The 56,254-nt window shown below is 71.4% G+C and carries 50 protein-coding genes and 2 pseudogenes (2 of these 52 only partly in view); 27 read left to right on the plus strand and 25 right to left on the minus strand.

Annotated features, from left to right (window positions below; translation table 11 throughout):
• The 6 genes from AB0K35_RS18715 to AB0K35_RS18740 all read left to right on the plus strand — a co-directional run.
• Positions 1-1,109, plus strand: the 3' portion of a protein-coding gene (locus AB0K35_RS18715; RefSeq protein WP_238670801.1) for a glycosyltransferase family 4 protein. Its footprint begins 52 nt before the window's first position; 1,109 of the gene's 1,161 nt are visible here — the last part of the coding sequence; its start codon lies beyond the left edge, outside the window; it ends in the stop codon at positions 1,107-1,109.
• 81 nt (positions 1,110-1,190) lie between these two features.
• Positions 1,191-1,694, plus strand: coding sequence for a hypothetical protein (locus AB0K35_RS18720; RefSeq protein WP_238670800.1), 504 nt, complete (start codon positions 1,191-1,193; stop codon positions 1,692-1,694).
• Positions 1,695-1,853: 159 nt separating this feature from the next.
• The gene (gene pdxS / locus AB0K35_RS18725) at positions 1,854-2,771 is read left to right on the plus strand and encodes a pyridoxal 5'-phosphate synthase lyase subunit PdxS (RefSeq protein ID WP_091401733.1); all 918 of its coding nucleotides are present in this window, start codon (positions 1,854-1,856) and stop codon (positions 2,769-2,771) included.
• Positions 2,772-2,814: 43 nt separating this feature from the next.
• Positions 2,815-3,420, plus strand: a complete 606-nt coding sequence (gene pdxT / locus AB0K35_RS18730) for a pyridoxal 5'-phosphate synthase glutaminase subunit PdxT (RefSeq protein ID WP_238670799.1) — start codon at positions 2,815-2,817, stop codon at positions 3,418-3,420.
• Between the two features lie 283 nt (positions 3,421-3,703).
• Positions 3,704-4,456, plus strand: a complete 753-nt coding sequence (locus tag AB0K35_RS18735) for a YebC/PmpR family DNA-binding transcriptional regulator (RefSeq protein ID WP_124771632.1) — start codon at positions 3,704-3,706, stop codon at positions 4,454-4,456.
• A gap of 151 nt (positions 4,457-4,607) precedes the next feature.
• Positions 4,608-5,222: a DUF402 domain-containing protein gene (locus tag AB0K35_RS18740; protein WP_238670798.1), complete on the plus strand. Its 615-nt coding sequence runs from the start codon at positions 4,608-4,610 to the stop codon at positions 5,220-5,222.
• 12 nt (positions 5,223-5,234) lie between these two features.
• On the opposite strand, the gene AB0K35_RS18745 is transcribed toward AB0K35_RS18740, so the two are convergent.
• Positions 5,235-6,227 (minus strand): helix-turn-helix domain-containing protein, encoded by a 993-nt coding sequence (locus AB0K35_RS18745; RefSeq protein ID WP_238670797.1) that lies wholly within the window; start codon positions 6,225-6,227, stop codon positions 5,235-5,237.
• A 252-nt stretch (positions 6,228-6,479) separates the two neighbouring features.
• On the opposite strand from AB0K35_RS18745, the gene AB0K35_RS18750 reads away from it, so the two are divergent.
• Positions 6,480-7,508, plus strand: a complete 1,029-nt coding sequence (locus AB0K35_RS18750) for a peptidoglycan-binding protein (RefSeq protein ID WP_363886508.1) — start codon at positions 6,480-6,482, stop codon at positions 7,506-7,508.
• A 71-nt stretch (positions 7,509-7,579) separates the two neighbouring features.
• Here the strand turns inward: AB0K35_RS18750 and AB0K35_RS18755 are convergent, their stop codons facing one another.
• The 8 genes from AB0K35_RS18755 to AB0K35_RS18790 all read right to left on the minus strand — a co-directional run bounded on the left by AB0K35_RS18755 (position 7,580) and on the right by AB0K35_RS18790 (position 15,782).
• A complete protein-coding gene (locus AB0K35_RS18755; RefSeq protein WP_363886511.1) occupies positions 7,580-9,373 on the minus strand; it encodes a carbohydrate binding domain-containing protein in 1,794 nt (597 codons plus the stop codon).
• A gap of 178 nt (positions 9,374-9,551) precedes the next feature.
• Positions 9,552-10,613 carry an ABC transporter permease gene (locus tag AB0K35_RS18760; RefSeq protein WP_238670794.1) on the minus strand — a complete coding sequence of 354 codons (1,062 nt, stop codon included), beginning with the start codon at positions 10,611-10,613 and terminating at the stop codon, positions 9,552-9,554.
• Positions 10,610-11,503 (minus strand): ATP-binding cassette domain-containing protein, encoded by an 894-nt coding sequence (locus tag AB0K35_RS18765; RefSeq protein WP_238670793.1) that lies wholly within the window; start codon positions 11,501-11,503, stop codon positions 10,610-10,612. Before AB0K35_RS18765 ends, AB0K35_RS18760 begins: the two co-directional genes overlap by 4 nt.
• Positions 11,504-11,582: 79 nt before the next feature.
• Positions 11,583-12,299 (minus strand): response regulator transcription factor, encoded by a 717-nt coding sequence (locus AB0K35_RS18770; protein ID WP_238670792.1) that lies wholly within the window; start codon positions 12,297-12,299, stop codon positions 11,583-11,585.
• Complete coding sequence (locus tag AB0K35_RS18775) at positions 12,296-13,633, minus strand: sensor histidine kinase (protein ID WP_238670791.1); 1,338 nt, start codon at positions 13,631-13,633, stop codon at positions 12,296-12,298. The genes AB0K35_RS18770 and AB0K35_RS18775 overlap by 4 nt, the downstream gene beginning before the upstream one ends.
• Before the next feature lie 127 nt (positions 13,634-13,760).
• A complete protein-coding gene (locus AB0K35_RS18780) occupies positions 13,761-14,708 on the minus strand; it encodes a permease prefix domain 1-containing protein (protein WP_238670790.1) in 948 nt (315 codons plus the stop codon).
• Positions 14,705-15,046 carry a PadR family transcriptional regulator gene (locus tag AB0K35_RS18785; RefSeq protein WP_091401756.1) on the minus strand — a complete coding sequence of 114 codons (342 nt, stop codon included), beginning with the start codon at positions 15,044-15,046 and terminating at the stop codon, positions 14,705-14,707. Before AB0K35_RS18785 ends, AB0K35_RS18780 begins: the two co-directional genes overlap by 4 nt.
• A gap of 130 nt (positions 15,047-15,176) precedes the next feature.
• Positions 15,177-15,782, minus strand: coding sequence for a hypothetical protein (locus AB0K35_RS18790; protein WP_363886514.1), 606 nt, complete (start codon positions 15,780-15,782; stop codon positions 15,177-15,179).
• A 133-nt stretch (positions 15,783-15,915) separates the two neighbouring features.
• Here AB0K35_RS18790 and AB0K35_RS18795 point away from each other — a divergent pair, with 133 nt between their 5' ends.
• Both AB0K35_RS18795 and AB0K35_RS18800 read left to right on the plus strand, forming a co-directional pair.
• Positions 15,916-17,280, plus strand: a complete 1,365-nt coding sequence (locus AB0K35_RS18795; RefSeq protein ID WP_363886520.1) for a serine/threonine-protein kinase — start codon at positions 15,916-15,918, stop codon at positions 17,278-17,280.
• A gap of 152 nt (positions 17,281-17,432) precedes the next feature.
• Positions 17,433-18,608 (plus strand): low temperature requirement protein A, encoded by a 1,176-nt coding sequence (locus AB0K35_RS18800; RefSeq protein ID WP_238670787.1) that lies wholly within the window; start codon positions 17,433-17,435, stop codon positions 18,606-18,608.
• On the opposite strand, the gene AB0K35_RS18805 is transcribed toward AB0K35_RS18800, so the two are convergent.
• The 3 genes from AB0K35_RS18805 to AB0K35_RS18815 all read right to left on the minus strand — a co-directional run bounded on the left by AB0K35_RS18805 (position 18,609) and on the right by AB0K35_RS18815 (position 20,405).
• Positions 18,609-19,160, minus strand: a complete 552-nt coding sequence (locus AB0K35_RS18805; RefSeq protein ID WP_363886523.1) for a hypothetical protein — start codon at positions 19,158-19,160, stop codon at positions 18,609-18,611.
• On the minus strand, positions 19,157-19,696 hold the full coding sequence (locus AB0K35_RS18810; RefSeq protein WP_238670785.1) for an RNA polymerase sigma factor: 540 nt from the start codon (positions 19,694-19,696) through the stop codon (positions 19,157-19,159). Before AB0K35_RS18810 ends, AB0K35_RS18805 begins: the two co-directional genes overlap by 4 nt.
• An 88-nt stretch (positions 19,697-19,784) precedes the next feature.
• Positions 19,785-20,405: an L-threonylcarbamoyladenylate synthase gene (locus tag AB0K35_RS18815; RefSeq protein WP_238670784.1), complete on the minus strand. Its 621-nt coding sequence runs from the start codon at positions 20,403-20,405 to the stop codon at positions 19,785-19,787.
• A 148-nt stretch (positions 20,406-20,553) separates the two neighbouring features.
• Here AB0K35_RS18815 and dnaE point away from each other — a divergent pair, with 148 nt between their 5' ends.
• Positions 20,554-24,084, plus strand: a complete 3,531-nt coding sequence (gene dnaE, locus AB0K35_RS18820) for a DNA polymerase III subunit alpha (RefSeq protein ID WP_363886526.1) — start codon at positions 20,554-20,556, stop codon at positions 24,082-24,084.
• Between the two features lie 44 nt (positions 24,085-24,128).
• Here dnaE and abc-f read toward each other — a convergent pair whose 3' ends face one another.
• The 3 genes from abc-f to AB0K35_RS18835 form a co-directional block, all read right to left on the minus strand.
• The gene (gene abc-f, locus AB0K35_RS18825) at positions 24,129-25,766 is read right to left on the minus strand and encodes a ribosomal protection-like ABC-F family protein (protein WP_363886529.1); all 1,638 of its coding nucleotides are present in this window, start codon (positions 25,764-25,766) and stop codon (positions 24,129-24,131) included.
• Positions 25,767-26,099: 333 nt separating this feature from the next.
• A complete protein-coding gene (locus tag AB0K35_RS18830; RefSeq protein WP_238670781.1) occupies positions 26,100-26,795 on the minus strand; it encodes a response regulator in 696 nt (231 codons plus the stop codon).
• Positions 26,792-28,378: a sensor histidine kinase gene (locus AB0K35_RS18835; RefSeq protein WP_363886532.1), complete on the minus strand. Its 1,587-nt coding sequence runs from the start codon at positions 28,376-28,378 to the stop codon at positions 26,792-26,794. The genes AB0K35_RS18830 and AB0K35_RS18835 overlap by 4 nt, the downstream gene beginning before the upstream one ends.
• A 97-nt stretch (positions 28,379-28,475) precedes the next feature.
• Here AB0K35_RS18835 and AB0K35_RS18840 point away from each other — a divergent pair, with 97 nt between their 5' ends.
• Positions 28,476-29,858: a cation:dicarboxylase symporter family transporter gene (locus tag AB0K35_RS18840; protein WP_363886534.1), complete on the plus strand. Its 1,383-nt coding sequence runs from the start codon at positions 28,476-28,478 to the stop codon at positions 29,856-29,858.
• A 322-nt stretch (positions 29,859-30,180) separates the two neighbouring features.
• On the opposite strand, the gene AB0K35_RS18845 is transcribed toward AB0K35_RS18840, so the two are convergent.
• The 3 genes and pseudogenes from AB0K35_RS18845 to AB0K35_RS18855 all read right to left on the minus strand — a co-directional run bounded on the left by AB0K35_RS18845 (position 30,181) and on the right by AB0K35_RS18855 (position 31,467).
• A complete protein-coding gene (locus AB0K35_RS18845) occupies positions 30,181-30,357 on the minus strand; it encodes a hypothetical protein (protein WP_363886582.1) in 177 nt (58 codons plus the stop codon).
• Positions 30,348-30,773: pseudogene (locus AB0K35_RS18850) on the minus strand (DUF4231 domain-containing protein). The gene AB0K35_RS18845 and the pseudogene AB0K35_RS18850 overlap by 10 nt, the downstream one beginning before the upstream one ends.
• A gap of 97 nt (positions 30,774-30,870) precedes the next feature.
• The gene (locus AB0K35_RS18855) at positions 30,871-31,467 is read right to left on the minus strand and encodes a hypothetical protein (RefSeq protein ID WP_363886536.1); all 597 of its coding nucleotides are present in this window, start codon (positions 31,465-31,467) and stop codon (positions 30,871-30,873) included.
• A gap of 194 nt (positions 31,468-31,661) precedes the next feature.
• Here AB0K35_RS18855 and AB0K35_RS18860 point away from each other — a divergent pair.
• The 7 genes and pseudogenes from AB0K35_RS18860 to AB0K35_RS18890 form a co-directional block, all read left to right on the plus strand.
• Positions 31,662-33,278 (plus strand): annotated as a pseudogene (locus AB0K35_RS18860) (serine/threonine-protein kinase); the annotation flags it as partial.
• Between the two features lie 48 nt (positions 33,279-33,326).
• Complete coding sequence (locus AB0K35_RS18865) at positions 33,327-33,818, plus strand: RICIN domain-containing protein (protein WP_238670805.1); 492 nt, start codon at positions 33,327-33,329, stop codon at positions 33,816-33,818.
• Positions 33,819-33,889: 71 nt separating this feature from the next.
• A complete protein-coding gene (locus AB0K35_RS18870) occupies positions 33,890-35,302 on the plus strand; it encodes an FAD-dependent oxidoreductase (RefSeq protein ID WP_363886538.1) in 1,413 nt (470 codons plus the stop codon).
• An 87-nt stretch (positions 35,303-35,389) separates the two neighbouring features.
• Entirely contained in the window at positions 35,390-37,579 is a 2,190-nt protein-coding gene (locus AB0K35_RS18875; RefSeq protein WP_363886540.1) for an FUSC family protein, read from the plus strand.
• Between the two features lie 87 nt (positions 37,580-37,666).
• On the plus strand, positions 37,667-38,275 hold the full coding sequence (locus AB0K35_RS18880; RefSeq protein WP_363886541.1) for a permease-like cell division protein FtsX: 609 nt from the start codon (positions 37,667-37,669) through the stop codon (positions 38,273-38,275).
• Positions 38,275-38,811, plus strand: coding sequence for a SigE family RNA polymerase sigma factor (locus tag AB0K35_RS18885; RefSeq protein WP_363886544.1), 537 nt, complete (start codon positions 38,275-38,277; stop codon positions 38,809-38,811). Before AB0K35_RS18880 ends, AB0K35_RS18885 begins: the two co-directional genes overlap by 1 nt.
• A gap of 61 nt (positions 38,812-38,872) precedes the next feature.
• On the plus strand, positions 38,873-39,910 hold the full coding sequence (locus AB0K35_RS18890) for an aminotransferase class V-fold PLP-dependent enzyme (RefSeq protein ID WP_363886546.1): 1,038 nt from the start codon (positions 38,873-38,875) through the stop codon (positions 39,908-39,910).
• A 47-nt stretch (positions 39,911-39,957) separates the two neighbouring features.
• On the opposite strand, the gene AB0K35_RS18895 is transcribed toward AB0K35_RS18890, so the two are convergent.
• Both AB0K35_RS18895 and AB0K35_RS18900 read right to left on the minus strand, forming a co-directional pair.
• Positions 39,958-40,479 (minus strand): peptidoglycan-binding domain-containing protein, encoded by a 522-nt coding sequence (locus tag AB0K35_RS18895; RefSeq protein ID WP_238670771.1) that lies wholly within the window; start codon positions 40,477-40,479, stop codon positions 39,958-39,960.
• A gap of 86 nt (positions 40,480-40,565) precedes the next feature.
• Complete coding sequence (locus AB0K35_RS18900; RefSeq protein ID WP_238670770.1) at positions 40,566-41,738, minus strand: acyl-CoA dehydrogenase family protein; 1,173 nt, start codon at positions 41,736-41,738, stop codon at positions 40,566-40,568.
• A gap of 196 nt (positions 41,739-41,934) precedes the next feature.
• Here AB0K35_RS18900 and AB0K35_RS18905 point away from each other — a divergent pair, with 196 nt between their 5' ends.
• The 3 genes from AB0K35_RS18905 to AB0K35_RS18915 all read left to right on the plus strand — a co-directional run bounded on the left by AB0K35_RS18905 (position 41,935) and on the right by AB0K35_RS18915 (position 45,287).
• Positions 41,935-42,591 (plus strand): TetR/AcrR family transcriptional regulator C-terminal domain-containing protein, encoded by a 657-nt coding sequence (locus AB0K35_RS18905; RefSeq protein ID WP_238670769.1) that lies wholly within the window; start codon positions 41,935-41,937, stop codon positions 42,589-42,591.
• Positions 42,592-42,672: 81 nt separating this feature from the next.
• Complete coding sequence (locus tag AB0K35_RS18910; protein ID WP_238670768.1) at positions 42,673-44,127, plus strand: aldehyde dehydrogenase family protein; 1,455 nt, start codon at positions 42,673-42,675, stop codon at positions 44,125-44,127.
• Positions 44,124-45,287 carry an alcohol dehydrogenase catalytic domain-containing protein gene (locus tag AB0K35_RS18915; protein ID WP_238670767.1) on the plus strand — a complete coding sequence of 388 codons (1,164 nt, stop codon included), beginning with the start codon at positions 44,124-44,126 and terminating at the stop codon, positions 45,285-45,287. The genes AB0K35_RS18910 and AB0K35_RS18915 overlap by 4 nt, the downstream gene beginning before the upstream one ends.
• A 20-nt stretch (positions 45,288-45,307) precedes the next feature.
• Here AB0K35_RS18915 and AB0K35_RS18920 read toward each other — a convergent pair whose 3' ends face one another.
• Together AB0K35_RS18920 and AB0K35_RS18925 are read right to left on the minus strand one after the other, a co-directional pair.
• Complete coding sequence (locus AB0K35_RS18920; RefSeq protein WP_238670766.1) at positions 45,308-46,057, minus strand: phosphotransferase; 750 nt, start codon at positions 46,055-46,057, stop codon at positions 45,308-45,310.
• Between the two features lie 126 nt (positions 46,058-46,183).
• Positions 46,184-46,471 (minus strand): hypothetical protein, encoded by a 288-nt coding sequence (locus tag AB0K35_RS18925; RefSeq protein ID WP_030488337.1) that lies wholly within the window; start codon positions 46,469-46,471, stop codon positions 46,184-46,186.
• A 152-nt stretch (positions 46,472-46,623) separates the two neighbouring features.
• Here AB0K35_RS18925 and AB0K35_RS18930 point away from each other — a divergent pair, with 152 nt between their 5' ends.
• Together AB0K35_RS18930 and AB0K35_RS18935 are read left to right on the plus strand one after the other, a co-directional pair.
• The gene (locus AB0K35_RS18930; RefSeq protein ID WP_363886550.1) at positions 46,624-46,989 is read left to right on the plus strand and encodes a helix-turn-helix transcriptional regulator; all 366 of its coding nucleotides are present in this window, start codon (positions 46,624-46,626) and stop codon (positions 46,987-46,989) included.
• Entirely contained in the window at positions 46,986-48,362 is a 1,377-nt protein-coding gene (locus tag AB0K35_RS18935; protein WP_238670764.1) for a permease prefix domain 1-containing protein, read from the plus strand. The genes AB0K35_RS18930 and AB0K35_RS18935 overlap by 4 nt, the downstream gene beginning before the upstream one ends.
• 143 nt (positions 48,363-48,505) lie before the next feature.
• Here the strand turns inward: AB0K35_RS18935 and AB0K35_RS18940 are convergent, their stop codons facing one another.
• Positions 48,506-49,363, minus strand: coding sequence for an SPFH domain-containing protein (locus AB0K35_RS18940; protein ID WP_357361371.1), 858 nt, complete (start codon positions 49,361-49,363; stop codon positions 48,506-48,508).
• A gap of 356 nt (positions 49,364-49,719) precedes the next feature.
• Between AB0K35_RS18940 and AB0K35_RS18945 the strand changes: the two genes are divergently transcribed.
• The 3 genes from AB0K35_RS18945 (at position 49,720) to AB0K35_RS18955 (ending at position 52,664) form a co-directional block, all read left to right on the plus strand.
• Positions 49,720-50,391 (plus strand): transcriptional regulator, encoded by a 672-nt coding sequence (locus AB0K35_RS18945; protein ID WP_363886552.1) that lies wholly within the window; start codon positions 49,720-49,722, stop codon positions 50,389-50,391.
• A gap of 84 nt (positions 50,392-50,475) precedes the next feature.
• On the plus strand, positions 50,476-52,044 hold the full coding sequence (locus tag AB0K35_RS18950; RefSeq protein ID WP_357361408.1) for an MFS transporter: 1,569 nt from the start codon (positions 50,476-50,478) through the stop codon (positions 52,042-52,044).
• An 11-nt stretch (positions 52,045-52,055) separates the two neighbouring features.
• Positions 52,056-52,664 (plus strand): TetR/AcrR family transcriptional regulator, encoded by a 609-nt coding sequence (locus tag AB0K35_RS18955; RefSeq protein WP_238669203.1) that lies wholly within the window; start codon positions 52,056-52,058, stop codon positions 52,662-52,664.
• 143 nt (positions 52,665-52,807) lie between these two features.
• On the opposite strand, the gene AB0K35_RS18960 is transcribed toward AB0K35_RS18955, so the two are convergent.
• Positions 52,808-54,727: a helix-turn-helix domain-containing protein gene (locus AB0K35_RS18960; protein ID WP_238669204.1), complete on the minus strand. Its 1,920-nt coding sequence runs from the start codon at positions 54,725-54,727 to the stop codon at positions 52,808-52,810.
• 14 nt (positions 54,728-54,741) lie between these two features.
• Positions 54,742-55,524: a 3-hydroxybutyrate dehydrogenase gene (locus AB0K35_RS18965; protein ID WP_124817383.1), complete on the minus strand. Its 783-nt coding sequence runs from the start codon at positions 55,522-55,524 to the stop codon at positions 54,742-54,744.
• A 613-nt stretch (positions 55,525-56,137) separates the two neighbouring features.
• On the opposite strand from AB0K35_RS18965, the gene ruvC reads away from it, so the two are divergent.
• Positions 56,138-56,254 carry the start of a crossover junction endodeoxyribonuclease RuvC gene (gene ruvC / locus AB0K35_RS18970; protein WP_112584546.1) on the plus strand. The gene runs 411 nt beyond the window's last position, so 117 of the gene's 528 nt are visible here — the first part of the coding sequence; the start codon lies at positions 56,138-56,140; its stop codon lies beyond the right edge, outside the window.

Genomic DNA, 56,254 nt, shown 5'->3' on the forward strand with positions numbered 1-56,254 from the left:
AGAACCACGTCATGGACCTCGCCGAGGCGCTGATCGCGCTGGGCCACGAGGTGAGCGTGCTCGCGCCGGCCGACGAGGATTCGCCGCTGCCGGAGTACGTGGTGTCCGCCGGGCGGGCAGTTCCGCTGCCGTACAACGGTTCGGTGGCCCGGATCGCGTTCGGCCCGGTGTCGACCGCCCGGGTACGGCGGTGGATCACCAACGGTGACTTCGACGTGCTGCACGTGCACGAGCCGCTCACGCTGAGCCTGTCGCTGCTGGCCGTGCTCTCCGCCCGTGGCCCGGTGGTGGCCACGTTCCACACCGCGATGACCCGTTCGCGGGTCCTCGCCGCCGCGCAGGGTGTGCTCCAGATCGTGTTGGAGCGGATCACGGCCCGGATCGCTGTGAGCGCGCTGGCCCGCAAGGTGCAGGTCGAGCACATGGACGGCGGGGCGGTGGAGATCCCCAACGGGGTGGCGGTGGCCAAGTTCGCCGACGCCGAGCCGTTGCCGGGCTGGCCGGGGGAGTGCGCGGCCGGCACCGGCGGCACGCTCGGCTTCCTGGGCCGGTTCACCGAGGCACGCAAGGGCTTCCCGGTGCTGCGCGACGCGTTCGTGGCGTTGGCCGCCACCCGGCCCGGTCTGCGGTTGCTCGTCGCCGGCCCGGGTGACCCCGACGACCTGTACGACCAGTTCCCGGCCGAACTGCACGAGCGGATCACGTTCCTCGGCCTGGTCAGCGAAGCGGACAAGGCGCGCATGCTGCGCAGTGTGCACCTCTACGTCGCACCGAACACCGGTGGTGAGTCGTTCGGCATGATCCTCACCGAGGCCCTCGCCGCGGGTACGACTGTCGTCGCCAGTGATCTGGACGCCTTCCGGCGGGTGCTCGACGGTGGGCGGGCCGGTCGGCTCTTCCCCACCGGCGATCCGGTGGGGCTGCGTGCCGTGCTGGCCGAGCTGCTGGACGACCCGGCCGGGCGGGCCACGCTGAGCGCCTGCGGCGATCAGGTGGTGGCGAATTTCGACTGGCCGGTGGTTGCCCGCCGCGTTCTGGAGGTATACGCAGCGGCGATCGAGGCAACCGACGGGCGGGTCATCGACCAGGAATGGGTGGGGCTGGGCTGAGCCGGTGTGACGGATGGTGCGGTGGTGACCGGCGGGACCGGTTCGGCCGCGCCCAATCGGACGAAACGGAGCAGCACTACGATGCCGCACATGTGGTGGGTGGTGGCCGCGATCGTGGTCGTGGGGCTGGTCGCGGCGTACCTCATCTGGACCGCCGGCCGGGTCGAGCGACTACAGGGCCGCGCGGAGCTGGCGGCCCGAGCCCTCGACGCCCACCTGTTGCGCCGCGCGGCGGCGGCCGCGGTCCTGGCTGAGCGGCGCTTCGGCGTCGAGCTGTACGCGGCGGCCCGGATCGCCCTGGACGCCAGCCCGGACGAGCGGGAGGCCGCGGAGAACGACCTCACCCGGCAGTTGCGCGGCGTCCAGTTGGATTCGGGCGACCCGGACTGTGCGGCGGTCATCGCCGCGAGTCGTCGGCTCGCGTTGTCCCGGCAGGTGCACACCGATCTGGTCCGCGACGCCCGCTCGGCGCGCAGCCGGCCGCTGGTGCGCCTGTTGCGGATGGGGCGGGGCCGGGAGTGGCCGCGCTACTTCGACATCGACGACCCGACCCTCGTCGTGCCGGCGGACGTCCCCGCCGCCTGACCTCCGAGGGTCGCCGCCTGCTCCCGGACGGTCCGGGCGGGCTGGTGACCACTGCCACAGTGCAGGCCACCGGGGGTCTGATTGGCTGTCGGCGCGGTGTTGAACCGCGCGTAGCATTTTCGCTGCCACCCCCAGAGCATGTCCAAGGAGCGATGACCCGTGCCCGAAAACACCGCGTCGAACACCGGTACCGCCCCCGTCGTCGGCACCGCCCGCGTGAAGCGTGGCATGGCCGAGATGCTCAAGGGCGGCGTGATCATGGATGTCGTCAACGCCGAGCAGGCCAAGATCGCTGAGGACGCCGGCGCCGTCGCGGTGATGGCCCTGGAGCGGGTGCCCGCCGACATCCGCGCGCAGGGCGGAGTGTCCCGGATGAGCGACCCCGACATGATCGACGGGATCATCGAGGCGGTCTCCATCCCGGTGATGGCCAAGGCCCGCATCGGCCACTTCGTCGAGGCGCAGATCCTCCAGTCGCTCGGCGTGGACTACGTCGACGAGTCCGAGGTGCTGACCCCTGCCGACTACGCGAACCACATCGACAAGTGGGCGTTCACAGTGCCCTTCGTCTGTGGCGCGACCAACCTGGGCGAGGCGCTGCGCCGGATCACCGAGGGCGCGGCGATGATCCGCTCCAAGGGCGAGGCGGGCACCGGTGACGTCTCCAACGCCACCACCCACATGCGCAAGATCCGTCAGGAGATCCGTCGGTTGGCCTCGCTGCCGACCGACGAGCTGTACGTCGCGGCCAAGGAGTTGCAGGCCCCGTACGAGCTGGTCAAGGAGGTCGCCGAGAGCGGCAAGCTGCCGGTGGTGCTGTTCACCGCGGGCGGGATCGCCACGCCGGCCGACGCGGCGATGATGATGCAGCTCGGCGCGGAGGGCGTCTTCGTCGGTTCCGGCATCTTCAAGGCGGGCAACCCGGCTCAGCGGGCCGCCGCGATCGTCAAGGCGACCACCTTCCACGACGACCCGGACGTGCTGGCCAAGGTGTCCCGGGGCCTCGGCGAGGCGATGGTCGGCATCAACGTCGACGAGATCCCGCAGCCGCACCGCCTGGCCGAGCGCGGTTGGTGAGCGCTCTTTCCGGACGGCGGACGCGGAGGGGAACGGTGCGACAATGACGGCACCCGTGATCGGTGTGCTCGCGCTCCAGGGCGACGTTCGCGAGCACGTGGCGGCGCTGGCCGCGGCGGGCGCGGACGCCCGCCCGGTCCGCCGTCCGGCGGAGCTGGACGTGGTTGACGGCCTGGTCATCCCGGGCGGCGAGTCCACCACGATGAGCAAGCTCGCCGACATCTTCGAGATGCGCGAGCCGATCGACAAGCGGATCGCCGACGGCATGCCGGTCTACGGCTCCTGCGCCGGAATGATCATGTTGGCGACCGAGGTGCTCGACGGTCGACCCGATCAGCGGGGTTTCGCGGGCATCGACATGACCGTGCGGCGCAACGCCTTCGGCCGGCAGGTCGACTCGTTCGAGGCCCCGGTGACCGTCGTCGGGGTGCCGGGCGAGCCGTTCCACGCGGTGTTCATCCGCGCGCCGTGGGTCGAGCGGGTCGGTGCCGGCGTCGAGGTCATCGGGGTGGTGTCCGACGGTCCGGCCGCCGACCGGATCGTGGCGGTGCGACAGGGCAACCTGGTGGCCACCTCGTTCCACCCGGAGCTCACCGGCGACGTGCGGGTCCACGCGTACTTCGTGGACCTGGTCCGCGCCGTGTGTTGAACGGCGGCCGACCGCGCCGGGCTGTCCATGATGCTCGCCGCGGTGGTGGCTTCGTCCGGGGTTTTTTGTCCCGTCTGCCCTGGTCCGTCGGGGCCGGGCGGTAGTGCCGTGCGCGGTGCATGACAGGGACCGGGGGGACGTCGGTAGGATTGCGGAGATTCGGCAGGGCCATCTGCCCGCCACTGCTTCCACCAGAGCTGACCGGCACCTCCGCGTGCGCCGGCGGGAGCAGGGCGTGAGCGGTGCGGTCGATGCAGACGGCGGGTAGCAACGGAGGTAGAAGATGTCCGGCCACTCAAAGTGGGCGACGACCAAGCACAAGAAGGCCGTCATCGACGCCAAGCGCGGCAAGATGTTCGCCAAGCTGATCAAGAACGTCGAGGTGGCCGCGCGGACCGGCGGCGGTGACCCCTCCGGTAACCCGACGCTCTTCGACGCCATCCAGAAGGCGAAGAAGAGTTCGGTGCCGAACGACAACATCGATCGCGCCGTCAAGCGCGGCTCCGGCCTGGAGGCCGGCGGCGCCGACTGGCAGACGATCATGTATGAGGGGTACGGCCCGAGCGGCGTCGCCATGCTCATCGAGTGCCTCACCGACAACCGCAACCGCGCGGCGACCGAGGTACGGACCGCGCTGACCCGCAACGGTGGCTCGCTCGCCGACGCCGGCTCGGTGTCGTACATGTTCTCCCGCAAGGGCGTGGTGATCGTCCCCAAGGAGGGCACCAGCGAGGACGACGTGATGCTGGCCGTCCTGGACGCCGGCGCCGAAGAGGTCAACGACATCGGCGAGGCGTACGAGGTGGTCTCCGAGCCGACCGACCTGATCCCGGTGCGCACGGCGTTGCAGGACGCCGGCATCGAGTACGAGTCGGCCGAGTCCTCCCTGATCCCCAGCGTCAACGTGCCGCTGGACGAAGAGGGCGCCCGCAAGATCTTCAAACTGATCGACGTCCTTGAGGACTGTGACGACGTCCAGAACGTCTACGCCAACTTCGACGTCAGCGACGACGTGATGGCGGCGGTCGACGCCTGACCCCGCACCGCCCCCGCCCCGCCTCACCCCGCCGCGATCTTGCACTTTCTGACCCGACAGACCGGGTCATCGCGGGGCATATCCTCAACAGAAAGTGCAAGATCGCGGCCGGGGGGCGGGGCTGTGGCGGCGAGTGAGGAGGGGGTGCGGGGTGGAGCGGTTTGCGGCTGGGGACACTGTGGTGCGGCGTGAGGTGTTGCGGGGTGAGGTCTGGTTCGGCTGCCCGACGATCTGCGTCGAGGATTCGCCCGACCTGCTCGCCCTCTACCTCCCACCGGGGGCCGAGTTCGGCTTCCCGGACACTGGCGTCTTCCCCTGCGGGCGGCACCCGTGGGAGGTCAACGGGCACCGCTCCTGGTCCGGGCACGGCAAGCTGATGCTGCAACGCCCCGGTGAGGCGCACTCGATCGACGTGTTCTGGACCGGGCCGGGGCGCGACTTCGCCGGCTGGTACTTCAACCTCCAGGACCCGGTGCGGCGTACCCCGATCGGTGTGGACACCCTGGACCACGAGCTGGACCTGTGGTGGGCCGCGGACGCCGACCGGTACGTCTGGAAGGACGTGGAGATGTTCGCCCAGCGCCTCGTCGAGGGGCGCTACCCGGGCATGGCGGACGCCATCCAGGCCGAGGGTGACCGGATCGCCGCCCTGCTCGATGGCGGTGAGCGCTGGTGGGACCCGTCGTGGGCCACCTGGCAGCCCGACCCCGACTGGACGGCGCCCCCGCTGCCCGCCGGCTGGGATCAGGTGCCACCCGCCCGCTGAGCGGCGCCGACGTCAGTTCCCGGGCAGCGCGTTGACCAGGAACACCTGATCCAGGCCGCCGGTGCACGGCTCGACCAGCGCCGCGTCCGCCCCGTCGCTGTCGTCGTCGCGCAGGCCGACGCACAACTCGCTACGGTCGGGCCGGATGCGGTACGAGTCGGGCGTCGCGCCGGTCGGTTCGAAGTGGAACACCTGCTTCGGCCTGTTCGCGCTGCAGTCCTTCTCGTCCCAGGGTTCGAGCAGGTTCCGGCCGGGGTCCTCGTCGCGGATGGTGAGGCAACCCTTCCCGAGCACCGGGTGGACCCACTGGATGAAGAACATTCCGTCGGCCACCGGTTCCAGCGAGGTGTCCGGTGGGGTGGCCTCTGTGCAGGGCCGCTGGACCGCTATCTCCTTGGTGTACTGGCCGGTGCGATCGCGGCCCTCGGTGAGGCAGAGGTGCGGGCTGCGGACGGGGCGGATCTGACTGGGCCCCCCGCTCGGCAATCGGGCACCGTTTCCCGCCGACGCGGTCGGATCGGTGGTGTGCGCGGCCTTTCCCTGCTCGTCGTCGCGTCGCTCGATCCAGAAGCCCACGCCGAGCGTGGCCAGCAGGGCGACGACGAGCAGCGCCAGCGGCGCGGGCCGCGCGAACCAGCGTGGGCGGGCCGGGCCGGAGTGCTCCGGGGCCACTGTCGTGACCGCGTCGAGCGGTGGTGGGTCCGTTGCCGGGGGCGGCGGGGCCAACTGACCTGCCGTGAGGCGGTGCCGGGCGGCCAGCCACGTCTCGACCTGATCTCCCGCGCCGCACGCCCGCACGAACGCGGCCACCACCTCCGGGCGCGGCAGTGTGGATCGGCGCAGGATGTCCGCAGCGGTGCTGCGGGCCAGCACGTCGCCTGTCGACGCGGCACGCTGCTCCAGTTGCCGGTAGGTGAGCCCCGACCGGTCCTTGAGCTGGCGCAGCATCTCGACGAATTCGGCCGGGTCGGACGCGTCGTCCGGGCGTAGCTCCCCCGTGGTCATCGCCCGATTGTCCAAACACTGTGGGCGCGGAGGCAAGTCGGGTCCCGACGACTGTCCGACATGGTCGGACAGGATCCGGACATGCTGCCCTGAGCTGCCCGGACAGCCCAGCGCGGCGCGCCGGGCATTGTCCTGGCCGACCGGGTTACCTAGCGTCTTTCTCGATGGCCGCGCCGCTGACCGGTGTACGGCCGACGTGCTCGCGCCGGTACGGGTTCGGGCTCGACCACACGAACGACACGGGGAGATTCGATGGATGACGCTGTCCGGGATCCGGTGCCGCAGGCGGCCACGGCGGGGGAGTACGTGGCGTTGCTCAGGGAGGTGCGGCGGCGTTCCGGTCTGACCTACCGGGAGCTCGCCCGACGGGCCTCGGCGGCCGGACACTGGCTGCCGCCGAGCACCCTCGCGACGATGCTGGGGCGGACGACGCTGCCCCGGGAACGCACAGTGGTAGCGCTGCTGGCCGCCTGCGGCACCCCGGCGGTCCAGGTCGACAGGTGGCTGGCGACACGGCGGGACCTCGAGGCTCGTCTCGGCGAGCGCTATCGAGGGGAGAGTGACGCGGAACGGACCCCCGCCGGCCCCTCCACCACCGCCGCGGCGGACATCCGCCCGAGCGTCGGCTCGGTTCCGCCGCGACCCGAGGCGCCCTGGCCGGCCCGCCGCTGGCTTCGGCTGGCGCTGCTGGCACTGCTCGGCGTCCTGACGGTCGGGGCGACAGTGACGCTGCGACCTCTCGTCCCCGCCGCGATGGACGGCTCCCCGGCCGCTGGCTGCCCGGAGGTGCTGCGCCAGGGCATGTACGGCCCCTGCGTGCTGAACCTCCAGCAGCACCTGGTGGCCGGCGGACTCACAGTGCCGGTCGACGGCTGGTTCGGCCCGGACACCACCAGTCGGGTGATGGTGTTCCAGGCGTTTGGCGGCCTGCCGGTCAGTGGCACAGCGGACGAGCGGTTGTTCGACGAGTTGGCGGGTGATCGCAAGGTTCCCGCGAGCTGGTCGGAGGACCGGATCGGCAAACATCTGCGGCGGACGTTCCCGGAGGACCCGGCCGGTGCGGTGCAGTTGGCGCGCTGCCTGTCCGGCTTGGACCCGTACCGGGTGGAGGTCGTCGAGGACGGATCGCGGCGCTGGGGGTTGTTCCAGTTCAGCGACACGGAGGTGTCCCGGTTCGGCGTCGACCGTCAGACGGCGCTGGACGCGGCGTGGAACATCAGGACGGCACGGGAGGTCTGGTCTCGTACCGGCGACTTCGGCCACTGGAGCTGCGCCGCGTAGCGGTGACGCGTGACGCTCCCCGCCCGGTCCACGGACCGGACGGGGAGCCCCCCGTTATCCCGACTGACGATTCACTGTCGCAGGCGGTTGGCGAAGACGTACGCGCCAACGGAACGGCCGGTGGCGAGCCCGGCGTCCGCGTCGAACCGATAGTGCACGCCGAGGTAGATCCGGCTCAGGGCGTTCTCCTCGGCGGCATCGTCGAAGCCGGTCATGTGCCGCACCACGCCCACTGCGTGCGGATCGTCAGTGGTGGCGTCGAAGGCGATCGCATCGGTGCCGAAGAACCTCTTCATCACGGCGGACCAGGCCCCCGCGAAGGTGGCGTGCCCGGAGATGTAGGCCGGGAAGGGCGGTGTGTACGGCACCCCCTCGCGGGTCTTCGACAGCGGCTGCCAGCCGGGGCCCTCCGTCGCCTCGATCGCCGTCACCGGGCGCCACAGGTCGATGGGCGTCTGGTACTTGGCGTCCCAGGCGGCGATGGCGGCGTCGGCGAGGGCGAGGGCCACCAGCCCGAAGAGCCGGGCGTTGGCCAGGATGCCGAGCTGACGCTGCTCCGACACGATCCGGGTGTGCGCGAAGAGTTGACCCGGCGGCTTGTACGTGCCGCCCAGGTCGTTGGCCCAGAAGAACGCGATCTGCGTCTGCTCGGGGGTCCGCAGCGTCGACGTCTGACCGCCGTAGTCGCGGATCTCCTGCACCTGGGTGCGGTACTCCTGCTTGCTGAGCAGGTCGGCGTACCCGGTGGCGCCGGCTGGCAGGCCGGGCCGGAACTGCCGGCCAGAGGTGAGCGCGAACGGGGTGACCAGTCCCCAGTTCGGGCCGACCGCAGCCTTGCCGTTTGTCGGCCGCCACGCGCCGGGCACGTTCTCCTGCACCGGATAGGCCGCGTTGTTGTCGAAGCCGTCGTTGGCGCGGGCCTGGAGGTTGGCGGCGGCAGCCGCCGCACCGACGGTGTCACCCCGGGCGACCTCGGCGGCGTTCACCCCGGACGGCCGGAGCGCGACAGCGGTGGCCAGGGCCTGTGCGTAGGACTGGCCCTGGCCGCCGTACAGGGCGGTCAGCACGTCGTACGCGGCGCGGTCGATGGCCGCGTGCAGTGACGGCGCGACGACGTTGTCCATGGTGCCCGGGTAGCTGACCGGCACTCGTACCCGGTAGGGGTTGCCGACCCCGGTGACCGAGACGGCGGCGTCGTGCATCGACGCGTGCAGGATGGCGGCTTCGCGGGACGAGGAGGTGGGTGGCAGGTCCAGCGCCTTGTAGGTGGCCAGCAGGACACCGTTCCAGTACAGGATCGGGTCGGTGGCCGGGTTCACCGCCAGCGGGGTGAGCGACACGTTGTCCAACCGGACCGTCGTGGCGGCCTGGCCACCGAAGTGGAACAGCAGCACCGCCTTCGGGTCGCCGAACGGGGACACGAAGTCGAAGGTGTACCGGCTCATCGAGGACGTCAGCGTGACGCTCTGGTCGACGGCGGAGGTGTAGGGCGTGTCCGCCCGGGAGACCGAGACGCGCAGGGAACGGTTGACGTCGGCCGCGGCGTCGAACTGCAACCGGTACGGCTGCGCTGCCGTCACCCCGAACTCGAAGTGACCGACGAGGTCCTCCCAGACGGGCTTGCCCACCGTGGCGCTGGTGCGGACGCGCAGTTGCCCGGCGTTGACAGTGGTGCTGGTCGAGGCGAGCCGGGTCCACCAGGGCTGGGTGCTGCCGTTGTCGAACGTGCCGTTGAGGATGAGGTCGCCCGGGGCGGCGGTGGCCGGCGCGGGGCGGACGAGGGCGGTGAGGGTGCCGGCGAGGGCGACAGCGAGCACGGCGCTGAGCAGACGGCGGATTTGCCGTGCGTTGATCGGTGGGGACATCGAGAGCCTTTCCGGTCCGGAAAACCGGCGACGACCAGGTCGTTGCCGTGAGGATCGGCTCAACGTAGGAGTGTTCGCGCTGTTCAGGGCCACCGAACAGCGCCCGGAACGGTGCCGTACGGCAGCGGGCGCCGGCATCCGGTCAGGACACCGACGCCCGTGCGGGCCGACCGCTGGCTCAGCCGATGGTCTCCCGCTCCCGCCAGGCGGTACGCAGCGAGGTCCGGCCGTTGGTGCGCAGGAGCGACCCCTCGTACACCCGGGCCCCGGCGAGGAGGAACGCGCCGGCGGCGAGCACCAGGAGGACCAGTGAGACGATCGGCTCCCAGCCGGCCGCGTCGCCGGTGAAGAGCCGCAGCGGCATGGCCGTGGGCGACGAGAACGGCAGGTAGGACAGCACCCGCATCGCTGTGGCGTTGTCGTTCAGAAAGATCACCGCGAAGAACGGCAGCATGACGGCGAGCTGCACCGGCGTCGACACCGCGGCGATGTCCTCCTGCCTGTTGGCCAGCGCGCCGGCCGCGGCCCACATGGCGGCGAGCAGCACGAAACCGATCAGGAAGAACGGCACGAACCAGCCGATCGCCGGGGCGAGCAGGCTGAGCAGACCTCCGCTGTCGCCGATCTGCAGCCCGAGCACCGCCACCAGCGCGATCAGGGCGATCTGCGCGAACGCCAGGATGGCCCCGGCCACCACCTTCCCGGCCAGCAGGGCCCGGACCGGCACGGCGGCGACCAGGATCTCCACGATCCGGGTCTGCTTCTCCTCGATGACGCTCTGCGCGATCTGCACACCGAACGTCTGTGAGGTGATGAAGAAGACGAACGCGAAGACGAACGGCACCAGGAACGCCACCACCGGGTCGACCGCGTCCGGGTCGAGCAGGCGGACGGTCGGCTGGGTGCTCAGGGCCCTCACCACGTCGTCGGGGGCGTCGTCCATGGCCAGGACGGCCGGTCCGGTGACCACCGCGGCGTCCGCGTCGTCGTCGCGGACGGCCTGTTCGGCGGCCCGGTCATCGGAGACGACCCGGACTTCCAGCCCGGCGGCGCGCAGCGGCGCGGCCAGGCTCTCGGTCACCGCCACTGTGGACGGTCCGCCGGCGAACAGCGGCGGCAGGATGGTGCCGGCCGCGGCGATCAACAGGAAGAACAGCGTGCCGAACAGGAAGGTGCGGTCGCGGAGCTTGACCCGGATCTCGCGTTCGGCGACCAGCCGGGTGGCCTGGGTGACGTTCACTGGGTGACCTCTCGGAAGATCTCGGTGAGCGAGGGGCTGACCGGGCGGAAGGCGCGGACCGGGCCGCGCGCGAGGGCGGCCCGCAGCACTGGCTGTTCGTCGGTGCCGGCCGGCAGGTCGAAGACCACCCGCGCGCCGTCCAACTCGACCACTGTCACCCCGGGGTGGTCGCGTACCCAGCCGGCGTCGTGTTCCACCACCAGCTCGAAGCGGGGAACCGTGTACGAGTCGCGCAGTTGCTGCCGGCTGCCGGCGGCCCGGATCACCCCGTCCCCGATGATCACCAGGTCGTCGCAGAGGCGTTCCACGACGTCGAGCTGGTGACTGGAGAACAGCACCGGCGCGCCGGCCGAAGCCCGCTCCCGCAGCACTGCCACGACGGTCTCCACGGCCAGCGGGTCGAGGCCGGAGAACGGCTCGTCGAGCACCAGCACCTCGGGGTCGTGCACCAGCGCGGCGGCGATCTGGGCGCGCTGCTGGTTGCCCAACGACAGCGTCTCCAGCAGGTCGTCGCCGCGCTCGCCGAGCCCGACCCGGTCCAGCAGCGCGTCGGTGGACCGTCGTGCCGCGGCGGCGTCCAGCCCGTGCAGCCGGCCCAGGTAGGCCACCTGCTCGCGGGTGGTCATCTTGGGGTAGAGGCCCCGCTCCTCAGGCATGTAGCCGAAACGCCGACGGTCCTGCCGGGTCAGCGTGGCGCCGCCCCAGCTCACCTCGCCGGCGTCGGGGGCGAGCACACCCAGGATGATCCGCATGGTGGTGGTCTTGCCGGCGCCGTTGGCGCCCACGAAACCGGTCATCCGGCCGGCGGACACTTCGAAGGACACGTTCCTGAGCACCTGACGGTCGCCGAAGCTGCGGTCGACGCCGTCGAGGCGAAGCGTTCTGGTCACGCACTCACGCTAGATCGATGACGCCGCCGCGCCGTCCGCCCGGCGGGTGAGCGGGCGGTCCACCTCGCGGCGGACGCCATCACCCGCCGGGGCGGACCACACCGTTCTCGTAGGCGAACACCACGGCCTGCACCCGGTCGCGCAGGCCGAGTTTGGCCAGCACCCGACTCACGTGCGTCTTCACAGTCGCCTCGCCCAGGTGGATGGCGGAGGCGATCTCCGCGTTGCTCGACCCGGCGGCGAGCAGCATCAGCACCTCCCGTTCGCGTGGGGTCAGCTCGGCCAGCGCGGCCTCGGCGGCCGGACCCCGGTGGGCGGTTCCCGACGGGTCGCCGGGTCGGGCGAAGGAGGAGATGACCCGGCGGGTGATTTCCGGGGCCAGCAGGCCGTCGCCCCTGGCCAGCACCCTGATCGCCTCGATCAGCTCCTCCGGCGTGCCGTTCTTGAGCAGGAAGCCGCTGGCCCCGGCCCGTAGCGCGGCGAACAGGTAGTCGTCGCGGTCGAAGGTGGTGAGGATCAGCACCGCGGGCGCCCCGGGGCCGTCGGCGACGATCTGCCGGGTGGCCTCCAGGCCGTCCATCCCGGGCATCTCCACATCCATGAGTACGACGTCGGGGCGGGTGGCTCGGGTCATGGTGACGGCCCGTTCGCCGTCGGCGGCCTCACCGACCACCTCGATGTCGTCCTCCACCTCCAGGATGACCCGGAAGCCGGTACGGACGAGGTGCTGGTCGTCGGCGAGCAGCACCCGGACCGCCGGACCGGCGCCGGGTGCCTGCTGGGCTGCCGCGCTCATGCCGACGGCTCCGCGACGGCTGCCGCCTGCTGTCTGTCGCTCGGCTCCCGCTGTGGGCCCACCGGTCGGTCCGCCGACGCCGCCAGGGGAAAGCGGGCACGTACCCGCCAGCCGCCGCCGGCCCGTGGCCCGGCCTCCAGGTCGCCGTCGTGGGCGGTGACCCGTTCGCGCATGCCGATCAGGCCCAATCCGACGGTGTCGCCCCGCCCGCCGCCCCGCCCGTCGTCGGTCACGTCGACCTCCACCTCCCGGGCCAGGTACCGGACCCGCACGTCGAGCAGGGCCGCCTCGGCGTGCTTCAGGGTGTTGGTCACCGCCTCCTGCGTCACCCGGTAGGCCGTCTGGGACACCGATTCGGGCAACGCGACAGGGTCGCCGTACACCCCGAGGGTGGCCGTCAGCCCGGCGGCCCGAGCCCGCTCGATGAGCTCGTCGATCCGTTCGACGCCGCCGGCCGGCGGCGTCGCGGCGTCGGTGCCGGCGGAGGTCCGCAGCACGCCGAGCATCCGACGCAGCTCGTCGACGGCGGTGCGGGCGCTCTGCTCGATGGCGGTCAGCGCCGTGCGGGCCTTACCCGGGTCGCGGTCGAACACCCGGCGGCAGGCGGATGCCTGCACGCCCATCACCGAAACGTGGTGGGCGACCACGTCGTGCAGCTCGCGGGCGATCCGGACCCGTTCGCCGAGCACCGCCCGTTCCCGGGCCTCGGCCTGCGACCGGCGCAGGTCCTCGGCCTGCGCGCGCAGCTCGTGCTCGCGGCGCGCGGCCACCCACGCGGTCTCGCCGAAGAAGTACGCGAAACCGAAGACCAGCACGTTGAGCAGCACGCCATTGACCATCGCGGCGAGCACCGGCGGCACCGGTCCGACCGCGTCGGCGAAGGAATCCGCCGGAATGTGGTCGATCATCACCGCGTAGTAGATCCCGAGCCAGGCGAACATCGTGGCGATCACGCCGATCCGCAGCCGGCGGGACAGTTGGCGGTCCTGCCCCCAGGCGCCGACGGTGTAGAGGGCGCAGAACAGGGCCCAGGAGGAGAACTGGCTCTCCGGGGCCGAGCGCGCCTGCGCGGCGATGAACGCCACCGCGACGACCAGCACGGTCGCGGTCGGCCAGCGTCGTCGCCAGATCAGCGGGAGGGTCACCGCGACGGTCCAGAACAGCTGCTCCGGCCCGGACGGCGGTGGGCCCAGCAGGAACGCGCCGGTGCTGCGGGCCAGGGTGAGGCTCACCAGCGCCAGCGCGGTCACCCCGAGGCCGATCCAGAGGTCGTTGCGGCGCTGCTCCGGCGTCGGACCCGGGCGACGCCATTCGTCACGCTGTGCCACGGTCATCCAGGAACGATGCCACGCCGCCCAGCACTGTCGCTCGTCGGGAGGCGCTACGTGACCGGGCCCGGCGGCCGGGCGACGGCCCGGCGCGAGGTTCGCGCCGGACCGTCGGGTGGGGTGTCGCTTCAGCTCACGCCGTCCGACGGCGGGTCTTGGTGCTGGTGTCGATCAGGTCCCAGACCAGGATCACGGCCGTGCCCACCGCGATGGCGGCCCCGAGGGTGTTCCGGTTGTCACCGTCCGCCAGCCAGCTCAGTCGGTCGCCCAGGGCCGGGTTGAGCAGCCGGTCGGAGAGCGCCAGCCAGGTCAGCGGCAGCGAGAACGCCAGGCTGAGCAGGGCCTTCACCCCGAACAACCGCCAGCTCCAGTGCCCGATCCGGTACTTGACGATCTCGAACACCGCGGTGGCCAGCAGTACCACCATCAGCGCCGGCAGCCAGAACGACCACAGCGCCGGATCGAGGATCGGGATGTTCCTACCGTCGGTCTCGTGCACCCACGACTGGTAGTGCTGGAAGGGCAGGTACCCGATGGTCAGCACCAGCATGGCCACCGACGCGATGGTGTCGGCGAGGGAGACGCCTCGGTGTGCGGGGACGTCGGGCAGTTGGTCGACTGTCCATTCGGGCAGGCCGGCCGTGGTCTGGGACCGGTCGATGAGGGCGAAGGTCAGGGTTAGCCAGAAGGCGATCTGCACGGCCACCTGCATGGCAACGACAATGGCTGGCCCGATGGCTCCGAAGCCCTTGCCGTCTGCCACGTCGACGATCGCGACGATCGTGCCGACGAGCGCCGGGATGAAGCTGAGCAGCAGTTTCAGCAGCCGCAGCCAGACCAGGTAGTAGGTGGGGCCGATGAGCTGCAGCCGGCGGTCGGCGTACCGGGCGGCCAGCAGATCCGGGTTGCCCAGCTCGGTGAGGACCTCCCGCTCGGCGGCGGTGGCGTCCTGGCCGCCGCCGGTCCGGTCCTCGACCATGTCCTCGATCGAGGCGCGTAGCTCGCTGGCGATCTCGTCGCGGCGCTGGGTGGGCACCGAGCGCAGGGTGGCGGCGAGGTAGCGGTCGGTCAGGGTGTTCATCGGTCCACTCCTTGGATCAGCCCGGTGATGGAGGTCTGTACGGCGGCGAGGTCGTCGAGGAGCCGGTTCAGCATCGACTCGCCCTCGTCGCTGGTCCGGTAGAACTTGCGGGGTCGGCTCTCTTCGGTGTTCCACTCGCTGGTCAGCAGCCCCTGGTCCTCCAGGCGGCGCAGCAGCGGGTAGAGGGTGTTGGCGTCGACCGGGAAGCCGTGGTCGCTGAGCCGTTGCAGCAGTGCGTAGCCGTAGTCCGGTCGGCGTAGCGCGACCAGGCTGGCCACCACGACGGTGCCTCGACGCAACTCCTGCAGGTGCGTCCGTAGAACGTCCTCGCTAACCATGTGTCACACCATAGTGTGTGCCACACAGTGTTGTCCACCCCGACATCATCGTGTTCGCCCACCCTTCGTTCGGGGAGATACGAGCTGCGGGGCGCCCGGTGGACACCGGACGCCCCGCACCTGGGCCAGATCAGCAGGACGCGCCCTGCCGGAAGTTCCGCTCGACGAAGCTGGCCGGCCCGACCTGGAAGTAGCCCACCCCCGGCCGGATCGGGTGCCCGGTGAACAGCTCCACCCGCGACCCGACCCGGACCAGGTACGCCTCGGCGTCCCCCGCGTCGTTGCGGATCAGCGAACCCCGCCGGCCGTAGATCGCCTCCAGCTCGTCGAAGGACATGCCGACAGTGGCGCCGGCGGGGGACTGCGGCGGCGCGGTGGCCGTACCGACCTCCACCAGCCGACCGTCGCGGAAGGCCAGGATGAGCACGCCGGCCCAGGAACCGGTCGCGCCGGCGTGCACCACCCCGCCGCAGCTCGGCGCGGTCCAGTCGATGTGCCCGTCAGCGGTGAGCACGGCCAGGCTGGCACCCATCCGGTACGCCCCGGCGCCGCCGACGCCGAGCACCTGCGGGTGACTGTGCCCGGCGAGCGTGGCGGCGGCCATCGGGGCACGCGCCGAGGCTGGCGCGCCGCCACCGAGCACCGGGGCTGCCCAGGCCGGACCGGCGTCGACCAGCGGGACGAGTGTGCCGAGCGCCAGCGCGGCGGTGGTGAGAAGGATCGTGGGTCGGTTCATGGTGCGCTCCTTCGGTGATGGGTCTCTGCCCTGTTAGTCACCGCGCCCGGCCCAACGGTTCGTCGGCTTTCCGACCGGCCCGGTCTACTGTTCAGAGAGACGCCGACCGCCCGTGCTGGCCGGGGGTGACGCGGTGACGGCTCCGCAACGGATCGGGCCCTACGCCATCGAGCGGCTGCTGGGCGTCGGATCGTTCGCGACCGTCTGGCTGGGCTACGACCCGATGCTCGACGGACACGTGGCAATCAAGGTGCTGGCCGAGAACTGGAGCCACGACCTCCGCGTCCGGGAACGCTTCCGCGACGAGGCCCGTCTGCTGCGCCGGCTGGAGCACGAGCGGTTGGTCCGGGTGCATGCCGTCGGTGAGTTGCCCGACGGGCGGCCGTACGCCGTGCTGGCCTGGGCGGACGGCGGCAGCCTGCGCGACCGGCTGGCTCTTGGTGAGATCTCCGTGCCGGCGGCGTTGCGCCTGCTCGGTGAGGTCTGCGCGGGCGTGAGCGTGCTGCACCGGCACGGCGTCGTGCACCGCGACCTCACCCCCGGCAACATTCTGTTCCATTCCACCGGGGTGGCCTCCGGCGCCGAGCGGGTGCTCATCGCCGACCTCGGTCTCGCCAAGGCGCTCGCCGCCGCCTCCGGCCTCACCGCCCGGGCCGGTACCCCCGGCTACATGGCACCGGAGCAGGACGACCCGGGCGCGGTGATCGACACGCGCGCTGACGTGTACGGGCTCGGTCGGCTCGGGATCCGGCTGCTCGCCGCCGAGCCCGGGTCCGACCCGCCCAGATCGGTCGGCGCCCTGCGACTGCGCGACGGCGTGCCGGCGCGGGTGGCCGCGGTGCTCGTCCGGGCCACCGCCCACCGGCCGGCCGACCGCTATCCGGACGCCGCCGCGCTGCACGCCGCGCTCGACCGGGCCACCGCCGTACGGCAGCCGCCGTCATCCGCTCCGGTGGCCCGTCACCCGTACCGGATGCTGTTGGCCGGGGCGGCCGTCGCGGCCGTCGCGGTGGTGGGCCCCGAGCCGGGCCACACCGGGGCCGAACGGGACACGTACACCGCCGGACCGCTCACCGTGACGTTGCCGGACGGCTGGTCGGCCACCGGGGCGACCTGGGCCGGTCAGTACGACGCCGACGGCGAAGCGGAACCGGCGCTGGTGATGTCGCCGCAACCCCGCCGCTGGGCCGCCGACCCCGGGGTGCCCGGCGCGTTCGTCGGCGTCTCGGCCAGCACGGCGGCGCGCACCACGCCTGCCGGGTTCCTGGCCGAGCGCACACACGGGGACTGCGCGTCCGCGCCGGCGCGCACCACCCGCCGGGCGGGCGTTGAGTGGACGGTTGTGGCGTACCGCTGCGACCGGGGCCGGCCGCGGATCGTCGAGTCGGCGGGGCGGCATCCGGGCCACGGCGCTCTGGTGTACGTGCAGGTCGTGCCACCGGTGGACGGCGGGCCCGACTTCGTGGACGCATTGCTCGACGGCGTGCGGGTGCGGTAGCGGGGCCGCCGTGGTGCGGACGAACGTGCCCGGTGCCGGGCCCTCGGATGGAAGGCTGGCAGCGTGGCGCAGAAGTGTTGTCGGGCTGCGGTCCGCGCTGCCTACGCGGGCGGGCGGTCCGTCGTCAGCGGCGACGGATCGAGCGGGCACCGATGACGGACGGTGCGCGTCGACAGCTGACCCGTACGGCGACCGGACCGCAGCGCGCGGACCTGCTGGAGCTGTTCTTCGATCTCGCCTTCATCGCCAGCCTGACCCTGACGTCGCAGTCGATGGCGGCCGAGCAGACCTGGACCGGCATCGCCCAGGCTCTGCTCGCACTGTCGACACTGTGGGCGGTCTGGGTGACCACCACGTTGATCACCGACACGTACAGCCCACGAAAGCGACCGATTCCCCAGCTGATCCTCGGCATCATGTTCGGCATCATGCTGATGTCCGCCGCGCTGCCGACGGCGTTCCACGAGCACGGACTGATCTTCGGTGGCACCTGGGCCGCGATAAACCTGGGCCGAGGGCTGGTGCTCATCCGATCCCTGCGTGGTCGGCAGGGGCAGGAACGCTCCCTTCGCGCCCTGGTCTGGAACCTCGGGTCAGGGACCCTGTGGGTGGTCGGCGGCCTGGTGGCCGACCCCGAGTGGCGCCTCGCCGTGTGGCTCGTCGCGCTGGGTGTGGACTACGTCGCGTTCGGGTTCCGTTTCCCCATCCCCGGTCGGGCGCCCCTGCCGCAGTACCGGGTCGCGCCGGAGCACCTCGCCGAGCGGTACCAACAGATCTACATCCTCACCCTGGGTGAACTCGTCCTGGTCAGCGTCCTCAGCCTGAGCCACCAGCCCTTCACCCCCGATCGGATCGCCGCCTTCGCCACCGCGTTCCTGACAGCGGCGGTGCTCTGGTGGAGCTACGCCCAGGGAGCGGGCGCGACGCTCCGCGCCGCCATCGAGGCATCACCCCACCGGACTCGGCTGGTGCAGACCAACCCGTACGCCCACTGGTTGATGGTGGCCGGAGTGGTGGGAACGGCCGCCGGCGTGGAACGGATCATCGCCCAGCCGTGGGAGCGGCCCGCCGCACCCATGGCCGCGCTCGTCCTGGGTGGCGCGGGGCTCTTCCTCATCGGTCGGGCGGTCCTGGAACACGAGGTGTACGGGCGGGTGCCGCTGTCGCACGTCGTCGGTGTCGGCGCGACGATCGCCCTGGCGCCGCTCTCGGTGCACCTGCCCGGGCTGGCTCTGGGCGTCGCCGCCGCTCTGGTGCTGCTGGGGGTCGCGGCCGTCGAGTTCCTCCGGGCGCGGCACCGTCCCGCCCCGTCGCCGGCGATGCTCTGACTAGCGGACCACCACCGTGATCGTCTGTTCCCGAGCCTCCTTCGGGATCCTGACGTCGACGGTGCCGGGGCGGACGAACCGGATGTCCACCACGCCGGCCTCGTAGTGCTGCGAGACCAGCTCCGGGCGGTCGACGGTGACCAGGCCGGGGCCGATGCCCTGGATCCGCAGCACCGCGCCGGTGGCGAAACAGAGCGACCGCAGCAGCTCAAGCTCGGTCTCGGCCAGCGGCAGGTCGTAGCGCACGGCGCCCTGGCAGCTCGTGGTCGGCGCCGTCGACGTGGTGGCCGGGCGGTGCGGCGTACCCCGGGCAGTGGTCGGTGCGGGCGGTGCCGCGATCGGACGTCCGCTGGTCGGCGGCGGTCGGGACGGCGATGCGGTGGGCGCCGGGATCGCCGAGGGGGTCGGCGACGGTCGGGACTCCACTGGTGGCTGTACGGGCAGCGGCGCTACCGGGTCGGCGCCGCAGGCCGCTACCGACACGGCGGACACGAGGACGACGCCACCGGCGAGGAGCCGGCGGATCGAGCGGCCTCGCGCGGCGGGGCTCATCCCGTGCCGAGTCGTTGTCGCACCTGCCGCCGGGCCAGGTGCAGCCGGGACTTCACAGTGCCCACCGGCACGTCGAGTAGCGCCGCGATCTCGGGGTAGCTCAGCCCGAGGACGTCGCGCAGGGCGATCACCTCGGCGAGGTCGGGGCGGACCGCGTCGAAGGCGTCGAGCAGGTCGAGGCGGGTGCCGGCGACCACGCTGGTCCGTCGGGGGTCGGCCTGGTCGGGCACCGGTACGCCGCCGGCCTCCAACCGGCAGCGGCGGCGCAGCGTGCGGTACGTGGAGCGGGCCCGGTTGGCGGCCAGCCGGTGCAGCCAGGTGCGGAACGAGGAGCGCCCCTCGAAGCGGGTGATTCCGTTGGCCAGCGCCAGCAGGGTGTCCTGGCAGGCCTCCTCGGCGTCCTCCCGGTTGGGCAGGAACCGTGCGCACAGCCGCAGCACCTCCGGGCGAACCGCGACCAGCAGGGCGGTCAGCGCGGCCGGGTCACCGTGCGCGGCGGACCGGGCCAGGGCGTCGATGTCGTCCGCGTCGGGCATGCCGGATGTCCAATGCTCGCCGGTGCCGATCCCTGAGCGTACGACCGGTGTGGCCGCCGCGCCCCGGTACGGTCCGGCACCCGACGCGTCACTCGAAGCGGGACACGTCCCCGGCGCCCCGGCGCAGGATCTCCGGCTCGGGCCCCGACAGGTCGATCACGGTCGTCGGCTCCTTACCGCAGTCACCGGCGTCGAGCACCGCGTCGAGCTGGTGGTCGAGCCGTTCCTTGATCTCCCAGCCCTGGGTCATCGGCTCCTCGTCGCCGGGCAGGACCAGGGTGCTGGACACCAGTGGCTCGGCCAGCTCGGCCAGCAGCGCCTGGGTGACGGTGTGCCGGGGCACCCGCACGCCGACGGTCCGCTTCTTCGGGTGCAGCATCCGGCGGGGCACCTCACGGGTGGCCGGCAGGATGAACGTGTAGCTGCCCGGGGTGGACGCCTTCACCAGCCGGAAGACCGAGTTGCTGATCTGGACGAACTGGCCGAGCTGCGCGAAGTCCCGGCAGACCAGCGTGAAGTGGTGCCGGTCGTCGAGGTGGCGGATCTGGCGGATCCGGTCCAGCCCGTCCTGGTTGCCCAGTTGGATGCCGAGCGCGTAGCAGGAGTCCGTCGGGTAGGCGACCAGCCCACCACCGCGGATCAGGTCGGCGACCTGCCCGATGATCCGGGGCTGCGGGTTCTCCGGATGCACGTCGTAGTACCTCGCCATGCCGCTGAGCCTAGGCGCACGCGGGGAGGATCAGGAGACGAGGGCCACGACCGTCGGCGCGGACGGTGGAGCCGCCGAGATCACCTCGGTAGGGTAGGTCCCGGTCGGCTCCGACCAACAAGATCCACACCGCCGGGGGGCGCCAGGCATGGCCGATTCGTTCGCGCATCTGCACGTGCACACGGAATACTCGATGCTCGACGGAGCGGCCCGCCTCAAGGACCTGTTCGCCGAGGCCAACCGGCTCGGCATGTCCGCCGTGGCGATCACCGACCACGGCAACATGCACGGCGCGAACGACTTCTACAACCAGGCGATGGCCGCCGGGATCACCCCGATCCTGGGCGTCGAGGCGTACGTGGCGCCGGAGTCGCGCTACCACAAGGCGCGGGTGAAGTGGGGTCGCCCGGAGCAGAAGAGCGACGACATCTCCGGTAACGGCGCGATCACCCACAAGACCATGTGGGCGAAGAACGCGCAGGGCCTGAAGAACCTGTTCACCCTCAACTCGCGCGCCTCCATGGAGGGGCACTACGTCAAGTGGCCCCGGATGGACATGGAGCTGATCGCCGAGCACGCCGAGGGGATCATGGCGACCACCGGCTGCCCGTCCGGCGCGGTCCAGACCCGGCTGCGGCTGGGCCAGTTCGACGAGGCACTCAAGGTCGCTGCCAGCTACCAGGACATCTTCGGCAAGGACAACTACTTCCTGGAGATCATGGATCACGGCCTCTCCATCGAGAGCCGGGTCCGCGAGGGGCTGACCGAGATCGCCCGCAAACTGGACATCCCGCCGGTGGTCACCAACGACTCGCACTACACCCACGAGGCGCAGGCCACCGCCCACGACGTGCTGCTCTGCGTGCAGACCGGCAGCAACATCGACGACCCGAACCGGTTCCGGTTCGAGGGCGGCGGCTACTTCATCAAGAGCGCCGACCAGATGCGCGCTGTGGACTCGTCCGAGCTGTGGCAGGAGGGCTGCCGCAACACACTGCTGGTCGCCGAGAAGGTCGACCCGAAGGGCATGTTCGAGTTCCACAACCTGATGCCGCGCTTCCCGGTGCCCGAGGGGGAGACCGAGGAGTCCTGGTTCCGCAAGGAGACCTTCGCCGGCCTGGCCCGCCGCTATCCGAACGGCATCCCCGAGGGGCACGTCGTCCAGGCCGAGTACGAGCTGGGCGTCATCAACCAGATGGGCTTCCCGTCCTACTTCCTGGTGGTCGCCGACTTCATCCAGTGGGCGAAGAACCAGGGCATCGCTGTGGGTCCGGGCCGTGGTTCGGCCGCCGGGTCGCTCGTCGCGTACGCGTTGGGCATCACCGACCTGGACCCGATCCAGCACGGCCTTATCTTCGAGCGGTTCCTCAACCCCGAGCGGGTCTCGATGCCGGATGTCGACATCGACTTCGACGAGCGTCGACGCGGTGAGGTGATCAAGTACGTCACCGACAAGTGGGGCGAGGACAAGGTCGCCCAGATCGCCACCTTCGGCACGATCAAGGCGAAGGCCGCGATCAAGGACTCCGCCCGGGTCCTCGGCTTCCCGTACGCGGTCGGCGACCGGATCACCAAGGCCATGCCACCGGCGGTGATGGGCAAGGACATCCCGCTCACCGGCATCTTCGACAACAAGCACCCCCGCTACGCCGAGGCGGGCGAGATCCGCGGCCTGTACGACTCCGACCCGGACGTCCGCAAGGTGATCGACACGGCCAAGGGCATCGAGGGGCTGATCCGCCAGACCGGTGTGCACGCCGCCGGCGTCATCATGTCCGCCGAGCCGATCATCGAGCACATCCCGCTGATGCGCCGCGACGCCGACGGCGCGATCATCACGCAGTTCGACTACCCGACCTGCGAGTCGCTCGGGCTGCTGAAGATGGACTTCCTCGGCCTGCGCAACCTGACGATCATCGACGACGCGGTCAAGAACATCGAGCTGAACCACGGCCGGAAGCTCGACCTGCTGGGCCTGCCGCTGGACGACAAGGCCGCGTACGAGCTGCTGGCCCGCGGTGACACCCTGGGCGTGTTCCAGCTCGACGGTGGGCCGATGCGGTCGCTGCTGCGGTTGATGAAGCCGGACAACTTCGAGGACATCTCGGCCGTCCTGGCCCTGTACCGGCCCGGCCCGATGGGCGTCGACTCGCACACCAACTATGCGCTGCGCAAGAACAAGCTCCAGGAGATCACGCCGATCCACCCGGAGCTGGAGGAGCCGCTGCGGGAGATCCTGGAGCCCACCCACGGCCTGATCGTCTACCAGGAGCAGGTGCAGCGCGCCGCGCAGATCCTCGCCGGCTACACCCTCGGTCAGGCGGACCTGCTGCGCCGGGCCATGGGTAAGAAGAAGAAGGAGATCCTCGACAAGGAGTTCATCCCGTTCCGGGACGGCTGCCGTGAGCGCGGCTACTCCGACGAGGCGATCCAGGCGGTGTGGGACGTCCTGGTGCCGTTCGCCGGCTACGCCTTCAACAAGGCGCACTCCGCCGCGTACGGCCTGGTCTCCTACTGGACCGCGTACCTGAAGGCGCACTATCCGGCCGAGTACATGGCCGGGCTGCTGACCAGCGTCGGCGACGACAAGGACAAGATGGCGCTCTACCTGGCCGAGTGCCGCCGGATGCGCATCCAGGTGCTGCCGCCGGACGTGAACACCTCGGCCGGGCCGTTCACCCCGGTCGGCAAGGACATCCGCTTCGGCCTCGCCGCCGTGCGCAACGTCGGCGCGAACGTCGTCGCCTCGATCATGCGGTGCCGGGAGGAGAAGGGCGACTACGCCGACTTCTACGACTTCCTGTCCAAGGTGGACGCTGTCGTCTGCAACAAGAAGACAATCGAATCGCTGATCAAGGCGGGTGCTTTCGACTCCCTCGACCACCCCCGCAAGGGCCTGCTCGCGGTGCACGCCGACGCCATCGACGCGTACGCGGATGTCAAGCGCAAGGAGGCGGTCGGCCAGTACGACCTGTTCGGCGCCGGCTTCGGTGACGCCGACACCGGCAGCACCACAGTGATGCCGACCATCGGCGACAGCGAGTGGGACAAGCGCGACAAGCTGGCCTTCGAGCGGGAGATGCTCGGCCTGTACGTCTCCGACCACCCGCTGTTCGGTCTGGAGCACATCCTCAACGCGGCGGCCGACACCACGATCGCCTCCCTGGCCGAGGAGGGCGGGGTGCCCGACGGGGCGGTCATCACCCTCGCCGGCATCCTCTCCGGAGTGCAGCGCCGGGTCACCAAGCAGGGCCGTGCCTGGGCGTCGGCCACCCTGGAGGACCTGGCCGGTGGGGTGGAGACCCTGTTCTTCCCCAACACCTACGAGGTGATCGGGCAGTACATCGCCGAGGACGCCATCGTGGTGGTCAAGGGGCGGGTGGACCGCCGCGACGACACCCCACGGATCATGGCGATGGACATGTCGATGCCGGACGTCAGCACCAGCGCCACGAACAAGCCGGTCACCCTCACCATCCCTGTGCACCGCTGCACACCACCGCTGGTGGAGAAACTCAAGGAAACCCTCGTGCTGCACCCCGGTGACACCGAGGTGCACGTCAAACTCCAGAACGGCGGGCGCACCACCACCCTGCGGCTGGGTCCGTTCCGGGTGGCGGCCACGACCGCGCTGATGGGTGACCTGAAGAGCGTCCTCGGCCCGGCCAACGTGAGCTGAGACCGCATCGGTCCGGCCGGCCTGCGCCGGCCGGACCGCCGGGCTCAGACCCGCTCGGGGGCGCTGATCTCGCGCAGCTTGCCGTCAGCCAACCGCAACCAACGCTGCACGCCGATCTCGGCGAGGAACCGTTCGTCGTGGCTGACCACCACGAACGCCCCCTGGTACGCCGACAGCGCGCTCTCCAACTGACCCACGCTGACCAGGTCCAGGTTGTTCGTCGGCTCGTCGAGCAGCAGCAGTTGCGGCGCCGGCTCGGCGCAGAGCACACAGGCGAGGGTGGCGCGCAGCCGTTCACCGCCGGAGAGCACCCCGACCGGCAGGTTCACCCGGGCACCCCGGAACAGGAACCGGGCGAGCAGGTTCATCCGCTTGGCGTCCGGCAGGCTCGGCGCGTACGCGGCGAAGTTCTCCGCCACAGTGCGGTCGAGGTCCAGCAGGTCCAGCCGCTGCGACAGGTACGCGATCCGCCCGTCGCCGCGCTTCAGCTCACCGCCGGACGGTTGCAGGTCACCGTTGACCAGGCGCAGCAGCGTCGACTTGCCGACGCCGTTAGCCCCGGTCAGGGCGATCCGCTCCGGCCCCCGGATCACCAGGTCGGCGCCGTCGCCGCCGAACAGCTCCCGGTCGTCGAAGTGGGCCCGCATGCCCTGGCCGGAGAAGACGGTGCGCCCGCCCGGGACTGTGGTGTCGGGCAGGTCCACGACGATGCGGTCCTCGTCGCGTACCGCCCGGCCGGCCTCGTCGAGTCGGGCCTTGGCCTGACCGAGCCGGGACGAGTGCGTCTCCTGCGCCTTGCCCGCCGACTCCTGCGCGCTGCGCTTGAGCCCACCGGCGACGATCCGGGCCAGGCCGGCGTTCTTCAGATTCTTGGAGGCGTTGCTGGCCCGCCGGTCGGCCCGTTCCCGAGCCTGCTGCATCTCCCGCTTCTCCCGTTTGACCTCCTGCTCGGCGTTGCGCAGGTTGCTCTCGGCCACCTCCCGCGCCGCGTGCACCGCCTCGGTGTACGCGGTGAAGTTGCCCCCGTACCAGCGGATCTCGCCCTGGTCCAGCTCGGCGATGCGGTCCATCCGGTCCAGCAGTTCCCGGTCGTGGCTGACCAGCAGCAGGCACCCGGACCACTCGGTGAGGACGTCGTAGAGCTTGTGCCGGGCCTCCAGGTCCAGGTTGTTCGTCGGCTCGTCGAGCAGCAGCACGTCCGGGCGGCGCAGCAGTTGCGCCGCCAGGCCGAGGGAGACCACCTGGCCGCCGCTGAGGGTGTGCAGCCGGCGGTCGAGCGACAGCTCACCCAGGCCGAGCCGGTCCAGCTCCGAGCGGGTGCGCTCCTCGATGTCCCAGTCATCGCCGATGGTGGCGAAGTGTTCCTCGCTGGCGTCGCCGGCCTCGATGGCGTGCAGCGCCGCGATCCGCTCGGCGACGCCCAGCACCTGCGCCACGCTCAGGTCGCCGACCAGCGGCAGCGTCTGCGGGAGGTAACCGAGCACACCGTCGACGGTGACGCTGCCGCCGCTGGGCCGCAGCTCCCCGGCGATCAGCCGCAGCAGTGTGCTCTTGCCGGCGCCGTTGGGCGCGACAAGGCCGGTGCGCCCGCCCGGGACGGTGAAGGACAGCTCCGAGAAGACCGGGGTGTCGTCCGGCCAGGAGAAGGACAGGTTCGAGCAGACAATGAAGGCATCAGACATGCGAGTGACCTCAAAAGGGTGGGGTGGGCGCGCCTCAGCCGCCCGACGACAACGGGAACCGGTGGAACGACGGCATGGCCTCGGCGGCTGCGCCTACGCGCGCCGAACCGATGGCCGAATACGTCCGGTCTCACCCGGAGATGTCGTCGTCACCCGCCATGTCTGGTCTCCCTGGTCGTACCGCTAACCCAACGCGCCAAGTCTAACAACGGATCTTCACCCCGCCACCAGGTTCCGCCCCATGCTGTCGATCATGGAGTTGTGGTGGACGATAAGTGCCTCGACGTACCTTTCGTCAGGCACCACAACTCCATGATCGACGGGTTTGGGCGTTCAGCGGGGGCGGTATTCGACCTCGGGGCGGCCGGGGGTGCCGTAGCGGGGGGTGCGGGCGGCCCGGTCGACAGTGACCAGGTACTCCAGGTAGCGGCGGGCCGTTACCCGGGAGATGCCGGTCAGCGCGCTCACCTCGGTCGCGGACAGCCCGACCCCGGCGCGGGTGCCGTCGGTGAGCGCGGCGCGTACCCGATCGAGGGTCTGCGCGTCGAGCCCCTTGGGCAGGCTGTGCCCGGCGGCGCCGCGCAGAGTGGCGAACATCTGGTCCACCTCGTGCTGGGCGGCGACCTCGCCGTCGGCGAGCGCCTGGGCCCGGTAGTCGGCGTAGCGCTCCAGCTTGTCGCGGAACGCGGCGAACGTGAACGGCTTGAGCAGGTAGTGCGTCACGCCGAGGGACACCGCGGTGCGTACCACCGCCAGGTCCCGAGCGGACGTCACCGCGAGCACGTCGACGCTGCTGCCGGCCGCGCGTAACGCCCGGCAGACGTCCAGGCCGTGCAGGTCCGGCAGCCGAAAATCAAGGAGTACGAGGTCCACGTCGCCGCCGCCGCCCGCGCGCAGGGCCGCCATCGCCGCCCGCGCGGTGTGCGCCACCCCGACCACCACGAAACCGGGAACCCGTTCGGTGTACGCGCTGTGCGCCTCGGCCAGCAGCGGCTCGTCCTCGACGACCAACACCCGGATGGCGGTCATGACCGCTCGATTCTGCTCGGCAGCCGGACGGTGAACAGGCTGCCGCCGTCGTCGGAGCGACACACCTCGGCGCTGCCACCGTGCCGGCGTACCACCTGCCCGACCAGCGCCAGACCGAGGCCCCGGCCGGTGCTCTTGGTGGACCAACCGCGCCGGAACGCGTCGGCGACCCGCTCCGGTGCCAGCCCGGGGCCGTTGTCGGCCACCCGGACCACCAGCTCGTCGTCGGTCGCGCCGACGAAGACCCGCACCCGGCGCGGCGCCGGCGTACCGGCCACCGCCTCCAGGGCGTTGTCGACCAGATTGCCGACCACTGTGAGCAGGTCACCGGTCGGCAGTGGACTGTCGTCGAGGCGGCAGTCCGGCTCGATGACCAGATCCACCCCGCGCTCGCCGGCCTGTGCGGACTTGCCGAGCAGCAGCGCGGCCAACGCCGGCTCGGTCACCGCACCGACCACCCGGTCGGTCAGCTGTTGGGCGAGGGCCAGGTCCCGGGTGCCGAGCCGGACGGCCTCGTCGGCGCGGCCCAGCTCCACCAGGGTCAGCACCGTGTGCAGCCGGTTGGCCGACTCGTGGGTCTGCGCCTGCAACGCCTCGGTCAACGCGCGCACCGAATCCAGCTCGCTGGCCAGGGTGCGCAGCTCGGTCTGGTCGCGCAGGGTCAGCACGGTGCCGAGCACCGCACCTTCGAAGCGGGTGGTCCGCTGGTTGGCGACGAGCACCCGGTCACCGGCGACGATCGGCTCGTCGCGGGCGTCGCGGCCGGAGTCGATCAGCTCGGCCGCCGCGGGCGGCAGGTCGATCCCGGCCACCGGCTGGTCGATCACCGGCGCGTCCGCGTCGAGCCCCAACAGCCGGCGGCCCTCGTCGTTCACGAGCGCCACCCGACGATCGGTGGTCAGCACGACGAGACCCTCCCGTACCGAGTGCAGAACGGCGTCGTAGTACTCGTACATCCGCGTCATCTGGGCCGGCCCCAGACCGTGCGTCTGGCGGCGGAGCCGGCGGCTGAGCAGCCAGGAGCCGGTCGCGGCGAGCGCCAGAGCCGGCGTGACGACACCGAACAGCACAGGCAACTGGCCGAGCAGCTTCTTGTCGATCTCACGGGTGGTGATGCCCACCGAGACCAGACCGACGAGGCGTCGCTGCTCGTCGTAGACCGGAACGACAGCGCGTACCGACTCGCCGAGCGTCCCGACGTTTGTGGTGGTGAACGCGCGGCCCGCCAGAGCGGGCCCGATCTCACCGACGAACGGCTCGCCGATCCGGTCCGGGGTCGGGTGCGAGAAACGGGTGCGGTCGGGGGCCATCACCACGACGAAGTCGGTGCCCGTTGCCTGCCGGGTCGATTCGGCGTACGGCTGGAGGACCCGCGCGGGGTCGACGGTGGTGAGGGCCCCGCGGACGTCGGGGGAGCCGGCCACTGTCTGCGCCACGGCGAGCACCTCGTCCTGTGCGGCCTGACGGGAGTCGCTGCGGGCCAGCCAGACGGCGCCCGCCGCCCCGGCCAGCACGAGCAGCGTCACCACCATCGCCTGGAGTGCGAAGAGTTGCCCCGCGATGCTCCACTGGCGTCGGGCCACCTCCACCACCTCCTCGTCGCGCCACCGTTCGCGCCACCGCGGTGAACAGAATGACCGCAAGGCTGTCAACGGGTGAGACGCGCTTCACATTGTCGACATGGACACCACCGCATCCGCCACCACCCCGGCACCGGCGGTCCGCCGGGACCGTACCCGTTACCTGTATCTGGCCGTCATCGTGGCCGTCGTCGCCGGCATTGTGGTCGGCCTGGTCGCCCCCGATTTCGGCAAGGAACTCAAGCCGATCGGCACCGGCTTCGTCAACCTGATCAAGATGATGATCAGCCCGGTCATCTTCTGCACCATCGTGCTCGGCGTCGGCTCCGTCCGTCAGGCCGCGAAGGTGGGCAAGGTCGGCGGCCTGGCCCTCGGCTACTTCCTGACCATGTCGACAGTCGCTCTCGCCATCGGCCTGGTCGTCGGCAACGTCATCCACCCCGGCTCCGGCCTGAACCTCGGCCCGGACCTCGCCGGCTCCGGCAAGGCCGCCGCCGGTGACGAGGCCGCCGGTACCGCTGACTTCCTGCTCGGGATCATCCCGACGACGCTGCTCTCCTCGCTCACCGAGGGCAAGGTGCTCCAGACGCTGCTGGTCGCCCTGCTGGTCGGCTTCGCCGTGCAGGCCATGGGTCGGCGGGGTGAGCCGGTACTCAGCGCCATCACCGTCATCCAGCGGGTCGTCTTCAAGGTTCTCGCCATGATCATGTGGCTGGCGCCGATCGGTGCGTTCGGCGCGATGGCCGCCGTGGTCGGCGCGACCGGCGTGGACGCCCTCAAGAGCCTCGCCCAGATCATGGTGGGCTTCTACGCCACCTGTCTGATCTTCGTGCTGGTGTTCCTGGGCGCGCTGCTGTGGTTCGTGGCCCGGATCTCGATCTTCTCGTTGCTGCGTTACCTGGGCCGTGAGTTCCTGCTGATCCTGTCGACCTCGTCGTCGGAGTCGGCGCTGCCGCGGCTGATCGCCAAGATGGAGCACTTCGGTGTGAGCAAGCCGGTCGTCGGCATCACGGTGCCGACCGGCTACTCGTTCAACCTGGACGGTACGGCGATCTACCTGACCATGGCGTCGCTGTTCATCGCCGACGCGTTGGGCAAGCCGCTGGCCGTCGGCGAGCAGATCTCGCTGCTGCTGTTCATGATCATCGCGTCGAAGGGCGCCGCCGGGGTCACCGGCGCCGGGCTGGCCACGCTGGCCGGCGGCCTCCAGTCGCACCGGCCGGACCTCGTCGACGGGGTCGGACTGATCGTCGGCATCGACCGGTTCATGTCGGAGGCGCGGGCGCTGACCAACTTCGCCGGCAACGCGGTGGCGACCGTACTGGTGGGAACCTGGACCGGCGAGTTCGACAGGGAGCGGGCGGCCGGTGTGCTGAGCGGCAATGACCCGTTCGACGAGGCCACGATGGTCGACGAGCACGACGACGAGGCGGCGTCCCGCCCCGACGAGAAGGAGGCCACGCCGGCCGGAGCCACGGTCTGAGCCCGGCCTGAGCCCCGGCCTGAGCCCCGGCCTGAGCCCCGGCCTGAGTCACGGGCCGGAGCCCCGGCCCGAGTCATGGCCTGAGTCACGGGCCGGAGCCCCGGCCCGAGTCATGGCCTGAGTCACGGGCCGGAGCCCCGGCCCGAGCCCCGGCCCGAGTCACGGCCCGAGTCACGGCCCGAGTCACGGCCCGAGTCACGGCATGGACCGGGGTCGCGGCGGCGCAACGCCGCGACCCCCTCCGGCGGTGATCCACTCCGCTTCCTGAAAGTCGGGGCATCCGAGCCACCGGGACACCGCGACGTCCTGAAAATCGAGTTGATCAGGGGGCGGTGGTCACCGCACCGTGTTGCCGTGTCTGCGTCCAGGCTGCGCCGGCCGCGACCGCTGCGGCGGCCACTCCGAGCAGGTCGAAGTCGGTCAGCCCGGCGGCCCTCGACACCGACACCGCCACCGCCACTGCCGCTGCCACTGCCACTGCCACTGCCACTATCTCCACCACGACCGACCATCGGGTCGCCTGCGCCGATTCGACAGCGATCGTTGGGCGTACCAGGCCCGTTGGGCCTCGAGACGGCCGGTCAGGTACGCGGCACGGCGCTCATCGAGGGAGGCGGCCCGCAGTCTCCGCATTCCTTGCGTGATCTGTGGCCCAGCCACCGCCGGGGCCGCCAACGAGGCGGCCGACATGTCTCGGGTCAGGCACAACAGTCGGTTGGTGAATTCCTCGGCGCTGTCGGAGTCGCTCCGGATGCGGGGAAATGGGTCAGCCGCGATGGTGAATCACCACGTGAGCGACTTGATGGATTCGGAGAGGGCTCTGCCGACGTACCACCGTTCATTGGGGCGATTGGTGAGGAGGAAGACCTCGGCGATCGCGGCCACCAGGAGCAGGGACAGCCGCAGCTCGACCACCGTTGGGGGGCGGACGACGATCCCGGCGAACAGCCGGTTCCTGGGCGGTGTAGGCGCTAGACCCAGCCGTCCACCCGGGCCGCCCGAGCGTGTGGGGCTAGGACGTGGCGGCCTTGTCGCAGGGGACGCCGATGCCGAGGTCGACGCTGTCGTTCTGGCCGTTCGACGTCACGATGAGCGGTACGCAGGCGGCCTGCGCGACCCAGGTGCCGCCGACGAAGGCCATCCACTGGGCCTGCCCACCCTCGGGTGTGCAGGCGTGCACTGTGACGGCCGCCGCGCGCGTGCCGGTGCCGCCCCAGCCGAGCCGGGCCCTGTCCTGCCAGCCCGCCGCCACCCGCAGGTCGACGACTGTGCCGGCGCGGACGATGAGCCCCCATTTGGCGAACAGTCGTGCCGCCGGCTCGGTCTCCCCGGAATCTTCCGCCGACATCACGGGGGCGTCGGGCACCGCCACGTCTTCGCCCACCAACCGGTAGCCCGCCGGCGGTGCTGCCAGCGTGTCGACAGATGGTGTGCACGGCGGCCCACCAGTGCTTGTGCTGGTCGTCGGCGCCGCGGGGTTGGCCGGCGGCGTGGTGTGCCGGCGTGGGTCACCTGGCGGTGTGCAGGCGGCCAGGACCACCGTCAGGCACAGGAAGCCCCACCCGGCCGTGGTCCGGACGCTCCGGCGTTCGGCGGAATTCGAATTCATTCGATATTAATAGCAGGTTACCGATATACGCGTCGGTAACGTTGCGGTGGGCGACAGTGCTCGTGCCGATAGTGGAGTTATGTCTCAATGAACGATCGGTCAGCAGTCGATCTTGCGTGTGACATATCCGACTACCGCTTTTCCAGCCCCCCACAGAAATTGGGCACGTAAACCTCGGCGGGTACCTTCCTTTCGTGCCAGACGCCTCTCGACAATTGATTGCCGACCGCTATCGGCTGGTCCGTCCGCTCGGCCAGGGCGGGATGGGCCGCGTGTGGCAGGCCCGCGACGAGATGCTCCAGCGCGACGTCGCCATCAAGGAGTTGGTGGCGCCGCCCGGCCTGCGTGACGACGAACGCCGCGAGATGCGCGAACGGTCCATGCGCGAGGCGCGGGCCGTCGCCCGCCTGGGCCACCCCAATGTGGTACGCGTCTTCGACGTGCTGCACGCGGGCGGCGACCCCTGGATCGTGATGGAACTCGTGCCGTCCCGGTCCCTGCAACAGGTGCTCGAAGCCGAAGGGTCGATGCCGGCGGACCGCGCCGCGCGGATCGGGCTCGGCATCCTGGGTGCGCTGCGCGCCGCACACCGGGCTGGCGTGCTGCACCGGGACGTCAAGCCGGCCAACGTGCTGCTCGGCGACGACGGCCGGGTGGTGCTGACCGACTTCGGTCTGGCCACCCTCCCCGGCGACCCACGGATGACCCAGACCGGGATGGTGCTCGGCTCGCCGGCTTTCCTCGCGCCCGAGCGGGCCACCGACGGCGACGTGGGACCGGCGGCCGACCTGTGGTCGCTCGGCGCCACCCTCTACGCGGCGGTCGAGGGACGCACCCCGTACCACCGCTCGTCGCCGATCGCCACGCTGGCAGCCCTCGCCACCGAGCCGCCACCGCCGGCACAACGAGCAGGTCGGCTGACCCCGCTCCTGGAAGGACTGCTGCGCCGTGAGCCGGATCAGCGGATCAGCGCCGATGAGGCGGATCGTCTCCTGCGGGAGGCCACCGCCCCGGACGTGCCAGCCGCCGAGGTGAGCACCACCGGTGGCGGGCCGTTGACCCGGATCACCGCCACGACCGCCACCGCCGACGATGGGCCCCGTCCGACGATCGTGCCCGAGTTCGTCGCCGCCGAGCCCGGTCCCCCCGCCGCGCCGGCCGTCCCCGCCGCGCCGGGTTCCGGGTCGGGGCGCAAGCGTCGGGCTCGGCTGATCGGGTCGATCGGGGCCGCCGCGCTGCTGGTCGTCCTGCTGGTCACCGCGTCCCTGCTGAACGCCGGGCTTTTCGGTGGCGTGGGTGACGGCGGAGTGGCGGCACCGCCAGTGAACCCGTCGCCGATCGCCGAGACGCCGGTGTCCAGGGTGCTGCCACCGGCGCCCGCGGGTTGGCGCTACTACCGTGACGATCCCCGTTTCCTCGTACCGGTGCCGGACGGCTGGCAGGCGCGGCGCGACGGTGAGCGCGCCGCGTTCCGGGAGCCGGACGGCAGCCGCGTGCTCGTCGTCGACGAGCTCCGGTCCATCCCAGCGGACCTGGTCGCCGAGTTGCGGGAGCGGGAGGGGGCGCAACGCGGGCGGTACGCCGACTACCGGCAGGTGCGGCTCGGCGCGTTGCGCTACCAGTTGCGGGCAGCCGAATGGGAGTGGGCGTACACCGACGAGGACGGCACGCCGATGCACACGTTGAGCCGTGTCTTCGTCGGCCACAACGGGCACGCGTACTCGATCGACTGGACCACCTCCGCCGCCGAATGGTCCGCGAGCGCGGCCGTCCTGGCGCTGATCACCGATGGTTTCCAGGGCCTGCCGGTCGCCGGTGTCCCGCCGTCCCGACCCGCCGGACCGCCACCGTCGGCGAGCGTGGGGCCGCCGTCGCCAGGGACGGGCAGCGGCACGACGACCGGCCCGGGGGATCCGACGCACCAACCGGCTGCCCCGCCGCCGTCCCCCACGCCGGGCAGCACGCCCGCCGGGAAGCAGATCTCCAGTTTCGCCAGTGACCGTTGCATCGACATCCCGGACGGCAACGCCGTCGCCGGTGTGCGGCTGCAGATCTGGGACTGTCGGCGGACCGCGAAGCAGCTGTGGACCTTCCCGGCGGACGGCACCGTCCGTTCGATGGGCAAGTGCCTGGATGTCGCAGGCCACTCCACAGAGGACGGCGCTGCCGTCCAACTCGCCGAGTGTTCCGGCGCGGCGTCGCAGAGGTTCACCCTCAACAAGGCGTACGACCTGGTGAACACCAGGGCGGACAGGTGCGTCGACGTGCTCGACTCGAACCCCGACAACGGTGCGCGGCTGCAGATCTGGCAGTGCAGCGGCAACGCCAACCAGAAGTGGCGTGCCAACTGAGCGCTGACGGCACGGCTGAGGTGGTTACGGTCGTGGATGCCGAGGTTCCCGACCGTTCGAGGAGTGATCGCATGCCCCCCTCTCCGTCCCGGCTCTTCGCCGAGATAGCGACGGCCGAACCACCCGCCGAGACCAGAGTGGTCATGCGACGGGCGGTGGTGCTCGGTGGCAGCATGGCCGGGTTGCTGGCGGCTCGGGTGTTGAGCGACCACGCCGAGGAAGTGCTGATCGTCGAACGGGATCCGTCCGATGTCGGAGCCGGTCCACGGCCGGGCGTGCCCCAGGGCAGTCAGGTGCACGCGCTGCTGCCCGCCGGTCAGGTCCAGTTGGAGCGTTGGTTTCCCGGCATCGCCGACGAGGCGCTGACGCTCGGCGCCCCGCCGCCACCGCGTGACCCGGGCACGGCGAAGGTGTTCGTGAACGGCATGTTGGGTCTGCCGCCCGCGGCGACCGGCACCGGGCCGGCGCTGATCACCACGCGTCCGTTCCTGGAGGCGCTGGTCCGCCGACGCACCCTCGCCATCGACAACGTCCGCATGGTGTACGGCCGGGCGGAGGGTCTGCTCTTCGACCAGCGGCGGGTCAAAGCCGCCCGCTACGTGCCCGAGGGTGGCACCGAGCCCGTCGTCGCGGCGGCGGACCTGGTGGTCGACGCGATGGGGCGGTCCAGCCGGTTGAGCGACTGGCTGGCCGAACACGGGTGGCCGCGCCCGCCGTTGCACCGCATGCCGATCAAGCTGAACTACGCCACGGCGCTCTTCACCCGCGACGAGAAGGTCAGCGACGCCTGGGTGGCGGTGTTCCACACCATGGCGGGCAAGGGGCGCACCGCCCGGATCGGTGGGATCAACTCGGTCGAGGGGGACCGCTGGATCATACTGGTGGCCGGCTACGACGGTGACCGGCCCAGCCGCGACGTCGCCGACTTCACCGCCCGTTGCCGGGAGCACTATCCGCAGATGTTCGGCGACATCGCCGAACACGGGGAGATGCTCGGCGGGGTGGTCACGTACCACCAGGCGGACAGCCGACGCCGTGACTTCCACAAGCTCGACCGTCTGCCCGCCGGGTTGGTCGCCGCCGGCGACGCCGTCGCCTCCTTCAACCCGGTGTACGGCCAGGGCATGACCTCCGCGGCACTGCACGCCTCCTGCCTGTCGAAGTACCTGCGCTCCGGTCCGAAGCCGCACGACGAGCCCGCGCACGCGTACTTCGACCAGGTCCGCGTGGTGGTCGACGCCGCCTGGCAGATCTCCACCACCGCCGACATCGAGCTGCCGCACGTCGACGGGCCGTACCCGCCCGGTTACAAGGTCACCAAGTGGTTCGGGGACCTGCTCTTCCGGGCGTCGCTGACCGACCCGGTGCTCAACGCCCGGCTGGGTCGGGTCACCACAATGCTCGACCACCCGGCCGCCCTGAGCCGCCCCGGCACCCTGTTCCGGGCCATCCGGCTCGGCCTGCTCGGCGGCTCCCGGCGGTGATTCGTCGGCAAACCCGCCGCTCACCGCGGGGTGCGGTGGAGAATGGTGGGCCGGGGAGGGGTGCTGCGACGAACCGGGGGAGCGGTCGTGCTCGGAACCAGCCTCCTTGGCCGGCTTCGCCGCCGTGACCCGGGTGACGCCATCCTGCGACGCGCGGCCCGGCTGACGCTCGTCGCGTCAGTCGTCTTCTACGGCTGCCGGTACGGCGCGGGCAGCTCGACGCTCGCCACGTACGCGTTGTTCGGCACCATCGCCGCCGGGTCGTTCGCCCAGCTACCCGGTCCGGCGCCGCAACGTGCGCGGATCCTCGTGCTGTCGCTGCCGGTGGTGTGGGCGCTGATCGCGGTGGGCTCGCTGTTGGCCTGGAGCACCTGGGCGGCGGCCGGTGGCATGCTGGTCGTCGGTTTCGTGGTGGCGTTCGCCGGGGTCGGCAACCCGCGCCTGGTGGGGTTGGCCAGCGCGTTCCAGCTCTTCTACATCCTGGCGTCGTTCCCGCCGTACCAGCCGGGCACCCTGCCGCAGCGACTCGGTGGGGTGACCCTCGCCGTCGTGCTGCTCGCCGCGGCCGAGGTGTTTCTCTGGCCCGACCCGGTGCCGGTCTCCTACCGGCAGCGCCTGGCCGAGGCGGCGGACGGCATCGCCGCCTTCCTCGACGTCGCCGCCGAGCGGTTGACCGACCCGCACACCGCTGTGGGCGATCGGGACGCGCGGCGCGAGCGGGCGTACGACGTGGTGGCGGCGATCGAGCTGAACCGAAGCCCTCCGGCGTGGGCGCCCACCGCGGCGGGCGCTCAGGATCGGGCGTTGCGGATCTGCGCGGCCGCGTTACGGGAGGTGCTCGCCGAGGCGGACCGGCTGGCGGCGGACGCCCCGCCGGAGCCGATCCCGGACCTGGCGGCGGCGCGTCTGCTGCGCTCCTGCGCGAACACCACCCGCGCGGCCGGCCGGAGCCTGTCGCCGGGTGCCCCGGCGGTGGCCCCGGCTGACCTGGACGTGGCGGTCGGACGAGCCGAGGCGGCGTACCCGGTGGGATCCGGCCAGGTCCGCGACGCGCCGGACGTACCCCGGTTGTGCCGGGACGCGACAGCGCTGGCCCTCGCGGACCAGGTGCGGGTCTTCGTCGTCGGTTCCCGGGTGGCGACCGGGGCGCGCCTCGGCGGCGGTGACGCATCCTCGGAGCTGTTCGCCTACGCCCGGCGCAGCCCATGGATGCTGTACTGGTGGCAGTTCCGCTCCCACCTGGCGCCGCGCTCGGCCCACCTGCACAGCTCGCTGCGGCTGGCCGTGGCGCTCGCCATCGCCCGGGTGGCCGCCGGGGTGTTGCAGCTGACCCACGGCTTCTGGGTGCTGCTGGCCACCCTCACGGTTCTGCGCACGTCCGCCGCCGACACCCGCACGGCGCTGCGGCCGGCCGTGCTGGGCACCATCGTCGGCGCGATCGTCAGCGGCGGGGTGATGCTCGTCGTCGACGAGCCGATCGTGTACGCGGTCGTCCTGCCTGTCACCCTGCTGCTGGCGTTCGGCGTCGGCCGCCTGCTCGGTCCGGTGTGGCAGCAGGCGCTGTTCACAGTGCTGCTGACAGTCGTCTTCGCCCAACTCAGCCCGGAAGGGTGGCGGCTCGCCGAGGCCCGCCTCGTCGACGTGCTGCTCGGCGCGGTGATCGGCGTGCTCGCCGGTGTGGCGATCTGGCCGCGCGGCGCGGGCCACGACCTGCGGCACAACGCCACCCGCTACCTGGCGGCCAGCGCGGACGCCGTCGAACAGACTGTCCAGTCCATGCTCGGTGATGCTCCGCCACCAGCGGGAGCCCTCAGCCGGGTACGGCACCGGATGGTCCTGATCGACTCGTCGTACTGCCAGTACCACTCGGAGCGGCACGATCCGCACCGTCAACAGGTGAACTGGGACGCCGTGCTGAGCGCCGGGCACCATGTCGTGCCCGGCGCGGAGTCGCTGCTGCGCCGCAACCCGCCCGGCTGCCTCGCCGGTTGGCCCGGCGCGGCGGCGCTGCTGCGGGACTCCACCGGGCGCCTGCGGTCGGCGTACGACGCCCTCGCCGACGAGGTCGCCCACGGCCGGACACCGGAGCGGACGCCGGTCCCGACCACCTGTGTCGACCAGTTGGACCGGATCCGCCCGATCCTCGGCGAGGCAGACCATCGGTCGGTCCGGCACCTGGTGGAGGTCGACAGGTGGCTCGCCGGCCTCGCCGACAGCCTCGCCCGGATCCCAGTGCCCGCTGCCGACGAGTCGGTCGGGCGCCGACGGCGGCCGTGACACCGGTGCCGCCGGCGTCGATGTGACCGATCCGGTGCCCCAACCAGTCATGACCTGTGGAAGCCCACCGGGGCCACGGGAGGAAACATGGATCAGAACCTACGGGTGCTCTTCGACCGCGCCGTCGCCGACGAGCCGGCACTGCCCCTGGTCGACCTGGTCGGTGACGCGGTGGCCGCCGGCACCGGCCTGCGTCGACGGCGGCAACGGCTGGTGGCGACAGGTGTCGCCGCCGTGATCGCCGTCGCGGCGGTGGGGGCGGTGAACGTGGCGACACCGCCGCAACGATCGGCGCCGCCACCAACGGTGTCGGCAGCGTTCGGCATGCTCGTGAACAGGGCATGCCACGCGCCCGCTGACGAGACCGCGACCGACGCTGCGGTCTACCTTGCTCCCGAGATCACCGCCCAGCAGCGCGGCGTGATCAACCGCGCGCTGGACGCGGATCCGGCGGTCGGGACAGTGGCGTATGAGAGCCGCGAACAGGCGCTGGAGAAGTTCAAGAAGCTGTACGCGGACGCTCCCGAACTTGTCGACAACATCGTGTCCAGCCAACTGCCGGAGTCATTCCGGATCACGCTCGTCGTGCGGTCGAGGTACGCGGAGCTGGCTGAGCGCGTCGAACGCCTGGACGGGGTCGACGAGATCATCGGCATCGACTGCCCGGCCGGCACGAGCGCGTCGGCGGTCGACTGATGGCGGCTTCCCGCTGGGGCGCGGTTCGACGGCGTGAGCAGACCGCCCAGCAGGCGGAGTTCAGCGCCTTCGTCGAGACCACCGCACCGAGGCTGCGGCGTACCGCCTACCTGATGTGTCGCGACTGGCACCTCGCCCAGGACCTGACCCAGACGACCTTCGCGAAGATGTACGCGAACTGGGGCCGGATCCGGCACACCGCGAACCTCGAGGCGTACAGCCGTCGGGTCCTCATGAACGCCGTCTTCGACCAGAACAAGCGGCGCAGCACCGCCGAGGTCGTGCTCGCCGAGCTGCCCGAGGGGTCGCCGCAACGGCCCGACGACACCACGGAGCTGCACGTCGTCCTGCTCCAGGCGTTGGCCACCCTGCCGATCCGCGATCAGGCCATCGTGGTGCTCCGGCACTGGGAGGATCAGAGCGTCGAGGCGGTCGCCAGCACCCTCGACGTCTCCGTGTCGGTGGTCAAGATGCAGAACGCCCGCGCGTTGACCAGGCTGCGGGCGTTGCTCGGTCAGGACTTCGTCCGCATCTGACAGGCCGCCGATCGCCGATTGGCAGTGCCCGTCGCGCGTCGTTCGGCCTAGCGTCGACGGCATGGAGATCGAGCAGGCGCAGAAGCTCTGGCAGCCGGAGCCTGGCTGGTTGAACACCGCCAGTTACGGGTTGCCGCCGGAGCCGGCGTGGGCGGCGTTGCAGGAGGCTCTCGCCCTCTGGCGGGTTGGTAGTACGTCGTGGGAGGGCTGGGGCGAGTCGACGAGCCGGGCTCGTGTCACCTTCGCGGGCCTCATCGGGGTACCGGTCGGTGACGTGGCGGTCGGCGCGGCGGTGTCCCAGCTCTTCGCGCCGGTCGCGGCGGCGCTGCCCGCCGGAGCCACTGTGGTGGTCCCCGAGGTCGAGTTCACCTCGAATCTCTTCCCGTGGCTGGTTCAGCAGGAGCGTGGCGTCACGGTCCGCACCGTGCCGCTGGAGTCGCTGGTCGACGCCATCGACGCCGACACCGACCTGGTGGCGTTCAGCCTGGTGCAGTCGGCCGACGGGGCGGTGGCGGCGTACGACGAGATCGTCGCCGCGGCCCGCGCCCACGACGCGCTGGTGGCAGTGGACGCGACCCAGGCGTGCGGCTGGCTGCCGTTCGACGGCAGCCGGGCCGACGCGGTGGCGGTGGGCGGCTACAAGTGGCTGATGAATCCGCGCGGGACCGCGTACGCCTATCTGGCCCCCGGGCTGCGCGAGCGGCTGCGTCCCGACGCGGCCGGCTGGTACGCGGGCCGCGACCCGCACGCCTCCTACTACGGACCGCCGCTGCGGTTGGCCGACGACGCCCGCCGGTTCGACATCTCACCGGCCTGGTTCAGCTGGGTCGGTGCGGCACCCGCCCTGGAGGTGGTCGCCGAGATCGGCGTGCCGGCGATCGGGGCGCACAACGTGGCGTTGGCCAACCGGTTCCTGACCGGGCTGGGCCGGGCACCGGGGGAGAGCGCCATCGTCAGCGTGGACGTGCCGGACGCGGAGCAGCGCCTCGCGGCGGCCGGCATCCGGGCGGCGGTGCGCGCCGGACGGGTCCGGGCCTCGTTCCACATCTACTCCACCGAGGCCGACGTGGACGCCGCGCTGACGGCGTTGACCGGCTGACCCGTCGCCGAGGACGGCCGGCGCGCAGCCGGCCGTCCTCGACGGCATCACGAGCAGACGCTGAAGGTCGCCGCCGTGTACGAGAGGGTTCGCCACTCCAGGTCGACCCCGAGGCTCATGTCCCACGTGCCGTCGGCGAGGCGGCCGAAGTGAAGGATGTTGGTGCCGGCCCCGTCGTAGTAGAACCAGCCCTCGCCCTCGTACACGGCGAGTCGGGTCGCCGCCCTGGCCAGCGTCCGGGGGCCGACGACGCCGTCACCGACGAGGCCCCGGGCGGTCTGCCACTTCTTCGTGGCGGCGGTCGTCCCCGGCCCGAACCGGCAGTCGACGCCCGAGCGGGCGAGGTAACCATCCGCCCAGAGGATCAACTGCCACATCGCGACGACGTTGTTGTACGAGCGGGTCGTCGCCGAGATCGGGCCCTCGTCGCCCCAGTCGTCCGTCCAGGTGCCCGAGCCCATGACGTACCCCTGGCTGACGTTGGCCGATGCCGGCGCGGCCGGGATGGCGACGGCGCCGACCGTGGCGACGACGATCGCCGTCGCCACGGCCCTGATTCGTAGGTGCATGGAACATCCCCCTTTGGCTGAGTGGCAGCTGTCATGGGGGTAGATGGCCGGCGGGCCCACTTTGTTCACCAGGGGCGGACACGATGTCAGGCCAGGTGGCCACCGATCTTCGTGTAGCCGCGCAGCAGGTCCCGCGAGATGATCAGCCGTTGCATCTCGTCGGTGCCCTCGAAGATCCGGTAGAGCCGGACCTGCCGGTACCAGCGTTCGATCGGCAGCTCTCGGGTGTAGCCCATGCCGCCGTGGATCTGGAGCACCCGGTCGACCACCCTGTTGACCATGCCGGCGCCGTAGAGCTTGCCCATGGACGAGGCGTGCCGGGGGTCCAGGCCCGCGTCGACGGTCCACGCCGAGCGCAGCACCAGCCAGCGGGCCGCCTCCAGCTCCGTCTCGGAGTCGGCGATCATCCACTGGATGGCCTGGTTGGTGCCGATCTTCGTGCCGAAGGTCTCCCGGGTGTTCGCGTACTCGATGGCCATCTGCAACACCCGCTCGGCGATGCCGATGGCGTGCGACGGGATGGTGTAGCGCCCCTTGCCGATCCACTCCATGCCGAGCGTGAAGCCCTGCCCGATCTCACCGAGGATGTTGCGGTGCGGCACGCGTACGCCGTCGAAGATGAGGGACGCGGGCCCGCCCTCGCCCATCGTCTGGATGAACTCCGAGCGCCAGCCCATCGACCGGTCCACCAGGAACGCTGTGGCGCCGCCGTTGCGGGCGCCCTTCTCCCGGTCGGTCACGGCCACCACGATGGCGAAGTCGGCGTCGTGACCGCCGGTGATGAAGGTCTTCTCACCGTCGAGGATCCAGTCGTCGCCGTCACGGCGGGCGGACAGCCTGATGTTGGCGGCGTCGGATCCGGCGCCCGGCTCGGTGATCGCGAAGCAGGAGCGTCGCTCGCCCTCGATGGTCGGGATGAGGAACTCCCGCTTCTGCTCTTCGGTGGCGTGGAACAGGATGTTGTCCGCCTCGCCGCCGAAGCGGAACGGCACGAACGTGCGGCCCAGCTCGGTCCAGATCAACGACTGGAGTACGGCTGGCAGGTTCATCCCGCCGTACTCCTCCGGGGTGGCCAGGCCCCAGAAGCCGAACTTACGCGCCTTGAGTTGCAGTTCGCGCACCTCGGAGTGGTCGAGGCCCGGCTGGTGCGCCCGTTCCCGGCGGAGCACCTCCGCTTCCAGGGGCATCACCTCGCGGGTGATGAACGCGCGCACGGTGTCCCGGACGGCGCGTTCCTCGTCGGACAGTGCGAAGTCCACGGTTCCCCCTCGGTCGGCGTGGTGGTGCGCCGCCACGGGCCGCGGCGGTCCCTCATAAACTAGCGGTGTAAGTTTTCATTCGTCCAGACCCCTTCTCCGGCCGACGTGGTGACGCCTGCCCGCAGGCGGTCCCGGATAGGGTGCGTGAACAGGTGGTTCCCACGGGGAGGGACACCGCAGACCGAGGAGTTCCGACGTGCCCCGACCTCGACGGCCTCTGCTCACCCGCGACCGGATCGTCGAGACGGCGCTCGCGCTGATCGACGCCGACGGGCTCGGCGCGCTCTCCACCCGCCGACTCGCGGCCGCGCTCGGCGTGCAGGGTCCCTCGCTCTACAACCACTTCGCCACCAAGGACGAGATCCTCGACGCGGTCGCCGACACGGTCACCGGTGCTGTCGACACCAGCGGCTTCGCCAGCCGGGACTGGCTCGCCGCGCTGCGGGACTGGGCCTGGTCGTACCGGCGGGCGCTCACCGCGCATCCGAACATCGTGCCGTACCTGGCGCAGGGGCCGGGTCGTCGACCGGCCGCCCTGGCCATGGCCGACGCGGTCTACGGCGGTCTGGTCCGGGCCGGTTGGCCGCCGGCCCGCGCCACCCACATCGGCGCGGCGCTGCGGTACTTCGTGGCCGGCTCGGCGCTCGGCTCGTTCGCCAGGGGTTTCGTCGAGGACCCGGAGCTGTACGCGGCGCACTACCCACACCTGCGCCAGGCCCACCGGCTCGCCGAACACCAGCAGAGCGTGGACGAGGGCGCTTTCGCCCTCGGCCTGGACGCCCTGCTGCACGGTCTGGCCGCCGAGTACACCCACACCGTCGAGACGGTGGAGTCCGCAGGGTCCAACGGGTAGCGTCCAAACTCCCAGCGCTAGTTTCATCGCCCGTCGCGACCCCCGTCGCCATCGCCCATCGCCCACCCTCGAAGGGACGACATGGACCTCGCCGCCCCGCCGTCGCTGTTGCCCGACCCCCTGCGCCTGCGGCGCCACCTGCACGTCGGCGGGGAGTGGACGCCGCCCGCCGACACCGGTCTCATCGACGTGGAGAACCCGAGCACCGGGGAGCTGATCGGGCAGGTGCCGGCCGGCACCCCGGCCGACGTGGATCGCGCCGTGGCCGCGGCCCGGACCGCGTTTCCCGGCTGGTCGGCCGCGACCCCCGCCGAGCGCTCCGCCCACCTCGACCGGCTGCACGCGGCGCTCACCGCTCGCGCCGACGACCTCGCCCGCACCATCGCCGTGGAGCTGGGCTCGCCGCTCAAACTCGCCACCCGGGTGCAGGTCGGGCTGCCACTGACAGTGCTGCGCGACCACGTCGCGCTCGCCGCCCGCGCGCCGGTCGAGGAGAGCATCGGCAACTCCCTCGTGGTCCGCGAGCCGATCGGCGTGGTCGGCGCGATCACCCCGTGGAACTACCCACTGCACCAGGTGATGGCGAAGCTGGCACCCGCCCTGGCCGCCGGCTGCACGGTGGTGCTCAAACCCAGCGAGCTGACCCCGTTGACCGCGTACCTGCTCTTCGACGCGGTCACCGAAGCCGGCCTGCCGCCGGGCGTGCTCAACCTGGTCCCCGGCACCGGGCCGGTGGTCGGCGAGGCGCTCGCCGGGCACCCCGACGTCGACCTGGTCTCCTTCACCGGCTCCACCGCCACCGGCGCGCGAATCATGCGGCTCGCCGCCGACCGGATCGCCCGGGTCGCGCTGGAGTTGGGCGGCAAATCCGCCAACGTGATCCTCCCCGACGCGGACCTGGCCACCGCCGTCAAGGTGGGCGTCGGCAACGCCCTGCTCAACTCCGGGCAGACCTGTACCGCCTGGACCCGGATGCTTGTGCACAACGATCGATACGACGAAGCCCTGCACCTGATCGCCACGGCGGTGGCCGGCTACCGACTCGGCGACCCGTTCGACCCGGCGACCCGGCTCGGCCCGCTGGTCTCCGCCGCCCAGGCCGAGCGGGTGCGTGGCCACATCGACAGGGCCCTCGCCGACGGCGCCCGGCTGGTCGCGGGCGGGCCTGAGGCCCCGGTGCCGACCCGGGGGCACTTCGTCGCACCGACCGTCTTCGCCGACGTGCACCCCGACAGCGCGCTCGCCCAGCAGGAGGTCTTCGGCCCGGTGCTCGCCGTCATCCCGTTCGCCGACACCGACGAGGCGGTCGCCATCGCCAACAACTCGAAATACGGGCTGGCGGGCGCGGTCTGGTCCGCCGACACCGACGCGGCGCTCGCGGTTGCCCGGCGACTGCGTACCGGCGCCGTCGACATCAACGGCGCCCCGTTCAACCCGCTCGCCCCGTTCGGCGGTTACAAGCAGTCCGGCCTGGGTCGGGAGTTGGGCGTACACGGGCTGGCCGAGTTCTGCGAGCTGAAGGCGATCCAGCGATGACCGACCCCGAGCTGTCCCCGGCCGCGCCGGGCCGCCCCGAGCTGTCCCCGGCCGCGCCGGGTGGCGGCAGCACCGAGCCGGTCATTGTTCGCGCGCTGGTCGCGCGCGGGTCCGGCGCCGAACTGCGGGTCGAGCGGGTACGCCTGCCCGCGCCCGGCCCCGGCGAGGTGCGGGTGACGATCAGGGCGGCCGGTGTCTGCCATTCCGACCTGTCCATGGTCAACGGCACCCTCGCCGCGAGGTTCCCGCTGGTGCTCGGGCACGAGGCGACCGGCGTGGTGGCCGAGGTCGGGCCGGGCAGTCAGCTGACCGTCGGCACTCCGGTGGTGCTCAACTGGGCGCCGGCCTGCCGGGCCTGCTGGTGGTGTCGGCGCGGCGAGCCGTGGCTCTGCGCCGACACCACGGCCCCGACAGTGCCGCGCGGCGAGACCGACGACGGGGTCCCGCTGCACCTGACCCTCGGCCTCGGCGCGCTCGCCGAGGCGGTGGTGGTACCCGAGCGTGCCGTCATCCCGATCCCCGCCGGGCTGCCGCCCGAGCAGGCCGCACTGCTCGGCTGTGCGGTGCTCACCGGCGTCGGCGCGGTCCGGAACACCGCCCGGGTGACACCCGGTGAGTCGGTCGCTGTCGTCGGGCTCGGTGGGGTCGGGCTCGCCGTGCTCAGCGCGGCCCGCCGGGCCGGTGCCACGACGATCCTGGCCATCGACGTCGCCGAGGCGAAACGGGATCTGGCGCTCGCCGCCGGGGCGACCGACTTCCTGCTCTCCGACGACCGGCTCTCCAAGGAGGTGCGGGCGCGCACCGAGAGCCGGGGCGTCGACCACGCCTTCGAGTGCGTCGGTCGGGCCGCCACCATCCGCGCCGCCTGGCGGCTGACCCGGCGCGGGGGAGCGGTGACGGTGGTCGGCATGGGCGCGAAGGACGACATGGTCAGCCTCGGCGCGCTGGACATCTTCCACTCCGCGCGCACGCTGCGCTCCTCGGTGTACGGCTCGTCCGATCCGGACCGGGAGGTGCCGGTGCTGGCCGCCGAGTTGGCCGACGGCGCACTGGATCTGGGTGTGCTGGTCAGCGGGACGGTTCCGTTGGACGAGGCGCCGGCGGCGTTCGACCGGTTGGCCCGGGGCGAGGGCGCCCGCTGGGTGGTCACCCTGGACTGACGCTGGTGACAGTCGGGAACTCAGCGCGTCGACGATCTCAGCACGTCGACCTCGCAGCCTGGTGCCCACGGGTCGAAGCCATGCTCGACGAGCCAGCGGATCGCCAGCAGGCTTCGCAGCGACCACCACGCGCGGATCACGTCGAGGTCGACGTCGGTGCGGTAACCGGCGAGGAGGTCGCCGAGGTGCTCCTCGTGGCCGAGCGTCAAGGTGGCGAGGTCGAAGAGGGCGTCGCCCCGGCACGCCTCGGACCAGTCGAGTACGCCGGTGAGCTGGTCACCGTCGACGAACACGTGGGTGATCTGTAGGTCGCCGTGCGTGAATACCGGGGTCCACGGCCGGAGCGCCGCCTCGGCGACCTGGCGGTTGCGCGTGACCAGGTCGGTGGGGAGGACGCCGTTGGCGACGAGCCACTCGCATTCGGCGTCGAGTTGCGATGTCAACTCGTAACAGGTTCGCCCGGGCCATGGCGGTAGCGGCGCGTCGTGCAGCGTCCGAGCGGCGGCACCCGCCGCGGCCCACGCCGCCGGCGACGCGGTCGACGGCTCGCCGAGGCGGCCAAGCGCCGTTCCGGGCAGGGCGGCGAGCGCGAGCACTGGCGGCTTGCGCCAGAGAACCTCGGGGGTCGGGACCGGCGCCAGCGCCATCGCCTCGACCTCGACGTCGGTGCGCCCCGGATCAGTGTCGATCTTCAGGAACACGTCGCCGACGCGTACTGTCGCCCGTTCCTGGTGGGCGACGACGACTTCGACCTCCGGCACAACGGCCATTGTCGCGACACGACCATCGACATCCCAGCGATTTGTCGGGCGCGACTGGCGTGGTTGGCCAGGTGCCCTGGGTCGACCCGGAAAGGGTCAACCCTGGGCACCCGGGCGACGAGAGCGGGCGACTGGTCAGAAGGGTGGGGCGTCCTCGCCCATCAGCGCCAGCACGACGCCGCCCTTGCCGCTCTTGAGGCCCTGGACGACGACCTTGCCGGTGCTGCCGTCGGGCAGCTCCAGGGTGAAGGTCTTGCCGACTGCGTTCTTGGGGCCGTTGCCGGCGCTGTTGGCGGGGCGGAAGTCGCCTGCCCAGGGCGGAATCCCGCCCCTACGGGCCGGCTCGGCGAAGAGCGCGGCGGTGCCGGGGGTCCTGGTGCCGTCTGAGGAAAGGAGCACTGAGGCGCTGCGAAAGGTAGCCATATGCGCCAAGGCTAACCCGGAATTGCCCGATCGCGGCACCACAGTTGCCCGTGACGGCGATTCGGCCGGCGTCTCGCTCCCGGCCGTTGCGCCGGGACCAATACCTAGCAGTACTATGCATCGTACTTCTAGGTTTAGGGGCGGGAGGTTCCGTGAAGGTCGCCAAGGATCTGGTCGCCGCCTCGGCGACGCCGATGGTGCTCGGCATCCTGGCCGAGGGCGAGAGCTACGGCTACGCCATCCTCAGGCGGATCAACGAGCTGTCCGGGGGTGAGCTGGACTGGACCGAAGGGCTGCTGTACCCGCTGCTGCACCGGCTCGAGCGCCTCGGTCACCTGGAGTCGAGCTGGCAGGCGGTCGCCGGTGAGCGGAAGCGCAAGTACTACCGCATCACCGAACGGGGCCTGGCCGAGCTGGCCGAGCAGCGCCGGCAGTGGGACACAGTGGTGGGCGCGCTCAAGGAGATCTGGCACGACCGCGCGCCGCAGACGGTGCGCCCGTTGGAGGGCCTCGCATGACGGCGCACGAGGGGCCGCAGGGATTGGAAGCGCAGTTCGAGCAGTGGCGTCAGTACGTGCTGCGTCGCCGGGAGATGCAACCTGTGGACGCCGACGAGTTGGAAGACCACCTTCGTGGTTCCGTCGACGAACTCGTCGCCGCCGGCCTGAGCCCGGACGAGGCGTTCCTGGTCGCCGTGAAACGGATGGGCAGCCTCGACGACCTCTCCCGCGAGTTCGCCCGGGAACATTCCGAACGGCTGTGGAAGCAGTTGGTGCTGACCGGCGACTCCGGCAACCCGGTCGGCAGCGCTCGCTCCCGCCGGGACCTGTGGGTCATGCTCGGCTGTGCGGCGGGTGCCGTGGTGTCCGTGAAGGTGCCGGCGTTGTTCGGGCTGAGCTTCGCCGACAACGGCTCGTTCTACGCGCGCAACTTCACACTGTTCGCGCTGCCCTGGCTGGCGGCGTACCTGGCCTGGCGTCGGGGAGCCCGACGGACGGTCATCGCGGCACTGGCGGCGCTCTTCGTCCTCGGCGCCGTGGCCGCCAACGCCTACCCCCTGGCGGACGACTCGCAGTCAGTGGTCGTCACCAGCATCCACCTGCCCATCGCCCTATGGCTGGTGGTCGGCCTGGCCTATGTCGCCGACGACTGGCGCTCCTCCCGTCGACGCATGGACTTCATCCGGTTCACCGGCGAGTGGTTCATCTACCTGGTGCTGATGGCCCTCGGCGGCGGTGTGCTCGCCGCGTTCCTGTTCAACACCTTCGCTGCCATCGGGATCGTCCCGGAGGCGTTCATCTCACAGTGGCTGCTGCCCGGTGGCGCCGCGGCCGCGGTAGTGGTGGCCGGGTGGCTCGTCGAGGCCAAGCAGAGTGTCGTCGAGAACATCGCGCCGGTCCTCACCAGGCTGTTCACCCCGCTCTTCACTGCCGCCCTGCTCGCCTTCCTGGTCGCTGTCGTCTGGACCAGCCACGGCATCGACGTCGAGCGGGAGGCGCTGCTCCTCTTCGACCTCCTGCTGGTCGTGGTGCTGGGGCTGCTGCTCTACTCACTCTCGGCCCGTGACCCGCTGGCCCCGCCCGGCCCGTTCGACAAACTCCAACTCGCGCTCGTGGTCAGTGCGTTGGCCATCGACGTGCTGGTGCTGCTGGAAATCACCGGGCGCATCACCGACGAGTACGGCGGTACGCCGAACCGGGCGGCGGCGCTCGGCGAGAACGTGATCCTGCTGGTCAACCTCGCCTGGTCGGCGTGGCTGCTGCTGTCCTTCATCCGTCGGCGCACGCCGTTCGCGGCGCTGGAGCGGTGGCAGACCGGCTACCTGCCGGTGTACGCCGCGTGGGCCTGGACCGTGGTCCTCGTGTTCCCGCCGCTGTTCAGCTTCGCCTAGTCGGCGCGATCGACCCGCCGCGCGGTGGCGGTCGGTGCGCTGCTCGGCGGTGCCGCCCCGGCCGCACCGATGTCGGCGCACACCGGTCAGGCAGTCCGTGACGCGCGAGCCGGCCCACCCGTGGCGGGTGGGCCGGCTCGTCGTCACTTGCCGGTGACGATGCCCGGGTTGATGCAGAGTCCCGGGTTCGCGCCGTTCTTCTCCGCGATCTCCAGGCATCGGGTCACCTTGTCGACTGTCGCGTTGGTCTCGGTGATCTGCTTGGAGATCTCGGCGTTCTTGCGGTCCTGCTCCAGGTTGCGGGTCTGCGCCAGCTTGTCCTGGAACGCCTTGATGTTGCCCTCGGTCTTGTCGTCGTGGTTCACCCGGGTGATGGTCACCGAGAGGATGTCCACGTCGGTGGTGAGGCGGGTCTCCGCGCTGGTCTTGATGTTCGCGGCGAACGGCTTCAGGTCGACGTTGAGGTCGCCGGTCTTGGCGTCGATCTTCTCCAGCGGGTTGTACGCGGCGAAGGCGTCGTTGACCGCGCTGTCGAGCTGCACACCGACCCGCTGACCCCGGAAGCTGCCGAAGTCGCCCTTGTAGTCCATGAACTGCTTAGGCGCGTTCTCCGGCTTGACCTGCCATTCGACGAGCACCTCGACGCAGGCGTCGGCGAGGGTGCCGGTGCGCACTCGTACGCAGTTGTCGCCGCCGATGTGGTCGTACTTCTGGCGGCCCGCGTCCCACTCGCCGACCTTCTGCCAGGGCGCCACCCACTTCAGGCCCGATCCGGTCACCTCGCCGGTGGGCTTGCCGAAGCTGGTGACGATGCCGACCGAGCGGATGGGCACCGAGTGGGCGCTGGAGGCGATGCCGACCAGAAGCGTGAGGGCGAGGAAGCCGAGCGCCGCGAGGGCGGCCATCCGCTTGAACGACCGTGCGGGGGCGACGAGTGCGACGACGGCGCTGACCGCGAGGGCGACGGCGAAGACGATCGCCATGGTGAAGCCGACGGGCATGGGGTGGGGACCTTCCGATGGGCTGTGCGGATCATCAACCTAGGGGGTCCGGTCAAGTCGACGGCGCGGGGGAGTGGAGTTCACGCACGTCAACAGCGGGTCGACGATCGATCCCATCGACACGGTTCGACTCTGGCGGCCCGCCGTAGGTCTCGTCCACGCGACGATCGGCCCGGTGACCGGTGGCATCTTCGTCCTCGTCGTGGTGCTGTTCCGGCGCGGCCTCCGGTGCGGCGTCCCGCGCTGGCCCACCGCTGGCGGCCCGCCGCCGCTGAAAATTCGCCCGACGGTGCATCCGCCACGCGGCCTCCGAGCGAACCCCCGGGGAGAGAACGTCTACCCCGGGGGTACGTCTGGTGCTGACCGATCCGATGCCGGCGGAGGCCGTGGAGATCGCGCACAAGCAGGTTTCGCTGGCGGCCGAGGACCTGGACGCCAACGGCGTGGCGACGCTGGTGCTGGACCTGGTCGAGGCGTGGGGCGTGCCGGCGCTCTGGGAGCAGGTCTGCCGTCCGCTGCTGGCCCGGCTGTCCGGGCGCACGGCCGCCGAGATCGTCATCGAGCATTCCCTCTTCGAGGGCGTCCGGGTCGGGTTGGACGCGTACCGCCGGGAGCCGGGCCGTTCACTGCCCACCGGCGGGGTGCTGCTTGCCGGCGCGGAGAAGGAGGCGCACAGCCTGGGTCTGCTGGCGCTCGCCGCCGCGCTGCGCGAGCAGGGCCGTGGCTGTCTGAACCTCGGCCCCGCGCTGCCCTGGTCCGCGCTCACCGGCGCGGTGCACCGGGCCTGCCCGCGCACCGTCGTGCTCTGGTCGCAGACGCCGCTCACCGGCCGCGCGTACCGCCTGGTGCGCTTCGCCCGGGACTTTCCGCTCCTTCGCGTGTACGGCGCGGGGCCGGGCTGGATCGAGCCGCTCGGCGGTCCGGCGGTCCGTCTCGGCACGTTGACGGAGGCCGTCGACGCCTGCCTGGCGGTCACGTCCGGGCGTGATGCCCACCACATACGATACGGATCGGTGCCGTATCGTTAATACGCGTCGTAGGCTGACCCGCGTTACGAGTCTGACCCGTATCGTATTTCGTCGCGGGTGATCAGCATGGGGGGAAAGCCAGGCATGGAGCTGCACAACAACACCGGACACCCGAGGCGGTGGGCGATCCTGGGGGTGCTGGTGATCAGCCTCCTCGTGGTCGTCCTCGACAACACGATTCTCAACGTCGCCCTGCGCACCCTGGCCGACCCGGTGCACGGCCTCGGTGCCAGCCAGGGCGAGCTGGAGTGGTCCATCAACTCCTACACGCTCGTCTTCGCCGGGCTGCTGTTCACCTTCGGGGTGCTCGGTGACCGCGCCGGCCGCAAGCGCTTCCTGATGATCGGTCTGGTGCTGTTCGGCCTGGCGTCGCTCCTCTCCGCGTACGCCCAGAGCCCCGGACAGCTCATCGCGGCCCGCGCCCTGATGGGGGTCGGCGGCGCGGCCATCATGCCGGTTACCTTGTCGATCATCTCCAACGTCTTCGACCCGCGCGAGCGTGGTCGGGCCATCGGAGTCTGGGCCGGCGCTGTCGGTCTCGCCGTGGCGATCGGCCCGATCCTCGGCGGCGCGCTGCTGGAGCACTTCTGGTGGGGCTCGGTCTTCCTGATCAACGTGCCGGTTGTCGTCGCCGGGGTGGTTCTGGTGGCGCTGCTGGTCCCCGAGTCGCGTGACCCACGGCCCGGCCGGATCGACGTGCTCGGCGTGCTGCTCTCCGTGGTCGGCCTGGTCGCCCTCTCGTACGGCATCATCGACGGCGGCGAGCACGGCTTCGGCCGCCCGCTGGCCTGGGGCTCGATCCTGGTCGGCATCGCGGTGCTGGCCTGGTTCGTCCAGCACGAGCGGCGCAGCGACCACCCGTCGCTGGACGTCCGACTGTTCAAGGTGCCCCGGTTCGCCGCGCCGGTCGCCATCGTCGGCCTGGTCTTCTTCGCCGCGATGGGCTCGATGTTCTTCGGCTCGTTCTACCTGCAACTCGTGCGCGACTACAGCCCGTTGCAGACCGGTCTGCTCTTCCTGCCCTTCGCCGGCGCCCAACTGGTCTTCGCGCCGCGCAGCGCCGCGATGGTCCGTCGCTACGGCGGTAAGGCCGTCGCCACCGTCGGGTTGGCGCTGACAGTGGTGTCACTCGGCGCGTTCGTCTTCATCGGCGCCTCCACCCCGATCTGGATCGTGCTGCTCGTCTTCCTCATCCAGGGCGCCGGGATGGCCAACATCATGCCTCCGGCCACCGAGTCGATCATGTCGGCGCTGCCCCGGGAGAAGGCCGGAGTGGGCTCCGCGGTCAGCAACACCATCCGCCAGGTGGCCGGCGCGCTCGGCGTGGCAGTCCTCGGCTCGGTGCTCTCCGCTGTCTACCGCAGCGACATCGGTGACGCGCTGACCGGTCTGCCCACGCAGGCCCAGGACGCGGCCAACGAGTCGATCTCCGGTGCGTACGCGGCGGCGGGTCAGCTCGGCCCGGCGGCGCCAGGGCTGATCTCGGCGGCCAACGACGCCTTCGTCACCGCCATGCACTGGGCGGCCGGGCTCTCCGCGGTGATCGCCGCACTCGGGATCATCGTGGTGCTGCGCTGGATGCCGGGCAAGGAGGAGACCAGCGTCGCCCCGGCGGCGCCGGTCGCCGAGCCTGAGCTGGCCGGTACGGCATAGGTTCGGGGAGAATGACGGACATGACGTCCACTGCTGATGCTCCGCGGTCGCCCGGTCGACCGCGGAGCATCCGCGCCGACGAGGCGATCATCGAGGCCACCCTCGACCTGCTCGCCGAGGGCAGCACCATCGAGGCGCTCTCGATCGAGGCGATCGCCACCCGCGCCGGGGTCGGCAAGGCCACCATCTACCGCCGCTGGGCGGGCAAGGACGCGTTGCTGCTGGACGCGTTGCGCCGCCTCAAGGGCGTCCTGGCCCAGCCGGCGGGCCACTCCGTCCGCGACGACCTGGTGCTGCTGGTCGGTGCGATCGGCAAGAACGTCGACCCGCGAGCGGCCAAGATCATGCCCTGCCTGGCGCCCGCCGTGAACCGCAGCGCCGACCAGTTCCAGCTCTACCAGAACATCATCTCGCCCCGGCGGCAGCTGATGCGCGAGGTGCTGCGGCGCGGCATCGACGAAGGGGTGCTGCGTGCCGACATCGACGTCGAGGTGACGATGGCGCTGCTCACCGGGCCGATGCTGATCCAGCGGGTGCTCCAGTGGAACCCGGACCTGGACGAGCAGGCCCTGCCCGAACGGGTCGTCGACGCCGTGCTGGAGGGCATCCGGGCCCGCTGACGCCGAGCGCTCGGGCGGCGGCGTTGGGGCCTGGCTGGCACTCCGTCAGCGGCTCCTGCGCCCGCCGGTGTGCGGGGCTCGGTCGGCGGGGTTCGTACCCGCCGGTGTCGGTCGGCGGCGTTCGTGCCGCCGACCGGCCCCGGTCAGCCGGCCGGCGTGCGCAGTCGGTGCAGGCGCAGCGCGAGCTGCACCTCCAGCGCCCGCTCGGGCCGCTGCCAGTCGACGCCGAGCAACTGCCCGACCCGCTCCAACCGCTGCGTCACAGTGTTGACGTGCACATGCAGTTGCTCGGCGGCCCGGGCCAGGCTGCCGCCCACCCCGAAGTACGCCTCCAGCGTCTTCACCAGAGCCGTGCCTCGCCGGGCGTCGTAGTCGAGCACCGGCCCGACTGTCGCGCCGAGAAACTCGGTCACGTCCTTCTCACCCCGGTCACCGACAGTGCCCAGCAACAACCCGACGAAGCCCAACTCCACAGTGCTCGCGCCCTGCCCGGCGCGGCCCAACGCACCCAGCGCCGTCAGGCACCGGTCCGCCTCCTGGAACGTCCCGGCCAGCGCCCCCGGCGTGTCAGACGGGCCACTCGCCCCGGCGGTCACCGGTCGACCGGTCACCCGGGACAGGTCCCGGGCCACCGCGCGGGCGCTGCCGCCCGCGTCCAACCCCGGCAGCATCAGCACCACCCGGCCGTCGCGCGCCGCGGCCAGCCCGCCGCGCGCAGAGGCGTACGTGGTGGCCCAGGAGAGCACCCGCTGCCGAGCCGAGCCGGTAGCGGCGATCGCGTCGTCGCCCACCGCCACCAGCACATGCGGCGCGTCCAGGTCCACCCCGAGCCGACGGGCCCGACTGCGCAGCGCGTCGGTGTCACGCAGCGGGCGGGCGATCAGGTCGTCCAGCAACTCGCCACGCACCCGACCCTCCGCCTCAGCGACAGTCCGGCGGAACAGCAGCAGCAGCGCGGTCACCAACGCCGCCCGCTCCAGGATGCGCTGGTCGGCGTCGACCAACTCGTCGTCCGGGCGGAGCACCAGGGCGCCCAGGTTCTCCGCGCCCGCCACCACCGCCGCGTACCAGAGGGGACCCCGACGTACGCTGCGCCCCTCGGTCCGCGACGCGGCCACCGCCTCGACGATGTCCGCGCGGTCCGGCTCCTCGATCTCACCCACCCGGGCCAGCAGGCGGCCCTCGGCGTCCAGCGCCAGCAGCGCGCCGCCCAGCACCTCGGTCACCGCAGCCGCCACGTCCTCCACGCCGCCGCCGCGCAGCACCAGCGCGGTCATCCGGTCGTGTGCCGCCGCAGCCCGCTCCACCGAGCTGCTGTGCGCCCGGATGGTGGTGTTCGCCGCCGACAACTCGGCCAACGCCGAACGGGTCTCGGTCAGCAGCCGGGCGGTGTCGATCGCCACAGCGGCGTGCGCGGCCAGCGACACCAGCAACGCCACCTCCTCCCGGACGAACGGTCGCGCCGAACGGTTGGCCGCGTAGAGCACCCCGATCGAGGTCGAACCGAGCCGCAGCGGCACCCCCAGGATCGCCACCAGACCCTCCTCGCCCACCCCGGCGTCGATCTCGCCGGTGTGGTGGAAGCGCGCGTCCTCGCCGTAGTTGGCGGTGACGTACGGGGCACCGGACTGGGCCACCAGGCCACCGAGACCAGCGCCCATCGGCAGGCGCAGCCGCTGGAAACGGGCCGACACCGACCCGTCGGTCACCCGCATGTAGGTGTCGCCACGTTCGTCGTCGTTGAGGGTCATGTACGCCACGTCAGCGCCGAGCAGATGACGGGCCCGGTGCACGATCGCCCGCAACACGTCGTCCAGATCGCGCAGCCCGGCCAGGTCGCTGACGGTGTCGTACAGGCCGGACAGCTCGCTCTCCCGGCGGCGGCGACGCTCCAGCAGCGCGCGGACCCGCAACGCCACCGACTTGGCCTGCTCCAGCTCGGCCAGCCGGTCCGGTGGCAGCCCGGCGGCCCGCGCGGCCACCAGCGGTCCCTCGAACTCGACCGCCGCTGCCTCTCGGGCGAGCAACTCAAGGAACTCCACCGGCGAAGACATGGTCGACATTGTGCTCAGCCCCACTAGTTGGCCGTCCAGCCCCCGTCGAGGGCTATCGACGCCCCGGTGATGAACGCCGCCGGCGGCGAGCAGAGGTACGCCAGCAGCTCGGCCACCTCCTCCGGCTCGATCAACCGCTTGATCGCGGCCCGGGCCAGCATGATCTTCTCGATCACCTCGGCCTCGTCGATACCGTGACTGGCCGCCTGGTCGGCGATCTGGCTCTCCACCAGCGCGGTACGCACGTACGCCGGGTTGATGCAGTTGGCGGTGACACCGTGCGCGGCGCCCTCCAACGCGACCACCTTCGACAGCCCCTCCAGGGCATGCTTGGCCGAGACATACGCCGCCTTGTACGGCGAGGCACGCAACCCGTGCACCGAGGAGATGTTGACGATCCGCCCCCAGCCCCGGGCGTACATGTGCGGCAGCGCCCGGCGGATCAGCAGGAACGGTGCCTCCACCATCACCCGCTGGATGTACTCGAAACGCTCAACGGGAAAGTCCTGCAACGGTGCTACGTGCTGGAGCCCGGCGTTGTTCACCACGATGTCCACGTCCACGTCGAGCGAATCCACCGCCGCGGCGTCGGACAGGTCCACACCCTCGGCCCGCCCACCGGCCTCGGCGGCCACCGCCTTGGCCGCCTCCAGGTTGCGGTCCACCACGAGCACCTTGGCGCCGGCCGCGCCCAGCCGCAGGGCACACGCCCGCCCGATGCCGCCGCCGCCCCCGGTCACCAGGGCGGTCCGACCGGAAAGGTCGACCTGTACGACGTGGGGGACCACCACGGGTTCTGCCGTCATGGCGCAAGAAGTTACGAGCTGTGTGCCCCCCGGCACATGGGCCAGCGACACATACTCCGTACCAAAGCTGTGTGGCCCCACCCGCCCCCTGCCGCCCGCTCCCACCCCACCGGGCGTCTTCCCGCCCGCCCCGCCGCCGCCCGCTCCCGCTCCCGGGCTGCCGCCCGCACCGGCCGCCGGGCTGCCGCCGGCACCCGCCCCCGGGCTCCCGCCCGCACTCGCCCGCATCCCGCCGGGCCGTGCCTTGCGCGGCAAGATCGCGCAAGATCCTGGTTGTAGTGGCTTCCCGGTGTCTCGTGGCCACTACATCCTGGTTCCAGCGCGATCTTGGCGCGGGGCGCGGGGCGTGGGGCGTGGGGCGTGGGGTGTGGGGCGTGGGGTGCGGGTGTGCTTGTGTGCGGCGCGGGGTGTGCGGCGCGGGGGCAACGGGCGTGAGGCCGCAGGGGCGCAGGGAGCCGCGAGGGGCGGCGAGGGGCGAGCCGGGGCGCGAGGGGGAAGGGCGAGGCGGGGCGCGAGGGGCGGGGTGCGGAGGGCGTGTCCCGTGGGACTGGTGGGAGGGGCGCCGGTTAGGGTGTCGAACACACGTACTGCTGACGGCTGGGGAGGGGGCGGCGTGCGCGTGCTCGGTGTGGACCCGGGGTTGACCCGGTGTGGGGTGGGCGTGGTCGAGGGTGTGCCCGGCCGGCCCTGCACCCTGGTCGCCTACTACGTGGTCTACACCGACCCGGCC

It is taken from the genome of Micromonospora sp. NPDC053740, from assembly GCF_040677775.1.
Taxonomy (GTDB): Bacteria; Actinomycetota; Actinomycetes; order Mycobacteriales; family Micromonosporaceae; genus Micromonospora; species Micromonospora alfalfae.

Coding starts and splice junctions, on each gene's coding strand:
- AB0K35_RS18720 (WP_238670800.1), top strand. CDS start 1,191: ATGCCGCACATGTGGTGGGTGGTGGCCGCGATCGTGGTCGTGGGGCTG.
- pdxT (WP_238670799.1), top strand. CDS start 2,815: ATGACGGCACCCGTGATCGGTGTGCTCGCGCTCCAGGGCGACGTTCGC.
- AB0K35_RS18735 (WP_124771632.1), top strand. CDS start 3,704: ATGTCCGGCCACTCAAAGTGGGCGACGACCAAGCACAAGAAGGCCGTC.
- AB0K35_RS18745 (WP_238670797.1), bottom strand. CDS start 6,227: ATGACCACGGGGGAGCTACGCCCGGACGACGCGTCCGACCCGGCCGAA.
- AB0K35_RS18750 (WP_363886508.1), top strand. CDS start 6,480: ATGGATGACGCTGTCCGGGATCCGGTGCCGCAGGCGGCCACGGCGGGG.
- AB0K35_RS18755 (WP_363886511.1), bottom strand. CDS start 9,373: ATGTCCCCACCGATCAACGCACGGCAAATCCGCCGTCTGCTCAGCGCC.
- AB0K35_RS18770 (WP_238670792.1), bottom strand. CDS start 12,299: ATGAGCGCGGCAGCCCAGCAGGCACCCGGCGCCGGTCCGGCGGTCCGG.
- AB0K35_RS18775 (WP_238670791.1), bottom strand. CDS start 13,633: ATGACCGTGGCACAGCGTGACGAATGGCGTCGCCCGGGTCCGACGCCG.
- AB0K35_RS18780 (WP_238670790.1), bottom strand. CDS start 14,708: ATGAACACCCTGACCGACCGCTACCTCGCCGCCACCCTGCGCTCGGTG.
- AB0K35_RS18785 (WP_091401756.1), bottom strand. CDS start 15,046: ATGGTTAGCGAGGACGTTCTACGGACGCACCTGCAGGAGTTGCGTCGA.
- AB0K35_RS18790 (WP_363886514.1), bottom strand. CDS start 15,782: ATGAACCGACCCACGATCCTTCTCACCACCGCCGCGCTGGCGCTCGGC.
- AB0K35_RS18800 (WP_238670787.1), top strand. CDS start 17,433: ATGACGGACGGTGCGCGTCGACAGCTGACCCGTACGGCGACCGGACCG.
- AB0K35_RS18805 (WP_363886523.1), bottom strand. CDS start 19,160: ATGAGCCCCGCCGCGCGAGGCCGCTCGATCCGCCGGCTCCTCGCCGGT.
- AB0K35_RS18810 (WP_238670785.1), bottom strand. CDS start 19,696: ATGCCCGACGCGGACGACATCGACGCCCTGGCCCGGTCCGCCGCGCAC.
- AB0K35_RS18815 (WP_238670784.1), bottom strand. CDS start 20,405: ATGGCGAGGTACTACGACGTGCATCCGGAGAACCCGCAGCCCCGGATC.
- dnaE (WP_363886526.1), top strand. CDS start 20,554: ATGGCCGATTCGTTCGCGCATCTGCACGTGCACACGGAATACTCGATG.
- abc-f (WP_363886529.1), bottom strand. CDS start 25,766: ATGTCTGATGCCTTCATTGTCTGCTCGAACCTGTCCTTCTCCTGGCCG.
- AB0K35_RS18830 (WP_238670781.1), bottom strand. CDS start 26,795: ATGACCGCCATCCGGGTGTTGGTCGTCGAGGACGAGCCGCTGCTGGCC.
- AB0K35_RS18840 (WP_363886534.1), top strand. CDS start 28,476: ATGGACACCACCGCATCCGCCACCACCCCGGCACCGGCGGTCCGCCGG.
- AB0K35_RS18855 (WP_363886536.1), bottom strand. CDS start 31,467: ATGAATTCGAATTCCGCCGAACGCCGGAGCGTCCGGACCACGGCCGGG.
- AB0K35_RS18870 (WP_363886538.1), top strand. CDS start 33,890: ATGCCCCCCTCTCCGTCCCGGCTCTTCGCCGAGATAGCGACGGCCGAA.
- AB0K35_RS18880 (WP_363886541.1), top strand. CDS start 37,667: ATGGATCAGAACCTACGGGTGCTCTTCGACCGCGCCGTCGCCGACGAG.
- AB0K35_RS18885 (WP_363886544.1), top strand. CDS start 38,275: ATGGCGGCTTCCCGCTGGGGCGCGGTTCGACGGCGTGAGCAGACCGCC.
- AB0K35_RS18890 (WP_363886546.1), top strand. CDS start 38,873: ATGGAGATCGAGCAGGCGCAGAAGCTCTGGCAGCCGGAGCCTGGCTGG.
- AB0K35_RS18895 (WP_238670771.1), bottom strand. CDS start 40,479: ATGCACCTACGAATCAGGGCCGTGGCGACGGCGATCGTCGTCGCCACG.
- AB0K35_RS18910 (WP_238670768.1), top strand. CDS start 42,673: ATGGACCTCGCCGCCCCGCCGTCGCTGTTGCCCGACCCCCTGCGCCTG.
- AB0K35_RS18915 (WP_238670767.1), top strand. CDS start 44,124: ATGACCGACCCCGAGCTGTCCCCGGCCGCGCCGGGCCGCCCCGAGCTG.
- AB0K35_RS18920 (WP_238670766.1), bottom strand. CDS start 46,057: ATGGCCGTTGTGCCGGAGGTCGAAGTCGTCGTCGCCCACCAGGAACGG.
- AB0K35_RS18925 (WP_030488337.1), bottom strand. CDS start 46,471: ATGGCTACCTTTCGCAGCGCCTCAGTGCTCCTTTCCTCAGACGGCACC.
- AB0K35_RS18935 (WP_238670764.1), top strand. CDS start 46,986: ATGACGGCGCACGAGGGGCCGCAGGGATTGGAAGCGCAGTTCGAGCAG.
- AB0K35_RS18940 (WP_357361371.1), bottom strand. CDS start 49,363: ATGCCCGTCGGCTTCACCATGGCGATCGTCTTCGCCGTCGCCCTCGCG.
- AB0K35_RS18950 (WP_357361408.1), top strand. CDS start 50,476: ATGGAGCTGCACAACAACACCGGACACCCGAGGCGGTGGGCGATCCTG.
- AB0K35_RS18955 (WP_238669203.1), top strand. CDS start 52,056: ATGACGGACATGACGTCCACTGCTGATGCTCCGCGGTCGCCCGGTCGA.
- AB0K35_RS18960 (WP_238669204.1), bottom strand. CDS start 54,727: ATGTCGACCATGTCTTCGCCGGTGGAGTTCCTTGAGTTGCTCGCCCGA.
- AB0K35_RS18965 (WP_124817383.1), bottom strand. CDS start 55,524: ATGACGGCAGAACCCGTGGTGGTCCCCCACGTCGTACAGGTCGACCTT.